Annotated in this window: 58 protein-coding genes (2 of these 58 running past the window's edge); 36 read left to right on the top strand and 22 right to left on the bottom strand. The window is 67.0% G+C overall.

Translation table 11 applies throughout. The features are described from left to right. The 10 genes from ctaD to SOM26_RS15475 all read left to right on the top strand — a co-directional run. Positions 1-1,655, top strand: the 3' portion of a protein-coding gene (gene ctaD / locus SOM26_RS15520) for a cytochrome c oxidase subunit I (RefSeq protein ID WP_320453617.1). The gene continues 19 nt to the left of window position 1, outside the view; the window shows 1,655 of its 1,674 coding nt (coding positions 20-1,674); its start codon lies beyond the left edge, outside the window; it ends in the stop codon at positions 1,653-1,655. A gap of 223 nt (positions 1,656-1,878) precedes the next feature. Continuing rightward, entirely contained in the window at positions 1,879-2,943 is a 1,065-nt protein-coding gene (locus tag SOM26_RS15515) for an NAD(P)-dependent alcohol dehydrogenase (protein WP_320453616.1), read from the top strand. A 264-nt stretch (positions 2,944-3,207) separates the two neighbouring features. After that, positions 3,208-4,107 (top strand): heme o synthase, encoded by a 900-nt coding sequence (locus tag SOM26_RS15510; protein ID WP_320453615.1) that lies wholly within the window; start codon positions 3,208-3,210, stop codon positions 4,105-4,107. Further along, positions 4,104-4,238 (top strand): cytochrome c oxidase system small membrane protein, encoded by a 135-nt coding sequence (locus SOM26_RS15505; protein ID WP_007406524.1) that lies wholly within the window; start codon positions 4,104-4,106, stop codon positions 4,236-4,238. The genes SOM26_RS15510 and SOM26_RS15505 overlap by 4 nt, the downstream gene beginning before the upstream one ends. Beyond that, on the top strand, positions 4,238-4,777 hold the full coding sequence (locus SOM26_RS15500; protein ID WP_320453614.1) for a cytochrome c oxidase assembly protein: 540 nt from the start codon (positions 4,238-4,240) through the stop codon (positions 4,775-4,777). The genes SOM26_RS15505 and SOM26_RS15500 overlap by 1 nt, the downstream gene beginning before the upstream one ends. Before the next feature lie 38 nt (positions 4,778-4,815). Next, on the top strand, positions 4,816-5,727 hold the full coding sequence (locus SOM26_RS15495) for a cytochrome c oxidase subunit 3 (RefSeq protein WP_320453613.1): 912 nt from the start codon (positions 4,816-4,818) through the stop codon (positions 5,725-5,727). Then, positions 5,687-6,127, top strand: coding sequence for a DUF983 domain-containing protein (locus tag SOM26_RS15490; RefSeq protein ID WP_414712074.1), 441 nt, complete (start codon positions 5,687-5,689; stop codon positions 6,125-6,127). Before SOM26_RS15495 ends, SOM26_RS15490 begins: the two co-directional genes overlap by 41 nt. Continuing rightward, positions 6,124-6,744 carry an SURF1 family cytochrome oxidase biogenesis protein gene (locus SOM26_RS15485; protein WP_320453611.1) on the top strand — a complete coding sequence of 207 codons (621 nt, stop codon included), beginning with the start codon at positions 6,124-6,126 and terminating at the stop codon, positions 6,742-6,744. Before SOM26_RS15490 ends, SOM26_RS15485 begins: the two co-directional genes overlap by 4 nt. Before the next feature lie 13 nt (positions 6,745-6,757). Then, positions 6,758-8,146, top strand: a complete 1,389-nt coding sequence (gene thrC / locus SOM26_RS15480; protein WP_320453610.1) for a threonine synthase — start codon at positions 6,758-6,760, stop codon at positions 8,144-8,146. A 9-nt stretch (positions 8,147-8,155) separates the two neighbouring features. Then, on the top strand, positions 8,156-9,025 hold the full coding sequence (locus SOM26_RS15475) for a class I SAM-dependent methyltransferase (protein WP_056438649.1): 870 nt from the start codon (positions 8,156-8,158) through the stop codon (positions 9,023-9,025). 91 nt (positions 9,026-9,116) lie between these two features. Here the strand turns inward: SOM26_RS15475 and SOM26_RS15470 are convergent, their stop codons facing one another. From SOM26_RS15470 to SOM26_RS15455, 4 genes are read right to left on the bottom strand one after another with little or no spacing between them, the layout of a single operon-like run. Continuing rightward, positions 9,117-9,869 carry a methyltransferase gene (locus SOM26_RS15470; RefSeq protein WP_320453609.1) on the bottom strand — a complete coding sequence of 251 codons (753 nt, stop codon included), beginning with the start codon at positions 9,867-9,869 and terminating at the stop codon, positions 9,117-9,119. 4 nt (positions 9,870-9,873) lie between these two features. After that, positions 9,874-10,512, bottom strand: coding sequence for a heme exporter protein CcmB (locus SOM26_RS15465; RefSeq protein ID WP_320453608.1), 639 nt, complete (start codon positions 10,510-10,512; stop codon positions 9,874-9,876). Beyond that, a complete protein-coding gene (gene ccmA / locus SOM26_RS15460) occupies positions 10,509-11,099 on the bottom strand; it encodes a heme ABC exporter ATP-binding protein CcmA (RefSeq protein ID WP_320453607.1) in 591 nt (196 codons plus the stop codon). The genes SOM26_RS15465 and ccmA overlap by 4 nt, the downstream gene beginning before the upstream one ends. After that, entirely contained in the window at positions 11,096-11,515 is a 420-nt protein-coding gene (locus SOM26_RS15455; RefSeq protein WP_320453606.1) for a metallopeptidase family protein, read from the bottom strand. The genes ccmA and SOM26_RS15455 overlap by 4 nt, the downstream gene beginning before the upstream one ends. Positions 11,516-11,571: 56 nt before the next feature. Between SOM26_RS15455 and SOM26_RS15450 the strand changes: the two genes are divergently transcribed. Continuing rightward, positions 11,572-11,862 (top strand): 4a-hydroxytetrahydrobiopterin dehydratase, encoded by a 291-nt coding sequence (locus SOM26_RS15450; RefSeq protein WP_320453605.1) that lies wholly within the window; start codon positions 11,572-11,574, stop codon positions 11,860-11,862. 169 nt (positions 11,863-12,031) lie between these two features. Here SOM26_RS15450 and SOM26_RS15445 read toward each other — a convergent pair whose 3' ends face one another. Continuing rightward, entirely contained in the window at positions 12,032-13,033 is a 1,002-nt protein-coding gene (locus SOM26_RS15445; protein ID WP_320453604.1) for a fumarylacetoacetate hydrolase family protein, read from the bottom strand. A 277-nt stretch (positions 13,034-13,310) separates the two neighbouring features. Here SOM26_RS15445 and SOM26_RS15440 point away from each other — a divergent pair, with 277 nt between their 5' ends. Beyond that, positions 13,311-14,699, top strand: a complete 1,389-nt coding sequence (locus tag SOM26_RS15440; RefSeq protein ID WP_320453674.1) for a DEAD/DEAH box helicase — start codon at positions 13,311-13,313, stop codon at positions 14,697-14,699. Between the two features lie 118 nt (positions 14,700-14,817). Continuing rightward, positions 14,818-15,084: a hypothetical protein gene (locus SOM26_RS15435; RefSeq protein ID WP_320453603.1), complete on the top strand. Its 267-nt coding sequence runs from the start codon at positions 14,818-14,820 to the stop codon at positions 15,082-15,084. A gap of 169 nt (positions 15,085-15,253) precedes the next feature. Here the strand turns inward: SOM26_RS15435 and SOM26_RS15430 are convergent, their stop codons facing one another. Then, entirely contained in the window at positions 15,254-17,215 is a 1,962-nt protein-coding gene (locus SOM26_RS15430) for a potassium transporter Kup (RefSeq protein ID WP_414712077.1), read from the bottom strand. Between the two features lie 149 nt (positions 17,216-17,364). Between SOM26_RS15430 and pdeM the strand changes: the two genes are divergently transcribed. Further along, on the top strand, positions 17,365-18,027 hold the full coding sequence (gene pdeM, locus SOM26_RS15425; RefSeq protein WP_320453601.1) for a ligase-associated DNA damage response endonuclease PdeM: 663 nt from the start codon (positions 17,365-17,367) through the stop codon (positions 18,025-18,027). 131 nt (positions 18,028-18,158) lie between these two features. Here pdeM and msrA read toward each other — a convergent pair whose 3' ends face one another. The 4 genes from msrA to pabB all read right to left on the bottom strand — a co-directional run bounded on the left by msrA (position 18,159) and on the right by pabB (position 22,395). Continuing rightward, positions 18,159-18,824: a peptide-methionine (S)-S-oxide reductase MsrA gene (msrA, locus tag SOM26_RS15420; protein ID WP_320453600.1), complete on the bottom strand. Its 666-nt coding sequence runs from the start codon at positions 18,822-18,824 to the stop codon at positions 18,159-18,161. 165 nt (positions 18,825-18,989) lie between these two features. Further along, positions 18,990-19,238: a hypothetical protein gene (locus SOM26_RS15415; protein WP_320453599.1), complete on the bottom strand. Its 249-nt coding sequence runs from the start codon at positions 19,236-19,238 to the stop codon at positions 18,990-18,992. Between the two features lie 145 nt (positions 19,239-19,383). Then, on the bottom strand, positions 19,384-20,583 hold the full coding sequence (locus SOM26_RS15410) for a pyridoxal phosphate-dependent aminotransferase (protein WP_320453598.1): 1,200 nt from the start codon (positions 20,581-20,583) through the stop codon (positions 19,384-19,386). 54 nt (positions 20,584-20,637) lie between these two features. Then, a complete protein-coding gene (gene pabB / locus SOM26_RS15405; RefSeq protein WP_320453597.1) occupies positions 20,638-22,395 on the bottom strand; it encodes an aminodeoxychorismate synthase component I in 1,758 nt (585 codons plus the stop codon). 98 nt (positions 22,396-22,493) lie between these two features. On the opposite strand from pabB, the gene SOM26_RS15400 reads away from it, so the two are divergent. Then, positions 22,494-23,177, top strand: a complete 684-nt coding sequence (locus SOM26_RS15400; RefSeq protein WP_320453596.1) for an MBL fold metallo-hydrolase — start codon at positions 22,494-22,496, stop codon at positions 23,175-23,177. 112 nt (positions 23,178-23,289) lie between these two features. Here the strand turns inward: SOM26_RS15400 and SOM26_RS15395 are convergent, their stop codons facing one another. After that, positions 23,290-24,918, bottom strand: coding sequence for a M28 family metallopeptidase (locus SOM26_RS15395; RefSeq protein WP_320453595.1), 1,629 nt, complete (start codon positions 24,916-24,918; stop codon positions 23,290-23,292). Next, the gene (locus tag SOM26_RS15390) at positions 24,918-25,352 is read right to left on the bottom strand and encodes an MAPEG family protein (protein WP_320453594.1); all 435 of its coding nucleotides are present in this window, start codon (positions 25,350-25,352) and stop codon (positions 24,918-24,920) included. Before SOM26_RS15390 ends, SOM26_RS15395 begins: the two co-directional genes overlap by 1 nt. A 205-nt stretch (positions 25,353-25,557) precedes the next feature. Here SOM26_RS15390 and rpmF point away from each other — a divergent pair, with 205 nt between their 5' ends. The 5 genes from rpmF to SOM26_RS15365 all read left to right on the top strand — a co-directional run bounded on the left by rpmF (position 25,558) and on the right by SOM26_RS15365 (position 28,529). After that, entirely contained in the window at positions 25,558-25,737 is a 180-nt protein-coding gene (gene rpmF, locus SOM26_RS15385) for a 50S ribosomal protein L32 (protein WP_042488281.1), read from the top strand. Between the two features lie 40 nt (positions 25,738-25,777). Further along, positions 25,778-26,806 (top strand): phosphate acyltransferase PlsX, encoded by a 1,029-nt coding sequence (gene plsX / locus SOM26_RS15380; RefSeq protein WP_320453593.1) that lies wholly within the window; start codon positions 25,778-25,780, stop codon positions 26,804-26,806. Continuing rightward, a complete protein-coding gene (locus SOM26_RS15375) occupies positions 26,803-27,771 on the top strand; it encodes a beta-ketoacyl-ACP synthase III (RefSeq protein WP_320453592.1) in 969 nt (322 codons plus the stop codon). Before plsX ends, SOM26_RS15375 begins: the two co-directional genes overlap by 4 nt. Positions 27,772-27,859: 88 nt before the next feature. Next, positions 27,860-28,159 carry an integration host factor subunit alpha gene (locus tag SOM26_RS15370; RefSeq protein ID WP_320453591.1) on the top strand — a complete coding sequence of 100 codons (300 nt, stop codon included), beginning with the start codon at positions 27,860-27,862 and terminating at the stop codon, positions 28,157-28,159. Continuing rightward, the gene (locus SOM26_RS15365) at positions 28,143-28,529 is read left to right on the top strand and encodes a MerR family transcriptional regulator (RefSeq protein WP_320453590.1); all 387 of its coding nucleotides are present in this window, start codon (positions 28,143-28,145) and stop codon (positions 28,527-28,529) included. Before SOM26_RS15370 ends, SOM26_RS15365 begins: the two co-directional genes overlap by 17 nt. A gap of 435 nt (positions 28,530-28,964) precedes the next feature. Here the strand turns inward: SOM26_RS15365 and SOM26_RS15360 are convergent, their stop codons facing one another. From SOM26_RS15360 to pheS, 5 genes are all read right to left on the bottom strand, one after another. Continuing rightward, positions 28,965-29,513, bottom strand: coding sequence for a hypothetical protein (locus SOM26_RS15360; protein WP_320453589.1), 549 nt, complete (start codon positions 29,511-29,513; stop codon positions 28,965-28,967). A 50-nt stretch (positions 29,514-29,563) separates the two neighbouring features. Continuing rightward, on the bottom strand, positions 29,564-31,090 hold the full coding sequence (locus SOM26_RS15355; protein WP_320453588.1) for a peptide chain release factor 3: 1,527 nt from the start codon (positions 31,088-31,090) through the stop codon (positions 29,564-29,566). Positions 31,091-31,251: 161 nt separating this feature from the next. Continuing rightward, positions 31,252-32,133 carry an aldose 1-epimerase family protein gene (locus SOM26_RS15350; protein WP_320453587.1) on the bottom strand — a complete coding sequence of 294 codons (882 nt, stop codon included), beginning with the start codon at positions 32,131-32,133 and terminating at the stop codon, positions 31,252-31,254. After that, positions 32,126-34,489: a phenylalanine--tRNA ligase subunit beta gene (gene pheT / locus SOM26_RS15345; protein WP_320453586.1), complete on the bottom strand. Its 2,364-nt coding sequence runs from the start codon at positions 34,487-34,489 to the stop codon at positions 32,126-32,128. Before pheT ends, SOM26_RS15350 begins: the two co-directional genes overlap by 8 nt. Further along, on the bottom strand, positions 34,486-35,562 hold the full coding sequence (gene pheS, locus SOM26_RS15340; RefSeq protein WP_320453673.1) for a phenylalanine--tRNA ligase subunit alpha: 1,077 nt from the start codon (positions 35,560-35,562) through the stop codon (positions 34,486-34,488). The genes pheT and pheS overlap by 4 nt, the downstream gene beginning before the upstream one ends. 265 nt (positions 35,563-35,827) lie before the next feature. Between pheS and SOM26_RS15335 the strand changes: the two genes are divergently transcribed. After that, on the top strand, positions 35,828-36,970 hold the full coding sequence (locus SOM26_RS15335; RefSeq protein WP_320453585.1) for a GGDEF domain-containing protein: 1,143 nt from the start codon (positions 35,828-35,830) through the stop codon (positions 36,968-36,970). A gap of 198 nt (positions 36,971-37,168) precedes the next feature. On the opposite strand, the gene SOM26_RS15330 is transcribed toward SOM26_RS15335, so the two are convergent. Further along, positions 37,169-38,380 carry an LL-diaminopimelate aminotransferase gene (locus SOM26_RS15330; protein WP_320453584.1) on the bottom strand — a complete coding sequence of 404 codons (1,212 nt, stop codon included), beginning with the start codon at positions 38,378-38,380 and terminating at the stop codon, positions 37,169-37,171. A 121-nt stretch (positions 38,381-38,501) separates the two neighbouring features. Here SOM26_RS15330 and SOM26_RS15325 point away from each other — a divergent pair, with 121 nt between their 5' ends. The 9 genes from SOM26_RS15325 to SOM26_RS15285 all read left to right on the top strand — a co-directional run bounded on the left by SOM26_RS15325 (position 38,502) and on the right by SOM26_RS15285 (position 45,930). After that, positions 38,502-40,229, top strand: coding sequence for a PHA/PHB synthase family protein (locus SOM26_RS15325; RefSeq protein ID WP_320453583.1), 1,728 nt, complete (start codon positions 38,502-38,504; stop codon positions 40,227-40,229). Between the two features lie 85 nt (positions 40,230-40,314). Continuing rightward, positions 40,315-41,199: a phasin family protein gene (locus tag SOM26_RS15320; RefSeq protein WP_320453582.1), complete on the top strand. Its 885-nt coding sequence runs from the start codon at positions 40,315-40,317 to the stop codon at positions 41,197-41,199. A gap of 299 nt (positions 41,200-41,498) precedes the next feature. Beyond that, positions 41,499-41,846 (top strand): hypothetical protein, encoded by a 348-nt coding sequence (locus SOM26_RS15315; RefSeq protein WP_320453581.1) that lies wholly within the window; start codon positions 41,499-41,501, stop codon positions 41,844-41,846. A gap of 14 nt (positions 41,847-41,860) precedes the next feature. Next, positions 41,861-42,802 carry a bifunctional diaminohydroxyphosphoribosylaminopyrimidine deaminase/5-amino-6-(5-phosphoribosylamino)uracil reductase RibD gene (ribD, locus tag SOM26_RS15310; protein ID WP_320453672.1) on the top strand — a complete coding sequence of 314 codons (942 nt, stop codon included), beginning with the start codon at positions 41,861-41,863 and terminating at the stop codon, positions 42,800-42,802. A 1-nt stretch (position 42,803) separates the two neighbouring features. Beyond that, the gene (locus SOM26_RS15305; RefSeq protein ID WP_320453580.1) at positions 42,804-43,406 is read left to right on the top strand and encodes a riboflavin synthase; all 603 of its coding nucleotides are present in this window, start codon (positions 42,804-42,806) and stop codon (positions 43,404-43,406) included. Next, the gene (ribB, locus tag SOM26_RS15300; protein WP_320453579.1) at positions 43,396-44,547 is read left to right on the top strand and encodes a 3,4-dihydroxy-2-butanone-4-phosphate synthase; all 1,152 of its coding nucleotides are present in this window, start codon (positions 43,396-43,398) and stop codon (positions 44,545-44,547) included. The genes SOM26_RS15305 and ribB overlap by 11 nt, the downstream gene beginning before the upstream one ends. After that, positions 44,547-44,966 (top strand): 6,7-dimethyl-8-ribityllumazine synthase, encoded by a 420-nt coding sequence (gene ribH / locus SOM26_RS15295; protein ID WP_320453578.1) that lies wholly within the window; start codon positions 44,547-44,549, stop codon positions 44,964-44,966. The genes ribB and ribH overlap by 1 nt, the downstream gene beginning before the upstream one ends. Further along, complete coding sequence (locus tag SOM26_RS15290) at positions 44,963-45,511, top strand: GNAT family N-acetyltransferase (protein WP_320453577.1); 549 nt, start codon at positions 44,963-44,965, stop codon at positions 45,509-45,511. Before ribH ends, SOM26_RS15290 begins: the two co-directional genes overlap by 4 nt. Further along, the gene (locus SOM26_RS15285) at positions 45,478-45,930 is read left to right on the top strand and encodes a hypothetical protein (protein ID WP_320453576.1); all 453 of its coding nucleotides are present in this window, start codon (positions 45,478-45,480) and stop codon (positions 45,928-45,930) included. The genes SOM26_RS15290 and SOM26_RS15285 overlap by 34 nt, the downstream gene beginning before the upstream one ends. Before the next feature lie 124 nt (positions 45,931-46,054). Here SOM26_RS15285 and SOM26_RS15280 read toward each other — a convergent pair whose 3' ends face one another. Then, on the bottom strand, positions 46,055-47,149 hold the full coding sequence (locus tag SOM26_RS15280) for an alkene reductase (RefSeq protein ID WP_320453575.1): 1,095 nt from the start codon (positions 47,147-47,149) through the stop codon (positions 46,055-46,057). Between the two features lie 65 nt (positions 47,150-47,214). Between SOM26_RS15280 and SOM26_RS15275 the strand changes: the two genes are divergently transcribed. From SOM26_RS15275 to SOM26_RS15250, 6 genes are all read left to right on the top strand, one after another. Continuing rightward, complete coding sequence (locus SOM26_RS15275; RefSeq protein ID WP_320453574.1) at positions 47,215-48,207, top strand: DMT family transporter; 993 nt, start codon at positions 47,215-47,217, stop codon at positions 48,205-48,207. Further along, positions 48,197-48,886, top strand: coding sequence for a COQ9 family protein (locus SOM26_RS15270; RefSeq protein ID WP_414712073.1), 690 nt, complete (start codon positions 48,197-48,199; stop codon positions 48,884-48,886). Before SOM26_RS15275 ends, SOM26_RS15270 begins: the two co-directional genes overlap by 11 nt. A 184-nt stretch (positions 48,887-49,070) precedes the next feature. After that, positions 49,071-49,322 (top strand): FeoA family protein, encoded by a 252-nt coding sequence (locus tag SOM26_RS15265; RefSeq protein ID WP_414712072.1) that lies wholly within the window; start codon positions 49,071-49,073, stop codon positions 49,320-49,322. A gap of 16 nt (positions 49,323-49,338) precedes the next feature. After that, positions 49,339-51,198: a ferrous iron transporter B gene (feoB, locus tag SOM26_RS15260; RefSeq protein WP_320453573.1), complete on the top strand. Its 1,860-nt coding sequence runs from the start codon at positions 49,339-49,341 to the stop codon at positions 51,196-51,198. 20 nt (positions 51,199-51,218) lie between these two features. Further along, entirely contained in the window at positions 51,219-51,806 is a 588-nt protein-coding gene (gene ssb, locus SOM26_RS15255) for a single-stranded DNA-binding protein (protein ID WP_320453572.1), read from the top strand. Between the two features lie 87 nt (positions 51,807-51,893). Beyond that, positions 51,894-53,441, top strand: coding sequence for a sensor histidine kinase (locus SOM26_RS15250; protein WP_320453571.1), 1,548 nt, complete (start codon positions 51,894-51,896; stop codon positions 53,439-53,441). A gap of 317 nt (positions 53,442-53,758) precedes the next feature. Here the strand turns inward: SOM26_RS15250 and SOM26_RS15245 are convergent, their stop codons facing one another. The 3 genes from SOM26_RS15245 to metX all read right to left on the bottom strand — a co-directional run. Continuing rightward, positions 53,759-54,151 carry a response regulator gene (locus SOM26_RS15245; protein ID WP_320453570.1) on the bottom strand — a complete coding sequence of 131 codons (393 nt, stop codon included), beginning with the start codon at positions 54,149-54,151 and terminating at the stop codon, positions 53,759-53,761. A 67-nt stretch (positions 54,152-54,218) separates the two neighbouring features. Next, a complete protein-coding gene (gene metW, locus SOM26_RS15240) occupies positions 54,219-54,812 on the bottom strand; it encodes a methionine biosynthesis protein MetW (RefSeq protein WP_320453569.1) in 594 nt (197 codons plus the stop codon). Next, positions 54,809-55,034, bottom strand: partial view of a homoserine O-acetyltransferase MetX gene (metX, locus tag SOM26_RS15235; RefSeq protein WP_320453568.1) — the 3' portion only. Its footprint extends 935 nt past the window's final position; only the last 226 of its 1,161 coding nucleotides appear in the window; its start codon lies off the right edge, out of view; the stop codon is at positions 54,809-54,811. The genes metW and metX overlap by 4 nt, the downstream gene beginning before the upstream one ends.

Raw genomic sequence — 55,034 nt, 5'->3', positions numbered from 1 at the left:
ACCCCGGATCGGCTTTTGTCGGTCATGACGATCACCATCACGCGCACCATGACGCCGATCACAAACCCGGCTTCTTCGCGCGCTGGTTCCTGTCGACCAACCACAAGGACATCGGCACCCTCTATCTGATCTTCGCGATCGTGGCGGGCATCATCGGCGGCGGCATCTCCGGCCTGATGCGCGCCGAGCTGCGCGAGCCCGGCATCCAGTATCTGGGCCTGTGGGCCGGGATGCTGCATGGCGGTGCGCAGAGCCTCGACCAGTCGCTGCACCTGTGGAACGTGCTGATCACCGCGCACGGGCTGATCATGGTGTTCTTCATGGTCATGCCCGCGATGATCGGCGGGTTCGGCAACTGGTTCGTGCCGATCATGATCGGCGCGCCGGACATGGCGTTCCCGCGCATGAACAACGTGTCCTTCTGGCTGCTGATCCCGGCCTTCACGCTGCTGCTCGCCTCGCCCTTCTTCGGGTCTGGTGCGGGCGTCGGCTGGACCGCCTATGCCCCGCTATCCACCTTCGGCGAGCCGGGGCCGTCGGTCGACATGGCGATCCTGTCGCTCCACCTGGCGGGCGCTTCGTCGATCCTGGGCGCGATCAACTTCATCACCACCATCTTCAACATGCGCGCGCCGGGCATGACCCTGCACAAGATGCCGCTGTTCGTCTGGTCGGTGCTGGTCACCGCCTTCCTCCTGCTGCTCTCGCTGCCGGTGCTCGCCGCCGCGATCACCATGTTGCTGACCGATCGCAACTTCGGCACGACCTTCTTCGATCCCGCCGGGGGCGGCGACCCGATCCTGTACCAGCACCTGTTCTGGTTCTTCGGCCATCCCGAAGTGTACATCATGATCCTGCCGGGCTTCGGCATCGTCAGCCAGATCATCGCGACGTTCAGCCGCAAGCCGGTCTTCGGTTATCTGGGCATGGCCTATGCCATGGTCGCGATCGGCGTGGTCGGCTTCGTCGTCTGGGCGCACCACATGTTCGCCACCGGCCTGTCGGTGAACACCAAGATGTACTTCACCGCCGCGACGATGATCATCGCGGTGCCCACCGGCATCAAGATTTTCTCGTGGATCGCGACGATGTGGGGCGGCTCGCTATCGTTCAAGACGCCGATGGTCTGGGCGATCGGCTTCATATTCATGTTCACCGTGGGCGGCGTGACCGGCGTCGTGCTCGCGAACGGCGGCATCGACGACTATATGCACGACACCTATTATGTCGTGGCGCACTTCCACTACGTCCTGTCGCTGGGCGCGGTGTTCGCGCTGTTCGCGGGCTTCTATTACTGGTTCCCCAAGATGTCGGGGAAGATGTACAGCGAGCTGCTCGGCCAGCTGCATTTCTGGGTGTTCTTCGTCGGCGTGAACCTGTTGTTCTTCCCGATGCACTTCCTGGGCCTGCAGGGCATGCCGCGCCGTTATCCCGATTATCCCGACGCCTTCGAGATGTGGAACCGCGTCGCGACCCATGGCTATGAGATCATGGCGCTGGGCATGGTGTTCTTCTTCGTGAACCTCGTCTGGTCGCTGGTCGCGGGCAAGCCCGCCGGCGACAATCCGTGGGGCGAAGGCGCGACGACGCTGGAATGGACGCTGTCCAGCCCGCCGCCCTATCACCAGTTCGAGACGCTGCCGCGGATCGACTGATCGTCCTCCACCACGTGACACAGGGCCCCGGGACCAGGTTCCGGGGCCCTTTTTCGTGGTCCCCTCCCACGACGTTACAATATAACATATTGAACTTGAGCAATTTCCCGATCGTCGTCGATCGGAAAAACTGAACGCCGCATCCCTCTGGCACGGACTTCCTGCGGACCCATATGGACGCCGCGACCGTTCGGTTGCGCCACCGTTTTCCACAGGAGCTTCCATGCCCACTCCCGCCAAGGGTTATGCCGCGCAGTCGGCCGAGACCCCGCTCGCGCCCTATTCGTTCGAGCGTCGCGACTGCCAGCCCGACGATGTCGCGATCGACATCCTGTATTGCGGCGTCTGCCACTCCGACCTTCACACCGCGCGCGGCGAGTGGGAAGGTACGCTTTACCCTTGCGTACCGGGCCACGAGATCGTCGGCCGCGTGACCGAGGTCGGCGGCGAGGTCACCAAGTACAAGGTCGGCGATCTGGTCGGCGTCGGCTGCATGGTGGACAGTTGCGGCCACTGCCCGTCCTGCCATGACGGCGAAGAGCAATATTGCGAGACGACCGGTTTCGTCGGCACCTATAACGGCCCCGACCCCGTGCTGGGCGGCCATACGCTGGGCGGCTATTCCGACCATATCGTGGTCAAGGAAGACTTCGTCCTGAAGATCAACCATGACGAAGCCGATCTGGCCGCCGTCGCGCCGCTGCTGTGCGCAGGCATCACCACCTATTCGCCGCTGCACCACTGGATGGTCGGGCCGGGCCAGAAGGTCGGCATCGTGGGCCTGGGCGGCCTGGGCCATATGGGCGTGAAGATCGCCGCCGCGATGGGGGCCGAGGTCTATGTCTTCTCGACCTCGCCGAACAAGGCCGAGGATGCCAAGCGACTCGGCGCCAAGGAACTGATCGTGTCGAAGGACGCCGATCAGATGGCGGAACACGCCAACAGCTTCGACTTCATCCTGAACACGGTCGCCGCGCCGCATGACCTGGATGCGTTCATGATGCTGCTGAAGCGCGACGGCACGATGACGCTGGTCGGCGTGCCCGATTCGCCGCACCCGTCGCCCTCGGTCGCCAATCTGGTCTTCCGCCGCCGTTCGCTGGCGGGCTCGCTGATCGGCGGCATCGCCGAGACGCAGGAGATGCTGGACTTCTGCCACCAGCACGGCCTGACCGCCGATATCGAGATGATCGCGATGGACGAGGTCAACACGGCCTATGACCGGATGCAGAAGAGCGATGTGAAGTATCGCTTCGTCATCGACATGGCGACGTTGAAGCAGGCGTAACATCAGTGAGTCTCACGCCCCTCCCGCTTGCGAGTTTCAGGTCGGTCATGCCCCCGGCATGACCTAAACGATGCGGGGGCATCGTTTACCTGAAACTGGGATGGGGGAGGGAATGCCACGGGCGATAGTCTCGGTGAGACACCCTGCCCTCCCCCCAGCCCCCTCCCGTTTACGGGAGGGGGTGTGCGTGTGGCGGCCGGTGTGCTTCTACTTCACCCACTTCGATTGCCCCACCTTTCCGCACGGCCTATATGCCGGACATCCATGTCCAGCATTCCATCCTCTGTCTTCGTTCCCGCCGACTGGCGCGACTTTCTGGCGCTCACCAAGCCGCGGGTGATGACGCTGGTGGTGTTTACCGGCCTGTGCGGGATGCTAGCCGCCCCGGTGAGGGTCGATCCGGTCATCGGTTTCACCGCGATCCTGTGCATCGCGCTGGGCGCAGGTGCCGCGGGGGCGCTGAACCAGTGGTATGAGGCCGATATCGACGCGCTGATGCGCCGCACCGCCAAGCGGCCGCTCCCGGCAGGCCGTATGAGCCGCGAATCGGCGCTGCATTTCGGCGTGGGCCTCGCCTGTTTTTCGGTCCTGCTGATGGGATTGGCGGTGAACTATGTCGCCGCGGGCATCCTGACGATTTCGATCCTGTTCTACGTCCTTGTCTACACCGTCTGGCTGAAGCGGCGGACACCGCAGAATATCGTCATCGGCGGCGCGGCGGGGGCGTTTCCGCCGCTGATCGGCTGGGCGGCGGCGACGGGTGAGGTCGCCCTGCTGCCCTTGCTCCTGTTCAGCCTCGTCTTCCTGTGGACGCCGCCGCATTTCTGGGCGCTCGCACTGTTCGTGAAGACCGATTACGCCAATGCGGGCGTGCCGATGCTGCCCGTGGTCGCGGGCGAGCGGATGACGCGCACGCAGATCGGGCTCTACACCATCCCCATGGCGATCGCCGCCGTCGCGCCCTGGCCGCTGGGGCTGACCGGCGCGATCTACGGCATCATCGCCACCGCCGGGACTGCACTCTTCGCCGCCTATGCCGCCATCGTCGCGTTCCGCCACACCCAGGCGGACGACGCGATGAAGCCCGAGAAGCGGTTGTTCAAATACTCGATTCTCTATCTTTTCCTTCTCTTTGGCGCGCTGGTGGTGGATCGTTGGGCATGACGCCTGACGATTCGAATCGGATTCGCGCCAAGCAGCGCGCCCGCGCCACCGTGATGGCGCTGCTGCTCGGCTTCCTGGTGGTGCTGATCTTCTTCATCACCCTGTCGAAGATCCGGTCGGGCATGCACTGATGCGGCTGACCCGCCAGGGTAGGACGGTCGCCCTTGCGGTGTTCGGCGTGGTATTCATGACCGGCCTCGCCTTTGCCAGCGTGCCGCTCTACCGCATGTTCTGCCAGGTGACGGGCTATCAGGGCACGACCCAGCGCGGAAGCCAGGCACCGGGCAGCGTCCACCGCCAGATCACAGTCAACTTCGACGCCAACGTCTCCTCGCGCCTCGCCTGGACCTTCAAGCCCGAGAACCCGCACGAAACGGTCGATATCGGCGCGCGCGACATGGTGTTCTTCACCGCGACCAACAATGCGAAAGTCCCGGTCACCGGCACCGCGACCTTCAACGTCACGCCTGACCAGGCGGGCCGCTATTTCACCAAGATCCAGTGTTTCTGCTTCACCCAGCAGACGCTGAAACCCGGTGAGACGGCGCGGATGCCGGTAATCTTCTTCATCGACCCGAAGATCCTGAACGACCCCGATGCCAGGGACATCGAGACCATCACCCTGTCCTATACGTTTTACCCGGTGGATTCGGGGAAGAAAGCGGGTTAGCCTGCCCTCAAAATAGCAAAAAGCTAAGGGACGGGATCATGGCTGGCGCAAAGAACCACGACTATCACATCCTGCCGCCGAGCCCCTGGCCGCTGGCCAGTTCGATGTCGGCGCTGCTCATGGCCTCCGGCGCGATCATGTGGATGCACAGCGTGTCCGGTGGCGGCTGGGCGTTCCTGGCCGGTTTGGCGGCGGTGCTGTTCTGCATGGGCAGCTGGTGGGCCGACGTGATCCGCGAGGCGCATCATGGCGACCATACGCCCGTCGTGCAGCTGCATTTCCGATACGGCATCATCCTGTTCATCGCGTCGGAGGTGATGTTCTTCGTCGGCTGGTTCTGGGCGTTTTTCGACTTCTCGCTGTTCCCGACCGCGATGAGCATCGTCGACGGACAGGTCGAACGCGCGGCCGAGGGTGCCGCCGCCATCGCTGCGACCTGGCCGCCCAAGGGGCTGGAGGTGATCGACGCCTTCAAGCTGCCCTTGCTCAACACGCTGATCCTGCTGACCAGCGGCACCACCGTCACCTGGGCGCACCATGCATTGATCCACGACCAGCGCGGCGGCGAGAAGCGCGGCCTGTGGGGTGCGCTGGGCGTCGGCGACCGTGACGGCGTGCTGAAGGGCCTGTGGCTGACCGTGGTGCTCGGCCTGATCTTCAGTGGGATCCAGGCGTATGAATACATGCACGCGCCCTTCCCCTTCAAGGGCATCAACTATGGCGCGGCCTTCTTCATGGCGACCGGGTTCCACGGTTTCCACGTCATCGTCGGCACCATCTTCCTGATCGTCTGCCTGATCCGCGCCTATCGCGGCGACTTCACCCCGCGCCAGCATTTCGGGTTCGAGGCGGCGGCCTGGTACTGGCATTTCGTCGACGTGGTGTGGCTGTTCCTGTTCGTCACCATCTATGTCTGGGGTGGCTGGGGCGCGCCGGTTCATAGTGGCTGATCCAACGCCTCCCACCATCGCACAGGCGGCATTTCAGGGGCTGTGTCCGCGTTGCGGCCAGCCCCATTTGTTTGCCGGGCCGCTCTTGTCGAAGCATCTGGTGACCTTTGCCGATCGCTGCGCGGCGTGCGGGCTGGACTTCACCCGGTTCAATGTCGGCGATGGCCCTTCGGCCTTCCTGACCCTGATCCTGGGCACGGTCATCACCATCGCCGCGATCACGGTCGAGCTGACGCTGCATCCGCCGCTGTGGCTGCACATGCTGATCTGGCTGCCCCTGACCGCGATCGCGGTGGTCTATTCCCTGCGCGTCGCCAAGGGCGCGCTGATGGCCGCCGAATATCGTAACGAAGCGCGCGAGGGGGCGATCGCCCGTCCCGAGGACGATGCCGAGCTATGACGCGCATCCCCGTCCTGCCCACCCTGATCGTCGGCCTGGCGATCGCGACGATGATCGCGCTCGGCCTGTGGCAGCTGCTCGACCGGTTGCCGCAGAAAGAGGCGTATCTGGCGCAGCTTGCCGCCAACCCGGCGCGCGCCGTGATCGCCTTTCCGCTCCAGCCCGACGAGAGCCTGCTCTTTCGCCGCGCGGTCGCCGAATGCCACCCGCCCGTCACCCTCCGCCGCGCGGGCGCGGGTGCGGCGGGCTTCCGGCTGATCGCGACCTGTTCGGTGCCGCAAGGCGCGATGCAGGTCCAGCTGGGCACCACCCATGATCCGCGCAAGCAGATCAGCTGGTCCGGCGGCCGGGTCAGCGGCTATGTCGCCCATGCGCCCGACAGCCGATCGCTGATCCAGTCGGCCTTCAATCACCGGCCCCAGGCGATGCTGCTGGTCGCGGATGCGCCGGTCGCCGGGCTCGAACCCAATGCGAGCCCGGACCTGGACGCGGTGCCCAACAACCATCTGGCCTATGCCATCCAATGGTTCCTGTTCGCCGCCATCGCCGCAATTATCTATGCTTTGGCGGTCTTTCGACGCAATCGAATGGTTGTCGCGAAGCCCGCACCCCGTTAAGCCGCAGCGCATCATGCGCTATATCAGTACTCGCGGCTCTGCCCCCGTCCTCGATTTCCGGGGCGCGACCCTGGCCGGTCTCGCCAGCGACGGCGGACTTTACGTCCCCGAAACCTGGCCGTCCCTGACCCCCGAAGAGATTGAGGGGCTGGCGGGCCTGTCCTATGCGCAGACCGCCGCGAAGATCATGGCGCCCTTTATCGGCGACAGCCTGGGCGCCGACGAATTGCAGGCGCTGTGCGACACCGCCTATGGCCGCTTCTCGCACGCCGCCGTCACGCCCCTGGTCCAGCTCGACCATGACCAGTGGCTGCTCGAACTCTTCCACGGCCCGACGCTGGCGTTCAAGGACGTCGCGCTGCAGATGCTCGGCCTGCTGTTCGAGCGATTCCTGCGCGGCACCGACACCCGCCTGACCATCGTCGGCGCGACCAGCGGCGACACCGGATCGGCGGCGATCGACGCGGTGGCAGGGCGCGCCAATATCGACATCTTCATGCTGCACCCGGTGGGCCGCGTGACCGAGATCCAGCGTCGCCAGATGACGACGGTCCTCGCCCCCAACGTCCACAACATCGCGGTCGAAGGCAATTTCGACGATGCCCAGGCCCTGGTGAAGGCCATGTTCAACGATCGCGCCTTTGCCGATCGCCATACCCTGTCGGCGGTCAACTCGATCAACTGGGCGCGGTTGATGGCGCAGGTCGTCTATTATTTCTACGCCGCCGTCCGGCTGGGCGCGCCGGGCAAGCGCGTCGCCTTCTCGGTGCCGACGGGCAATTTCGGCGACGTGTTCGCCGGTTACGTCGCGGCGCGCATGGGCCTGCCCATCGAGCGGCTGATCGTCGCGACCAACGTCAACGACATCCTCCACCGCGCGCTGTCCTCTGGCGATTATTCCAAGGGGCAGGTCCAGGCGACGGCCACCCCCTCGATGGACATCCAGGTCAGCTCGAACTTCGAACGCCTGTTGTTCGACGCGAACGGCCGCGACGGCAACGCCCTGGCCGCGCAGATGAAGGGTTTCGAGGGGTCGGGCGCGATGCGGCTGACCAATGCGCAGAGCCAGGCCATCGCCCCGCTATTCACCAGCACCCGCGTTGATGCCGACGACATGAGCCGCGCGATGCGCTGGGCGGCGGACGAGGCGGGGCAGATCCTCGACCCGCACACCGCCATCGCCCTGTCCGCCGCACGGGCGAGCGAGCTGACCGTTCCCGTGGTCACGCTGGCCACCGCGCACCCGGCCAAGTTCACCGACGCGGTCGAGCGCGCGACCGGCAGCCGCCCTTCGCTGCCCCGCCGCGTCGGCGACCTGTTCGAGCGCGAGGAACGCTATACCACCCTGCCCGCCACCTTCGACGCGGTGACGGCCTTTATCGACGGGCATGGTTTGCGCTAACGCATCCCCATGAAACTCGAAACGATGATCGGCGAGCCCTGGGCGGATTACGGGCTGGTCGACTCCGGCCATGGTCGCAAGCTGGAACGCTATGGCCGGTTCCGCTTCATCCGCCCCGAACCGCAGGCGATGTGGGCCCCCGCGACCGAGGACTGGCGCGCGGCGGCCGAGTTCGTGCCCGGCTCGGACGAGGATGGCGGCGGTCGCTGGAACTTCAACGAACCGGTGCCGCGCGATGGCTGGCCGCTGAAGTGGAACGAGGTGCGCTTCACCGCGCAGAACACGCCGTTCCGCCATCTCGGCTTCTTCCCCGACATGGCGCCGGTGTGGAGCTGGATGCGCGAGCAGGTCGACGGGATGGCCGAGCCGGAGTGCATGAACCTGTTCGGCTATACCGGCGTCGGCACGCTGGCGATGGCCAGCGCAGGTGCGAAGATGGTTCATGTCGACGCCTCGAAGAAATCGGTCGAGGCGGCGCGTGGCAATGCGATGCTGTCGGGCCTGGGCGATGCGCCGGTGCGCTGGATCATCGACGACGCCGCCAAGTTCGTCGCGCGCGAGGTTCGGCGCGGGCGGCGCTATGACGGCATCCTGCTCGACCCGCCCAAATATGGACGCGGACCGGAGGGCGAGGTGTGGCGGCTGGAGGAAGACCTGCCCGGCCTGATCGCGAACTGCCGCCAGTTGCTGGATGCCGATTCGCGCTTCCTGTTCCTGACCGTCTATGCGGTACGCATGTCGGCGATGGCGATCGGCGAGATGATGCGCCAGGTGATGGCCGACCTGCCCGGCAAGGTGGAATGCGGCGAACTCGGCGTGCGCGAGGAAGCGCGTGGACTCACCTTGCCGACCGCCATCTGGGCGCGGTGGAGCCGGTAGGGCCCGACAGCCCTACCCAACCTCCGTTCAGCCTGAGCGCAGTCGAAGGCCACGCCCGATCATAGCGGCGGGGCGTGTGCTTCGACTTCGCTCAGCACGAACGGGGGTTGTGGATTTCGATCAACGCCACCTCATAGGTCGCGACCGCCCCGCCCGCCTCGAACGCCCGCGCAATCCGGCGCATCGCGCCGGGCGGGATCGGCCGGTGCCCCTCACGCGGCGTTCCCGCCCCGATCGCCCGGAGCGCGCGCATGAAGTCCGCCGCCGATTCGTGCCGCTGCTCGAAGCGCCGTGTCTCGACCGACCACCCCAGCGCCGCGACCGGCGGATAGGCCGGGCTCCCCGCCACATACCCTTCCGCCCGGTGCGCCTCATGCCACGCCGCGAAGGTCCCCTCGACCAGCGTCGTCACCAGCAATCGCCCGCCCGGCGCCAGCAATGTCGCCAACCGCCGCAGGCCGCTTTCCAGATCGGCGAACCACTGCACCGCCAGGCTGCTGACGATCAGGTCGAACGGCGCTTCGCCCGGCAGGTGGGGATGTTCGCCGTCCATCACCCGCCCACGCACGCCCATATGCTTGGCCAGCCCGCGTTCCAGCATGGCGGGTGCGATATCGGTCATCAGCCAGTCGGGCCGCACCAGCCGGGGCAACACCGCCCCGGTCAGGAAGCCGGTCCCGCATCCCACCTCCAGCACGCGCGGCGCGGGCGGGGCGACCGCCACGACGCGATCGGCCAGCCAGTCGGCGACCTGCCGCTGGACCACGGCATGTGCGTCATAGGCCGCCGCCGCATCGAAGGCGTGCGCGATCCGCGCCGCCGCCATGGCCGTGGTTTCGCGCATCGTCTCAGTCGCGCACCGAACGGATCGCCGCCGCCGCAATCCAGGGCGCGCCCGCGACCAGCATCAGCGACACCGCCGCCAGCAGCTTGAGCGCACCCATGTCGCCACTTCCCGCACCGAAGATCAGCAGCGGCAGCGCCAATGGCAGCAGCAGCAACCCGGCCAGCCCGCCCGTACCGCGCAACCCCGCCGTCAGCGCGCCCGTCGCCACCGCCAGCGCGGCCAGCCCCGGCGTACCGAGCAGCAACCCCGCCTCGACGCGGCCCACCGCCGCCGGATCCAGGCCGAACAATCCGCCCGCGACCAGCGCCGCCAGCATCAGTGGCGGCGCAAAGGCGATCCAGTGCGCGACGATTCGCAGCGCCATGACCAGCGGCAGCGACAGGCCATGGACCCGAATCTGGTCGAACCACCCCGATTCGGCATCGGGCGCGACCAGCCGCTCGACCGGCAACAGCGCCGCGAGCAGCGCCGCGACCCAGATCGCCCCCCCGCCGACATGCATCAACACCGCCCGGTCGGGCCCGATTGCGAAAGGAAACAACACCACCGCCAGCAGGAAGAAGCCGCAGACCAGCCCCGCCCCGCCCCCGGCATAACCCCGCCGCACGTCGCGCGCGATCAGGGTGAGGGCGACGCTCATGCGGGCACGAACCCGTCCAGCGCGAGCGTCCGGGCGTCGGGCACCCCGAGCGGCTGATGCGTGGTCAGCAGCACCGCGCCGCCCGCCGCCCGATGCTGCGCGACCACCCGCTCCAGCATCGCGACGCCCCGGGTATCGAGCCCGTTGCCGGGCTCGTCGAGCAGCCAGAGCGGGGCCTGCGCGGCCAGGACGCGCGCCAGCCCAGCGCGACGCCGCTGGCCGGTCGACAACAGGCGCACCGGCACCTCGGCCAGCGCGCCCAGCTCCACCATCGCCAGCGCGGCGGTCACCCGCGCCTGCGCATCGGCACCGGCATTCAGCCGCGCCCAGAATATCAACGCATCGCCCAGCCGTCGTTCGGCGTCGAGCGCGAGGTCTTCGGTCATCAGCGCCATCGGCTCCGCACGCGCGACCGTCCCCTCGAACGGCGCGATCAGCCCGGCGGCAAGCCGCAACAGGCTGGATTTGCCGATCCCGTTGGGGCCGGTGACGACCGCCGCCTCGCCCCGGTCGAGCGACAGCGACAATCCAGCGAACAACAGTCGCCCGCCGCGTGCGCAGGCGACCTGGGACAGCGAAAGGATCACGTCGCCGGGCCGTCCATCGCCTCTTCCAGGGTATGCATGTCGTCGTCGGACAGGCCGAAATGATGGCCGATCTCGTGGATCGTCACATGCACGACCAGATCGTCCAGCCGCACCCCGGTCTCGATCCATTCGTCCAGTATGGCACGGCGATAGAGGTGGATGCGGTCGGGCAATGCCCCGGAATCCATCGAACTTTTCTCGCCCACCGGGCGGCCATGATAGAGCCCGCTCAGGTCGAGCGGATGCTCGATGCCCAACGCCGCCAGCGTCTCGTCATCGGCATGTTCCTCGACGATCAGGACGACATCGCCCAGATGCGCGGCGAACGCGGCGGGCAGGCGTGCGATCGCATCCCGCGCAATCCGCTCGATCACGTCGGCAGTCGGCGCTTCACCGATCGCATCTTGCCCGCTCATGCGCGTCGTCATACCGCTGTGCCGGCCAAAAGAACAAGAGAAGCAAAGGGACGGCTATGGTGGAGCGGCTGAGCGAACTGGACCGGGACGAGGCACTGGACGGCCTCATCGAATGGGACTGGGACGAATCACGCGATGCGATCAGCCGCCGTTTCGTCTTTGCCGATTTCAACGAGGCATTCGGCTTCATGACCCGCGTGGCGCTGCTGGCGGAGAAGGCGGATCATCACCCCGAATGGTCCAATGTCTGGAACCGGGTGGATATCGTGCTGACCACCCATGACGCGGGCGGCCTGTCCGCGCGCGACATCGACATGGCCGAGGCGATCGACGCGCTGGTGGAGTAAAATCCCAATCCTCCCCATCTTCGATGGGGAGGGGGACCGCCCGGCGCAGGCGGGTGGTGGAGGGGCGATGCCCCGCATTCACCGCGATCGGCAACGGCCCGGCCATGCCCCTCCACCACCGCTTCGCGGCGGTCCCCCTCCCCAAGCATGGCTTGGGGAGGATCGAGGTTCAGCCGACGGTCTGCTCGATCGCGCCGAAGATCGGATGGTGGCGGTCGTCCTCCATCCAGATACGGACGGTGTCGCCCTTCTTCAGGAACGGGGTGACCGGCTCACCGCCACGGATCGTCTCGATCATGCGCAGCTCGGCCAGGCAGCTATAGCCGACGCCGCCCTCGGCGACCGGCTTGCCCGGGCCGCCGTCCGAATCGCGATTGGACACGGTGCCAGAGCCGATGATCGTCCCCGCCCCCAGCGCGCGGGTCTTCGCCGCATGGGCGACCAGCGTGCCGAAGTCGAAGGTCATGTCCTGCCCCGCATCGGCGCGGCCAAAGGGCTGGCCGTTCAGGTCGACCTTCAGCACGCGGTGCAGCTTGCCGTCCTGCCACCAGTCGCCGAGCGATTCGGGGGTGACGAAGACCGGCGAAAAGGCCGAGGCAGGCTTGGACTGGAAAAAACCGAAGCCCTTGGCCAGCTCGCCGGGAATCAGGCCGCGCAACGACACGTCGTTGGTCAGCCCGACCAGCCGGATCGCCGCCAGCGCTTCCTCGCGACTGGCCCCCGCAGCCACGTCGCCGGTGACGACGACCACCTCGCCCTCCAAGTCGCAGCCCCAGCTTTCGTCGGCCAGCGGGATCGCATCGCGCGGCCCCAGGAAACCGTCCGACCCGCCCTGATACATCAGCGGATCGTGCCAGAAGCTGTCGGGCAGTTCCGCCCCGCGCGCCTGCCGCACGAGCGCGACGTGATTCACATAGGCCGAGCCGTCCGCCCATTGATAGGCGCGCGGCAGCGGCGAGGCGGCGTCATGTTCGTGGAAGCGCGCGCGCGGGATCGCTTCATGGTCCAGGTCGGTCGCCAGATTGGCGAGCGCGGGCGCGTGTGTCTCCCAATCGTCGAGCGCGGCCTGGAGCGTCGGGGCGATATGGCCCGCATCCGCGTACCAGGCCAGGTCGCTCGACACGACGACCAGCTTGCCGTCACGACCCTGTTTCAGACTGGCGAGTTTCATGCAGGACTCCTCTTGCCTATTTGGTATCGGATGTAACCATCCGCCCGCGATTGTCACGCTTCGCGACACCGATCCTGCCCGAAACTTGACTTTTGGCAATGGGCAGCGCACATGCCCGCCCGTCGAAGGCGTCCACTTGCAGCGTGAACGGACTTTCCAGTCCCGGCTCCGCCCCGACCCTGTCTCCAGGCTTCCCTTGTCACGCGGGGTGTCATCAACCCCGGCGCCGCTCTTCGCGGCCCTCCGTGACACGTGCGCCATGTCTGAAAGTATTCCCATGTCCTTTTCCGAACTCGGTCTTGCCGAGCCGCTCGTCCGTGCGCTCGAAGCCAAGGGCTATTCCGAGCCCACCCCGATCCAGCGTGATTCGATCCCGACGTTGCTGGAGGGCCGCGACCTGCTCGGTATCGCGCAGACCGGCACCGGCAAGACCGCCGCGTTCGTCCTGCCGTCGATCCAGCGTCTGGTCGAAGCCAATAAGCGCGTCCTGCCGACTCATTGCCGGATGCTCGTCCTGGCCCCGACCCGCGAACTGGCCAGCCAGATCGCCGAAAATGCCAAGGGCTATGCCAAGTTTTCCAAGCTGGCGGTCGCGACCGTCTTTGGCGGCACCAGCCTGAACAAGAACCGCCAGGATCTGTCGCGCGGCGTCGACATTCTGGTCGCCACGCCGGGCCGCCTGATCGACCTGGTCGAGCAGGGCTTCCTGAACCTGTCGATGATCGAGATCCTGGTGCTCGACGAAGCCGACCAGATGCTCGACCTGGGCTTCATCCACGCGCTGCGCCGCATCGTGAAGATGATCCCGCGCAAGCGCCAGACCCTGTTCTTCTCGGCGACCATGCCCGCCGCGATCCGCGACCTGGCCGACAAGTTCCTCGACAATCCGGCGACCGTCACCGTCACCCCGGTGGCGACCACCGCCGAGCGTGTCGACCAGTCGGTGACCTTCGTCACGCAAGCCGAAAAGCAGGCGCTGCTGACCATCCTGCTCGCCGATCCGGCGATCGAACTGGCGCTGGTCTTCACCCGCACCAAGCATGGCGCGGACCGCGTCGTGAAGCTGCTGGCGGGCAACGGCATCGCCGCCAATGCGATCCACGGCAACAAGAGCCAGGGCCAGCGCGAGCGGGCGCTGGGCGAGTTCCGCTCGGGCCAGACCCGCGTGCTGGTGGCGACCGACATCGCCGCGCGCGGCATCGACATTCCGGGCGTCAGCCACGTCTTCAACTTCGAACTGCCCAACGTCGCCGAGCAGTATGTCCACCGGATCGGCCGCACCGCGCGTGCGGGTCGCTCGGGCATGGCCATCGCCTTCTGTGCCGAGGACGAGCGCGCCTATCTGAAGGATATCGAGAAGCTGACGCGGCAGAAGGTCACCGTCGTGCCGCTTCCCGCCGACTTCGTGAAGCGCGCCGAGACGATCAAGTCGCAGCGCGTGAAGGCGATCGGTGCCGACCCCGCGCCGCGTGTCGACCGCCCACGCGATCCGGCGCGTCCGCGTGCCACGCATTCCCCACGTGCGACCGATACCCGCGCGCCCCAAGGTCGCCAGCCGCGCCGTCGTAGCGGCGGTGGTGGTGCCCCCGGCGGCCCGGGCGGCGGCGGTGGTCGTGGTCGCGGCGGCCGCCCCGGCGGCGGTGCCGGTCGCGGCGCACAGGGCTGATTCCTTCTTAAGCCCCTCCCGTAGACGGGAGGGGCGTGCTGGTGGCACCCGCATGAACCCCAAAGCCCCTCTCCCGCGTTGACCGCGTAACGACACGCGAGCTTCTGGAGAGGTTGCCATGGATATTGCCCACACCCCCGCTGCCGAACGCATTGCGCGTGTGCTCTGCGGCCAGCGGCTGAGCGCCAATGCCAAGGGTGATTCCGAATCCGCCGCCAAGCTGGTCGACGACCATTGGCGCGATCATATGTCCGACGCGCTGGCGGTGCTGCGGACGTTGCGCGAGCCCGATCAGGCGATGGCCGATGCGGGCGATCCCGCCATTTGGGAAAAGATGGTGCTGGTCGCGGTCGAGGCCGCCAAGCCGCCCAAGGTTACGCTGTAAATCCTCCCCGGCACGGGGAGGGGGACCGCCGGGCGTCGGCCCGGTGGTGGAGGGGCAGGCCAGCGGTCTGCCTGATGCGCTAACGCCGGAAGATCGCGAAGCGGCCCGTGCCCCTCCACCACCGCTTCGCGGCGGTCCCCCTCCCCAAGCGAGCTTGGGGAGGACCAGCCTACACCGTGACCTGCTCGCCCAGTTCGAGCACCTTGCCCGGCGGGATGCGCAGGAAGTCGGTCGGGTCGCTGGCATTGCGCTGCAGGAACATGAACAGGCGATCCTGCCAGGGCGGCATGCCCTTTTCCGCCTCTGGCTTCAGCGTGTTGCGGCCGATGAAGAAGCTGGTCTTCATTGGGTCGAGCCCGTTGGGCCGTTGCTCCAGCCCGAAATTGCGCGGCAGGTCGCGCGGCACGTCGGGCGTTTCCATGAAGCCATAGGTCAGCACGACGGTCGCGAAATTGTCGTCCACCCGCTCGACATGCGCGCGGCGCTCGGGAAGCACGACGGGGCGATCGGCGGTGCGGATCGTCACGATCAGATTCTGTTCGTGCAGGATCTTGTTGTGCTTGAGATTGTGGAGCAGCGCGCCCGGTGCCGAGGCCGGGTTGGCGGTCAGGAAGACAGCGGTGCCCGGCACGCGCTCGGGTGGGCGCTTGGTCAGTGCGGCGGCCAGGTCCGCCAGCGGGATCGCCTGCCGCTTCTCGAACGCCGACACGATACCGCGCCCGCGCACCCAGGTGTGGATGGTCATGCCCACGCCAGCCCCGACCAGCAGCGGCACCCAGCCGCCTTCGATCACGCGCAGGATGTTCGCGCCGAAGAAGACGAGGTCGAGCGTCAGGAAGGGCAGGATCGCCGCCGCCGCAAGCCACCGCGACCAGCCCCAGCGGTGACGCACCACCAGATAGGCCAGGCAGGTGGTGACGACCATCGTCCCCGTCACCGCGATGCCGTACGCCGCCGCCATCGCCGAGGACGTCTTGAACTGGATCACCAGCACCAGCACGCCGAACAGCAACAGCCAGTTGATCGCGGGAAGGTAGATCTGCCCCTGGAAATCGGCCGAGGTCTGCCGGACGCGCAGGCGCGGCAACAGGCCCAGCTGGATCGCCTGCTGCGTCAGCGAGAAGGCGCCGGTGATGACCGCCTGCGCCGCAATGACGGTGGCCAGGCCCGCCAGCACGATCAGCGCGGGGCGAAGCGGCTCGGGCGCCATCAGGAAGAACCAGTCCTGGTTGGTGAAGGGCTTGCCGCTCGCCGCCGCCGCCTCCAGCGACGAGAGTGCGAACGCGCCCTGCCCCAGATAGTTGAGCGTCAGCGAGGGCAGGACGAGCGAGAACCAGCCGATACGGATCGGCAGCCGCCCGAAATGCCCCATATCGGCGGTCAGCGCCTCCGCGCCGGTCACGGTCAGGAACACCGCGCCCAGCACGAACAGCCCGACGACGCCGTGGCTGATCAGGAAGCTGACCCCGTATCCCGGCCAGATCACCCGCGCGATCGAGGGTTCGTCGGCGATGTGCCAGATGCCCAGGCCGCCGATGACGAAGAACCAGAGGATGCAGATCGGACCGAACAGCTTCGACACCTGCGCCGTACCCCGCGACTGGATACAGAACAGCGCGACCAGGATGACGATGGTGCACAGCCGGATCACGTTTTCGTCGAAGATCGTCGCCGCCGCCGGAATGGTGCGCAGCCCCTCCATCGCCGATAGGACCGACAGCGCGGGTGTGATGATCGCATCGCCGTAGAAGAGCGAGGCACCGATCGCGCCCAGCACCAATGCGACACGCGATCGGACCCCCGCCGCGCGCCGGGCCAGTGCGGCCAGCGCCAGCACGCCACCTTCACCTTGGTTGTCGGCGCGCATCAGGAAAATGACGTATTTGACGGTCACGACCAGGATCAGTGACCAGAGCGCCAGGCTCAGGACGCCAAGGATCTCGGTCGGATCGATGCCGTCCCCGGCCGACTGCGACAGGGCCTCGCGAAAGGCATAGAGCGGACTGGTGCCGATATCACCGAACACCACGCCGATGGCACCGATCGTCAGCGCAACCAGCGCCGGATGCCGCTGAACGCCCGTCTTGTCCCCTGTCTTATCACTGTCGCCGGATGAGGAATCCTGGCCCATATTCTCGGTTGCCGTGCCCGTCATGCCCGCCGGAACCCCCTGTGCCAAAATGACGGCGCGCTTTACGCTTCTGCGCGCCCGACGCAAGGGCTTTCCACCGGCCCATGCAAACGCTTGATATTGCCGAGCGTCAAGCGCATGGACGGCAAATGGTTCCCTTTTCGTTCGGTGGCCACGACTTTACCGCCCTGTCCGATGGCGCGCTGTTCTGGCCCGCCCGCGCCGCCTTGCTGGTGGCCGACCTGCATCTGGAGAAGGCCAGCTGGTATGCGGGCAAGGGACAGATGCTGCCACCCTATGATTCGCTCGCCACGCTGACCGAATTGACCGACGTCGTCGCCCGCACCGGCGCGCGCGAGGTCTGGTGCCTGGGTGACAGTTTCCACGATGCCGAGGGGTGCGACCGGCTGCTGCCCGAAGCACGTGCGATGCTGCTGCGGCTGACAGGCGCGACCGCGTGGACCTGGATCACTGGCAATCATGATCCGGTGATGCGCGACCGGTGCGGCGGCGCGGTGACCGACGAGGCGCTGGTCGACGGCCTCGTCCTGCGCCACGAAGCCGATCCGGCCGAGACGCGGCCCGAATTGTCGGGCCATTTCCATCCCAAGCTGCGGGTCAGGGTGCGCGGCAAGCTGGTCGCGCGACGCTGTTTCGTCGGCACCGCGCACAAGCTGATCCTGCCCGCCTTCGGGGCGCTGACCGGCGGACTGGACGTCGATCACCCCGCGCTGCGCCAGGCAGTCGGCCGTCCGGCCGAGGCGCTGGTGCCGGTGCGCGACCGGATGTTGCGATTTCCGGTGGCGGCGTGATCGCCGCCTGATCCTACCCCTCCAAGCTAGGGAAACCGCCGCGAACCGGTGGTGGAGGGGGTGTCGCTTCACCCCTGCGTCGGGGCTACGCCCTGCCACCTCCCCTTGCAGGGGAGGATCAGAAAGGACCGTTATCCCGCCCGTGCCAGATCGGGAAACCCCGCGCGGAAGCCCGCCACCTTGGGCTTGTCCCAATGCACGATGTACGGGTGCGTCGGATTGCGGTCGTAGAAATTCTGGTGCTCGGCCTCGGCCGGGAAGAAACTGCCCTGTTCGATCCGGGTGGTGATCGGCCGGGCAAAGGCATGGCCGCGGCTCAACTGCGCGATATAGGCGCGGGCGACGCGGGCCTGATCGGGCGTCTGCGCGAAGATGGCCGAGCGGTAGCTGGGCCCGCGATCGGGGCCCTGTCCACCGACCTGGGTCGGGTCATGCGCGATCGCGAAATAGACGCGCAGCAGCGTCGCATAGGACACTTGCGCGGGGTCATAGGTGATGCGGATCGCCTCGGCATGGCCGGTACGCTCGGTCGAGACCGCGCCGTAATTCGCATCCTCTCGCAGCCCACCGGCATAGCCCGCGGTGACGCTGCGCACGCCCTTCACCCGCTCGAACACCGCCTCCATGCCCCAGAAGCAGCCGCCTGCCAGCACCGCGACCTGAGGACGCTGAGCGGTCGACACGTCAAGCGTGGCCTTGGGCAGGGGCACCGCGCGTTCGGCGGCGGCGGGGAGGGAGGACAGGGCGATCGCGCCGAATGCGGTCGCTGCCAAGGCGAGGCAGAGGGAGTTGCGCATCGCCCGAATATGGGGTGGGTCTGGGGGTTCGGCTAGGGGTGAGCGTCGGGCGTGCGCTTCGACTTCGCTCAGCCTGAACGGCTGTTGTGTCGTAGGGCTAATCCCAACCTCCGTTCCGCCTGAGCGAAGTCGAAGGTCACGGGAATGACCCTGCCAGAAAACCCCTTAACGAACCGCCTCGATCGGCGCCGAGCCATAGCGGCTGGGTGCTTCGGCCGGGTGAAGGACCACGAGACCCAGGGCTCCCAGCGCAAATCCGCCGGCGAACTGCCACACGAAACTGGACTTGAAGAGGGCACGCATCGTTACTTCACCTGTTTTAGCGGGTCGCTCCCCGGTGGGGCGAGCGATCATCCGGGCGCCATCTGGTCGATCGGCGCCGTTCCGACAATGACGTTTATAGAAACGCTGCATTAACGGCACGTGGACGTGTCGTTCATGCCACAGTTAAGCCATATTGCTGCGGCGCACAGGACGATATGAAAAAGCCAGCCGATCCGGTGGCTTGACCGGATCGGCTGGCTTTCGCGCCGCACCATGCGGCGGCTGGTTTCCTGATTTATTTCAGCGCGGCGCAAGCCGTCTGGATGCGGGTGCATGCCTCCTTGAGCAGCGAATCAGAGGTCGCATAGCTGATTCGCATCGCAGGCGAGAGGCCGAACGCCGCACCCTGCACCGCCGCCACCTTCGCATCGTCGAGCAGATAGCCAACGAACGCCTCGTCGCTGTCGATCAACCGGCCCGAGGGCGTGGTCTTGCCGATCAGGGGCGCGAAGGACGGATAGACATAGAAGGCGCCCTCCGGTGTCGGGCAGGTCATGCCGGGAATCGCGTTCAGCATCGCCACCACCATGTCGCGCCGCGCCTGGAAGGCTAGGTTGCGCTCGGCCAGGAAACTCTGGTCGCCGGTCAGTGCGGCGGTCGCCGCCGCCTGCGCCACCGAACAGGGGTTGGAAGTCGACTGCGACTGCAGCTTGGCGATCGCCTTGATCAGCCAGGGCGCGCCGCCCGCATAGCCGATGCGCCAGCCGGTCATGGCATAGGCCTTGGAACAGCCGTTCACGGTCAGCGTGCGATCGTACAGTTCGGGGCAGACCTGCGCGATGGTGGCGAAGCGGAAGCCGTCATAGACGATATGCTCGTACATATCGTCGGCGAAGACCCAGACATGCGGGTGGCGAAGGATCACCTGACCCAGCGCCTTCAGCTCGTCGGCGGTATAGCCAGCACCCGTCGGGTTGGACGGCGAGTTGAGGATGACCCACTTGGTCTTCGACGTGATCGCCGAGTCCAACGCCTCCGGCGTCAGCTTATATCCCTGTTCGGGCCCCGCCTTGACGATCACCGGCACGCCACCCGCAAACTGGACGACATCCGGATAGCTGACCCAGTAGGGTGCGGGGATCACGACCTCGTCGCCCGCGTCGATGGTCGCGACCATCGCGTTGAACAGGGTGTGCTTGCCGCCGACATTCACGCTGATCTGGTCGGCCTTATAGGTCAGGCCGTTGTCGCGCGCGAACTTGGCCGCAATCGCGGCCTTCAACTCGGGCGTACCGTCGACATTGGTGTATTTGGTCTTGCCGTCGCGGATCGCCTGGATCGCGGCCTCTTTGACGAAGTCCGGCGTGTCGAAGTCGGGCTCGCCCGCGCCCAGCCCGATCACGTCGACGCCGGCGCGCTTCAGCTCCATCACGCGGCTGGTGATGGCGAGCGTGGGGGACGGGCTGATACGGCCGAGCGCGGCGGAGGGCTGCATGAAACGGAACCTTTGCGTCAGGAGAATGCGCGTCGCCCTTAGCCGGTCAGCGCCTCAATCCGCAACCATTCGTGCACGAAACAATCCGCGAAGCGCGTTGCCAAGCAAGAATCCATCGCGAAGGTCGCCGCGAGTCAGCCGTCCCTCGACCGCTTGGCCGCCGTCGATCAGATGGCGGCGCAGCACACCGGGAAGCAGGCCCGTCGCCAGCGGCGGCGTGACCAACCGGCCATCCCGCTCGACGAACAACGAGGTATAGCTGCCCTCGGTCAGTGCGCCGTCCGGTGCCTCGAACACCACCTCGGCGGTGCCCGCCCCGATCCGGGCTGCGTCGTAGAAGCCACGCGCGCTGGTCTTGTGGCGCAGGCGCAGGTCGTCGGGCGACACCGGCAGCGGCACGATCCGCACCGGCACGACATCGGCGAAAGGCGCAGGCGCAGGCCCCACCTCGACCACCACCGCGCCGCTGCGCGCGAGCAGCAGGCGGATGCGCCGGGCATCGCGCAGGCGAAAGGTTGCCGCCTGCAACTCGTTGCGCGCATCATGCCGGTCGAACCGGAAGCCGAGCGCCGCCGCACTCGCCTTCATCCGCGCCAGATGCGCCTCCAGATGCTGGATACCCTCGACGGGATCGAAGGCCATGGTTTCGATCAGGTCGAAATCCGGCCGCCCGCCGTTCAGGAACGCCCCCTTGGCCAGGCACTCGTCCCATTCGGCCTCGGCAGCCGAGTCGGCCACCACGCCCGATCCCAGGCCCAGCACCGCATGGTCGGCCCCGACCGGCCAGGTCAGCGTACGGATTGCGACGTTGAACATCGCATCGCCATGGGCATCCAGCCGCCCGATCGCGCCGGTATACAGGCCGCGCGGCGAATCCTCGATATCGCGGATCGCCTGCATCGCACGGATCTTGGGCGCGCCGGTGATCGAGCCGCAGGGGAACAGCGCGGTCAGCACATCGACCGCGTCGCGCCCCTCGGCCAGTTCGGCGGTGACGGTCGACACCATCTGATGCACCGTCGGATAGGGTTCGACCGCGAACAGCGCGGGCACCGCCACGCTGCCCGCACGCGCGACCCGCGACAGGTCGTTGCGCATCAGGTCGACGATCATCAGGTTTTCGGCGCGCTGCTTGGGGTCCTCGCACAATGCCTTGGCGGCGCGCGCGTCGGCGGCGGGATCAGCCTCGCGCCGGGCGGTGCCCTTCATCGGCCGCGCGGTCAGGCGGCTCCCCTCAAGCGCGAAGAACATCTCGGGCGACAGCGACAGGATCGTCGCCTGCCCCGTGGCGACCACCGCGCCCCAGCCCGCCTTCGACCAGGCCCGCAAGCCCGCATAGAGCGCCAGCGGATCGCCCGAAACCGGCACGCTCGCCCGGAAAGTCTGGTTGACCTGATAGAGGTCGCCCGCCGCGATCAGCGTCTGGACCGCAGCGAACTGCTCGCCGTGACGCTCCGGGCCGACCTCGGGCACCAGGTCGCCGATCATGGCCCCGGCGGGATCGGGAAGGAACGCATCGACGTCGATCGTCGCATAATCCTCGAACAACCCGAACCAGAGCAAAGGCGTCGCAGGTGCCGCATCGGGCCGCGGGGCCACCCCAGGCTCGAACGCGGTGCCCGCTTCATAGCTCAGATAGCCGACCGCATGCAGCCCTTGCCCCTGTGCCCGACGCAGCGTCGCCAGGGCGGCAAGCACCTCCTCCGGACGGTGCGCGACCACGATATCGACCGGCCGCGTGTACAGGCGTGCCGCCGCTCCCCCGTCACGGGCGTCGTCGAGCAGGACGAAAGGAGGGACGGGCCGTTGCATGAAACACGATCCATGCACGGCGCGCAGGGAGGCTGGCAAGTAAGGATTGGGGCAAGTAAGGATTGGCCCCGGCTGCGCCAGCCCCTATCTCCTGCGCCATGACCGATGCGAGCCAGACCCAAGCCAACCCGCCGCTGCGCGCCGCGATCGTGCCGGTAACCCCACTCCAGCAGAACTGTTCGGTCGTGTGGTGCACCGCGACGATGAAGGCGGCGGTGGTCGACCCCGGCGGCGACCTGCCGCGCATTCACGACGCGATCGCCAAGACGGGCGTCAGGGTCGAGAAAATCCTTCTGACTCATGGCCATATCGACCATGCGGGCGGGGCCAAGGCGCTGTCCGACGCGCTGTCCGTGCCGGTCGAGGGGCCGCAGGAGGAGGATCGTTTCTGGCTCGCGCGGCTGGACGAGGACGGCCAGGCCTATGGCATCCCGGCGCAGGTGCTGGAGCCCACCCGCTGGCTGTCCGAGGGCGACACGGTGACGATCGGCGACCTCACCCTCAATGTGTACGAGACGCCGGGCCATACGCGCGGCCATGTGATCTTCCACCACGCCCCGTCGCATTTCGCGCTGGTCGGCGACGTGCTGTTCCAGGGATCGGTCGGGCGATCGGACCTGCCCGGCGGGGATCACGACACGCTGATTCGCTCGATCGTCGAGAAGCTGTGGCCACTGGGCAACGAAACCGCGTTCATTCCGGGCCATGGCCAGCCCAGCACCTTCGGCCATGAGCGGCAGAGCAATGCGTTCGTCGCGGACCGGGTGCTGGGCCTGGGGTGAGGCGTGGGGCGGTGAGGTTGGGGGCGTGGGCTTCGACTTCGCTCAGCCTGAACGGAAGTGGGTATGCGTTACCAAACCCCGTTCAGCCTGAGCGGCGTCGAAGGCCAAGGGATTACTTCCGCTCCGCAGCGCTCTCCGCCCGAATCGCCTTGAACTCGGACCCGGCCCGCCACTCGGGCCAGTCGCGCCCATCGGCCAGCTCGCGCCCGATCCGATAGAACAGCCCGACATCCGCCGCCGCCCCGCGCAAGTCCCATTTTGCGTCCCAGGCATCACAGGTCTGGTGATAACAGCGCATATAGCCGTCGAGCCACGCCTGCCCCGCAGGACGTCCGCCCGCGACCAGATCGGGCGCGCCGCTGATCGCCATCAGCAGCAGCGTCGGCACGCCGCGCCGCGCGACCGAGAAGTGATCGGCCCGGTAGAACAGCCCACGCTCGGGAAGAGCCTCGGGCGTCACCATGCGCCCTTGCGCGGCGGCGGCGGCCTTTAGCCGGTCCTCAAGGTCGTTCTGCCCGTCGCCGACCAGCATCACGTCCTTCGACGGTCCCGCCGTCTGAAGGATGTCGAGCGTCAGGTTCGCGACCGTCTTGGCGAGCGGATAGACCGGCTTCACCGCATAGGTCTCCGACCCCAACAGTCCGCGCTCCTCGCCGGTCCACAGCGCGAAGACCAGGCTGCGATCGGTCGGGGGTGCGGCCTTGTAGGCGCGCGCCAGTTCCAGCACGCCCGCCACGCCCAGCGCGTCGTCATTGGCGCCGGGGCGAATCGTCCGCCCCTGCGCATCCGCCTTGCCCTTGCCGTACGCATCCCAATGCGCGCCGAACATCACGACTTCGTCGGGACGCGTCCTGCCGGGCAGCCTGGCGAGCACGTTGCGGCTCTCGGCACGAACGGTGGTGACGGGCAGGTCGGCGGAGAACGCCTGGCCCTTCAATTCGACGGGCCGGAAATCGGCACGGCGCGCAAGCGCGCGCTGCTGCGTCAGGTCCAGCCCCGCGGCGGCGAACAGCTTGCCCGCCGACTCGCCCGACAGCCAGCCTTGCAGCAGGATGCGCGAGGTCGGGTCGCTGCGCACGATATCGTAATTCTCGCCCGCCGGAGCCGTGACCGTCGCCCAGCCATAACCCGCCCCTGCGGTATCATGGACGATCAGCGCCCCGATCGCGCCCTGCCGCGCCGCTTCCTCATATTTATAGGTCCAGCGGCCATAATAGGTCATGCGCCGGTCGCCGAACTTACCCTTGGCGTCGGCGCCCGCGACCGCCTCGAAATCGGGGTCGTTGACCAGGAAGACGGCGATCTTGCCCTTCAAGTCGACGCCCTTGAAATCGTCCCAGCCGCGCTCGGGCGCGTGGACGCCGTAGCCGACAAAGACCATCGGTGCGTTCCGGATGGCGACCCGGTCGAGGGGCCGCACGGTCGAGACATAGATGCCCTGCCCCTGCACCAGCGGCATCGCCCCCGCCCGCATCGTCCCCTGCCCGATCTGTGTGCGGATCAGCGGCACGGCCTGCGTCCACTGGCCGTTCGGGCCGCCGGGTTGCAGGCCCATCGCCTTGAACTGCGCGACCAGCCAGTCGACCGTCTTCGCCTCACCCGGCGTGCCGGGCGCGCGCCCTTCGAACGCGTCGGAGGCAAGGGTCTTCACATCCGCCGACAGCCGCTGCGGCGAAATGGGGTCGGGCGCGGCGGCGGTCAGTGCGACGGCGGCCAGCGCGATCAGGGGCAGGCGAATCATCAGCGGTCGATCCTCACGATGGTGGTGGTCGCGACAGGGATCGCCTGCGCGGTATAGACGATGCCGATCGCCCAGCCTGCCAACAAGGCCAGGATGGCCCAGGTTCCGATCGCGCCGCCCGCACGCCCGATATTGGGCGCCGGGCGCATCATGCCCCAGCCATGGCCGATTCGCGCCAGGATGAACGCACCGCCCAGCACCCACAGCCAGAAGGCCGAGCCCCCGGCCAGTTCGACCAGGCCCATCAGGATCAGGACGAAGGGCGCATATTCCACGAAATTGGCCTGGGCGCGCATCCCCGCCCCGAGTCGCGAATCGCCGCCGTCGCCGATCATCACCTTGCCGCGCACCCGCCCGACGACGATTCGCAGGGCAAGCCACAGGTTGACCAGCGCGGCGGCCGCCGCGATGCTGAGCGTGACGGGCAGTATCATAAGCGCCGTATTCTTTCGTGAATTGAACCTGGGCACGGCGTGCCATCCTGCGCCCGCGCTTGCAACATCGGCAAAACTCGCTATAGGCGCGGGGCTTCGCGATGCGTCCGGCTGGGTGCTCACGCGGCCGGGTCTTCGATCCGGGCGCGCAATGGGTGCTGATCGTGACGTATTCCACCCATTGTTCGATTGATAAGGTGCCGCAATGGCCGTCCCCAAGAGAAAGACTTCGCCCTCCAAGCGCGGCATGCGCCGTGGCCACGACTCGCTGACGGTCGCGGCGTTCCAGGAATGCCCGAACTGCGGCGAACTGAAGCGCCCGCACAATCTGTGCACCGCCTGCGGCCATTATAACGGCCGTGAGGTCGTGTCGGTCGAGGGCTGATCCCCTCTTCCTGACTAGATAACGACCGTTAGAGGAACGCATGGCCGATAACGCCTGGATCGCCGTCGATGCGATGGGCGGCGACGACGGGTTGGCCGTGATGCTGGCCGGCGTCGCCAGAGCGCGACGCCGTTTCGAGGGCATGCGCTTCTTCCTGGTCGGTGACGAGGCGCAGATCGCGGAGGGGTTGAAGACCCATCCCAATCTGTCCGCCGCGTCCGAGATCGTGCACGCACCCGAGGTCGTCGGTTCGAGCGAAAAGCCGAGCCAGGCGATCCGGCGTGCGCGCGTCACGTCGATGGGCATCGCCATCGACCTGGTGAAGCAGCGCCGCGCCGCCGCCATGGTGTCGTCGGGTAATACCGGCGCGCTGATGGCGATGGCCAAGCTTTCGCTTCGCACCCTGCCCGGCATCGACCGGCCTGCGCTGGCGGCGCCGCTGCCGACGCTGGGCGACAATGACGTCGTCATGCTCGACCTGGGCGCCAACACCGAATGCGATGCGCGCAACCTCGTGCAGTTCGCGGTGATGGGCGCGGCCTATGCCCGCACGCTTCTCGAACTCGACAATCCGCGGGTTGCCCTCCTCAATATCGGGTCCGAGGATCAGAAGGGCACCGACGAGATTCGCGACGCGGCCGCCGTGCTGCGCGGACAGAATCACCTGCCGCTGAACTTCACCGGCTTCATCGAGGGCAACCAGCTGGCCCGCGGCGAGGTCGACGTGATCGTGTGCGACGGCTTTGCGGGCAATATCGCGCTCAAGACCGCCGAGGGCACGGCCCGTTTCGTCGGCGACCTTCTGAAGCGCGCCTTCCGTTCGTCGACCCGGTCGAAGATCGGCTTCCTGATCTCGCGCCCCGCCACGCAGTTGCTGCGCGATCACCTCGACCCCAATAATCACAACGGCGCCGTATTCCTCGGGCTGAACGGCCTGGTGGTCAAAAGCCATGGCAGCGCCAATGAACTGGGCGTCGCCACCGCGATCGGCAATGCGGCCAAGATGGTGCGCGCCGACCTGACCCGGCGTATCGCCGAGGATCTTCTGAATTTCGAGGACGCCGCATGATTCGCTCGATCGTCACGGGTACGGGTTCGGCCCTTCCAACCCGGCGGGTGTCGAACGAGGAACTGGCGCAAGAGGTGGACACGTCCGACGAGTGGATCGTCGAGCGCACGGGCATTCGCTTCCGCCACATCGCGGGGCCGGAGGAAACGACCGCGACGCTGGCCGCCGACGCCGCCAAGGCCGCGATCGCCGCCGCCGGGCTGTCGGCGCAGGATATCGACCTGATCGTGCTGGCGACCGCCACCCCGGACCAGACCTTTCCCGCCACCGCCACCAAGGTCCAGGCGATGCTGGGCATCAACGACTGCGTCGCGTTCGACGTGGCCGCCGTCTGCTCGGGCTTTCTCTATGCGGTGCAGGTCGCCGACGCGATGCTGCGCTCGGGTGTGCAGCGCCGCGCGCTGGTGATCGGCGCCGAAACGTTCAGCCGCATCCTCGACTGGGAGGATCGCACCACCTGCGTCCTGTTCGGCGACGGCGCGGGTGCGATGGTGCTGGAGGCGCGCGAGAGCGACGACGCCACCGGGCGCGGCATCCTGGCCACCAAGCTGCATGCCGATGGCCGCCACAACAGCCTGCTCTATGTCGATGGCGGTGTCTCGACCACCGGCACCGTCGGCAAGCTGCGCATGAAGGGACGCGAGGTCTTCCGCCACGCCGTCGTCAATCTGGCACAGGTGATGGAAGAATCGCTGGGCCTGGCGGGCCTGACCTCGGCCGATGTCGACTGGGTCGTGCCGCACCAGGCCAATGCCCGCATCCTCGACGCGACCGCGCGCAAGCTGAACCTGGCGCCCGAGAAGGTCGTCGTCACCGTCGACCGCCATGCCAACACCTCGGCCGCCTCGGTTCCGCTGGCGTTGGACACCGCGGTGCGCGACGGACGGATCAAGGAAAACCAGCTTGTCGTGCTGGAAGCGATGGGCGGCGGCTTCACCTGGGGCGCTGCGGTGATCCGGTTTTGAACAATCGATTGACATTAACCGAGATAAATCCCTTTCGGTCCCAATCCCTGCTATGGTAGGCGACCCCTTCACACCATTGGGGGATGGAATGACCAAGGCTGGAACGTTGACGCGCGCTGATCTCGCCGAATCGCTGCATCAGGAGGTGGGACTTTCGCGGTCCGATTCCGCCGAAGTGGTCGAACAGATTCTCGTCGAAATGTGCGAAGCTCTGGGGCGGGGCGAGAACGTCAAGATTTCCGGGTTCGGAACCTTCGTGCTGCGTGACAAGGGCGAGCGGATCGGCCGCAATCCCAAGACCGGGATCGAGGTGCCGATCGCACCGCGCCGTGTCCTGACCTTCCGCGCCAGCCAGATGATGCGCGATCGCATTGTCGCGGCAGGATAGACCGGAACGCCCCCTCGACGGCGGCAAGGCCGATGGTGCGCTGCGCACCATCGGGGAAGTGTCGCGTGAGACGGGGGTGGCGCAACATGTCCTGCGCTATTGGGAAAGCCGCTTTCCCCAGCTCAAGCCGGTCCAGCGTGCGGGCAACCGCCGCTATTACCGGCCGGAGGACATGACGCTCATCCGGCGCATCGACCAGCTGCTCAACCAGCAGGGCTATACCGTGCGCGGCGTCCAGCAGTTGTTCGACGGCGAAGCCCGCGCCAAGGACGATCCTGCCACGATGCTGCGCGGCATTCGCGATTCGCTGGTCGAGGCGCTGGCCTGGGACGACCGGGCCGAGCGACGGGAAGCACGACCAGCGGTTTGAGGTTGCCGGGCGGGGGCGTCGCGCAGGCTATCCTACAGCATTCGCGATCGTCCACCTTCCCTCTCCCGTCGACACGGGGAGAGTGTTGCAGGCGCGGAGCGCGCACGAGCCGAAGGTGCGCTCGATCCCTATGAGACTTTGGGTCCACCCGACCTTAACTACCGCCCCGGCGGAGGCCGGGGTCCAGTTGGGTGTGCGGCTGTTATAGTTTGGTACGCTCCATCAACGAAGCCTTCGCGACTGGGCGCTGGCCTCCGCCGGGGTGGTGCTTCAGCTTGGTGGGATCAAACTGTGGGCTTCGCTCCTCAAAGAGGAAAAGCCACCAGCTGGGTCGCCCCTTGGCCTTCGACTTCGCTCAGGCTGAACGGGGTTGGTGGTTTCGCGGTATTCCAAAACCCCGCTCAGCCTGAGCGAGGTCGAAGGCGACGCCCCACCTCAGAGCGAGGCAGGCTGGACCACCCCGCCCTTCTCGGCGAGCAGCAGATCGCGGCATGCGCGATTATAGGCGTGCGCCTTCCACCAGAACCAGCCACCATTGCCCACACCCCAGGCCGCCACGCCCAGCGCCGCCCAGGGCAGACCGCGTGCGGCACGGCCGCCACGCGCCGCGACCCGGCCCGCCGCCAAGCCACCCTGGCCGATCTTGCGGGCCGTCTTGGCCAGTCGTCCGGCCGCGCGCGCCTGCGACAACAGGCCCGATCCACCACGCAGGTCTTGCAGCAGCGCGGCGGGCCCGACAAAGCCCTTCAGCTTGCCTGCCAGTTCCTGCGCCTCGATGGCCATGCCGGGTTCCAGCTGGCGACGCTGGGCACCGGTCAGGCCATAGGCATCGGCGATGGCGTCGATCGTATCGACCAGTTTTTCGGTGCCGATGGTCAGCGCCTTGGCCCCGGCCTTCAACGCGCGTCGGCGGATCAGCTTTTCATTGGCTTCGAAGGTGGCGTCGATCGCGGCGCGGTCCATGGCAAGTCCCTGTTCGGTCATGCGCCATGAAGCCGCGACACGGGCCTCCGGTTCCGTGACGGGTCCGCGAACTACCGTTCGCGCGTCGCGACGAAGCGGACCTTCGGATATCGATCGGCGACATAGCCGACTTCCCAGGCGCTTTTGGCGAGGAAGACGGGGTTGTCGTCGCGGTCCTTGGCCATGGCGGCGCGGTTCAGGTCCATGAAGGCCTTGAGGTCGGCAGGGTCCTCGGCGGTGATCCAGCGCGCGGTGTCGAACGGAGCGGGCTCCAGCCCGGCCGCAACCTTATATTCCGCATCGAGTCGCGAGAGCAGCACGTCGAGCTGGAGCTGCCCGACGACGCCGATGATCCAGTTCGAGCCGATCTCCGGGTAGAAGACCTGGGTCACCCCCTCCTCGGCCATGTCGTCCAGCGCCTTGCGAAGCTGCTTGGTCTTGGTCGGGTCTTTGAGGGCCACGCGGCGCAGGATTTCGGGCGCGAAATTGGGTAGGCCGGTGAAGCGGATATCCGCCCGCTCCGACAGGGTGTCGCCGACGCGCAGCGTGCCGTGATTGGGGATACCGATGATGTCGCCCGGAAACGCCTCGTCCGCGACTTCGCGGTTCTGCGCGAAGAACAGGATCGGCGAATGGACCGCGATCGGCTTGCCATGGCCCGTGGGGGTCAGCTTCATGCCGCGCTTGAACGTGCCCGAGCACAGCCGCATGAACGCGATGCGGTCGCGATGCTGCGGGTCCATGTTCGCCTGCACCTTGAACACGAAGCCGGTGACTTCCTTGTTCTCGGGCGACACCGGCGCGGGTTCGGCAGGCTGCGGGCGCGGGGGCGGCGCGTGGCGGCTGAGCGCGTCGATCAGTTCGGCGACACCAAAATCCTTCAGCGCGGAGCCGAAATAGACCGGCGTCAGGTCCCCGTTGCGATAGGCCTCGCCATCGAATGCCGCATACCCCGCCTGCGCCAGTTCGACCTCTTCGGCGATATCGGCGGGCAGGGTCGCATCGGCGTCGACCTTGCCCAGGAACGCGCGGCTGTCGCCTTCGGGACGGCTGACCTTGCCGGTGGTCAGGTCGAGGATACCCTCGAACAGCCCGCCCATGCCGACCGGCCAGCTCATCGGCGCGACGTCGAGCGCCAGGATGTCGGCGATCTCGTCGAGCAGTTCGAAGGGCGGGCGCCCCTCACGATCGACCTTGTTGACGAAGGTGATGATCGGCACCGAGCGCAGGCGGCACACCTCGAACAATTTCCGCGTCTGCGCCTCGATGCCGCGCGCCGCGTCGATGACCATCACCGCCGAGTCGACGGCGGTCAGCGTGCGATAGGTGTCCTCCGAGAAATCCTCGTGGCCCGGCGTGTCGAGCAGGTTGAAGGTCACGCCGTCCTTTTCGAACGTCATGACCGAGGACGTGACCGAGATGCCGCGCTGCTGCTCGATCTTCATCCAGTCCGACCGCGCGCGCCGGTTCTGGCCGCGTGCCTTGACCTCGCCCGCCAGATGGATCGCGCCGCCGAAATAGAGCAGCTTTTCGGTCAGCGTGGTCTTGCCGGCGTCAGGGTGCGAGATGATCGCGAAGGTACGGCGGGGGGAAGTCATGGGCGGCTCTGTCGAATAGGGAAATGGCGCATCCGAGCGCCCGAGATGCTGCGCCTGTTACAGCAAATTGCGGCACAAGACAGGCCCCGGATTGCGACCCGCCTATGCATCGAGGCGCCTTCTCATTCCCCTCCCGTTCAGGGGAGGGGAATGAGAAAGGATCATCCCGCCAGCGTCACCGTCATCTGCATGACCTTCTCACCGCCGACCGGCACGGTGAACACACCGGGCTTGTCGAAGAAATCGCCGTCATACCCTTCGGGATCGGCGATACCGTGCCAGGGCTCGACGCAGACATAGGCCGCACCCGGCTTGGTCCAGATGCCGAGCTTGTCGGTATCGGGGAAGGCGATGCGAAGCTGCGGCGCACCGTCCGCGCCATAGGTGACGCTACGGCTCTCGACCGGGTCCCAGACCAGCGCGTCCTCGGTGAACAGATCGTCCGCCAAGTGCAGCACCCGGCCGTCGAGCGGGCTGTCGCGGCGGTCCTCGGCGATCAGGCCGTCGGGCGCGATCTTGCGCAGGCGGGCGGGTTCGTTCTTCTCGAAGACGATCCGGTGATCGGCACGCGCTTCGCCATAAGGCAGCGGCCATGCAAAGGCGGGGTGGAAGCCGAAGCTGGCGGGCATCGGCTCTTCGCCCCGGTTGAGGACGCGGATTTCCATCACCAGCGTCGCCTCTTCCAACCGGAACTCCGCCTCCAGCCGGAAGGCGAAGGGATAGGATGTGCGCGTCTCCTCGCTGTCGCCCAGCGAGAAGACGGCGCGAGTGGCCTCGTGCGTCACCAGCTCGAACATCGAGTGGCGGGCAAAACCGTGCTTGGCCATCGGATAATGCCGCCCGTTCAGGCGGATGCCGTCACGGGTCACGCCGATCACCGGGAACAGCAGGGGGGCACGGCCGGTCCAGAAGGCCGGGTCCGCATCGGTCATCAGCTCGCGGCCCTCGGCATCCTTCAGCGAGGACAGTTCGGCCCCGAACGGATTGATCGCCGCCGACAGATGGTCGTTGCCGATACGGACCCAGTTTTCCTCATTAGCCACGGAGTTGCGCTCCCTGCTTGGCGGCGGCGGCGACGATCTTGTCGGCGATGGCCTTCAGTTCCTCGTCGGTGAAGCTCTTCTGCGACGGTTGCAGCAGGACCTCGACCGCGACCGACTTGTGGCCCTCGGGCACGCCCTGACCGGCGAACACGTCGAAGACGCGCGCGGCGGTGATCATGGCCTTGTCCGCCCCCCGCACGGCACGGATCAGCATGTCGGCGGCCAGGCTGTCGGGCACCAGGAAAGCGAAGTCGCGGCGGACGGACTGCAACGCCGGGGGCGTGTAGGCCGGGCGCATGAAGCCCGTCGCCCGCTTGGGCGGGATGGCGTCGAGATAAATCTCCACCGCCGCCACCGCGCCGTCCAGGTCGAACGCCTTGAGGACCGAGGGGTGGACCATGCCGAACGCCGCCAGCACCGTCTTCGGGCCAAGGCGCAGCGTGCCCGACTGGCCGGGATGCCAGGCGTCGCCCGCCTCGCCCATCACCTGGAGGTTGTCCACCGGCGCACCGGCCTGGGCGAGCAGCGCGATCGCCTCCGCCTTGGCGTCATACGCATCATAGCCCTGCGCCTTGCCCGAGCGCCAGTTGCGGGGGCTCTTGTCGCCCGCCATCACCACACTGAGCGTCGGCCGCTCGGCCTCTGCCAGATAACGACGACCGATCTCGAACAGGCGCACGGCGGTCGCGCCGCGCTTGATGTTGCGCTCGGTCGCGGCGAGCAGGCCGGGGAGGAGCGACGGCCGCATGACCTTCAGATCCTCGCTGATCGGGTTGGCCAGCGTGAACGCGCCGCCGCCGAAGGGCGCGGCCTGCGCCTCGCTGATGAAGCTCCACGTCACCGCTTCGTCCAGCCCGCGTGCGGCGGCGGCGCGGCGGGCGCGGCGCTCCAGCTTCTGCTGCGGCGTGGCGGTGGGACGCGCGACGCCGGGGGCGCGGGGAAGCGCCACCGGCGGAACATGGTCGATCCCCTCGATGCGGATGACTTCCTCGACCAGATCGGCGGGGCCGTCCACGTCGCGACGCCAGCTCGGCGCGGTCACCTGCCAGTCGGCGGTGACGGTGAAGCCCAGCGACTCGAGGATCGCCTTCTGCCGCGCGGGTTCGATGGCGAGGCCACCCAGCGTTTCCGCCAGGCTCGGATCATAGACGATGGTCTTGCCGACGACCGGCGGCTCGCCCGCCCGCGTCACGCCGCTCGCCGTACCGCCGCAATATTCCAGAACGAGGAAGGTCGCGATAGCGAGGCCGTCGTCCAGGAAGGCCGGGTCCACCCCACGCTCGAACCGGGTGCGCGCGTCGGAGGTGAGGGCGAGCTTCTGGCCGGTGCGGGCGATCGCCTCGGGCGCGAAGTACGCGCATTCGATGATGACGTCGGTGGTCGTCTCCGACACGCCCGAATGCTCGCCGCCCATGATGCCGCCGATATCGTGCACGCCCGCATCGTCGGCGATGACGGTCATGCCGTCGGACAGGGTATAGGTCCGGCCGTTGAGCGCCTCGACCGTCTCGCCGTCCTTCGCCTTGCGCGCGACCAGACCGCCCGACAGCTTGGCCTTGTCATAGACGTGCAGCGGGCGACCCAGATCGACCGTCATATAGTTGGTGATGTCGACCAGTGCCGAAATCGGCTTCTGCCCGATCGCGGTCAGGCGCTGGCGCATCCATTCGGGCGCCTCGCCATTGGTCAGGCCCGACACGCCTTGCGCGTAGAAGGCCGGGCATCCTTCGACATCCTCGATCCGCACATCGGGACCGGGACCTTCGCCCGCGACCGACGGCACGGTCGGCGCGATCAGCGTGCCCAAGCCAGCAGCGGCAAGGTCGCGCGCGATGCCGTGGACGCCCATGCAGTCCTGGCGGTTGGGCGTGATCGACACGTCGATGACCGGATCGTTGAGCCCCGCATAATCGGGGAAGGACGTACCGATGGCCGCGTCCTCGGGCAGCTCGATGATGCCGTCATGGCCCTCGCCGATCTGCAACTCGCGCGCCGAACACATCATGCCGTTCGACTCGACACCGCGAATGGCGGCGACCTTCAACGTCACGTCGAGGCCGGGGACATAGGCCCCGGGAGCGCCGAACACGCCGACCAGGCCCGCACGGGCATTGGGCGCACCGCACACGACCTGCATGGGGCCATCCCCCGCATCGACCGACAGCACCTGCAGCTTGTCGGCCTGCGGATGCCGCTCGGCCGACAGGATGCGCGCGACGCGGAAGGATGCCAGCGCTTCGCCCGGATTGTGCACGCCCTCGACCTCCAGGCCGATGCGGGTCAGCCCCTCGACGATGGTGTCGAGATCGGCGTCGGTGTCCAGATGGCTCTTCAGCCAGCCCAGGGTGAACTTCATGCGCCGACTCCTCCCGACAGCGTGGGTACGTCGAGGCTCGCGAACCCGTAATGCTTCAACCAGCGGATATCGCCGTCGAAAAAGGCGCGCAGGTCGTCCATCCCGTATTTCAGCATGGCGAGGCGATCGATGCCGCAGCCAAAGGCGAAGCCCTGCCACTCATTGGGGTCGAGCCCGCAGGCTTCGATGACCTTGGGGTGGACCATGCCGGAGCCGAGCACTTCCATCCAGCCGCCGCCCGAGCCACCGATGACGCGCTTGCCCTTCTCGATGGTGTAGCCGACATCGACCTCGGCGCTCGGTTCGGTGAAGGGGAAATAGCTGGGGCGCAGGCGCAGGACGATATCGTCGCGCTCGAAGAACGCCTTGAGGAAGGTCTCCAGCGTCCATTTCAGATGGCCCAGCGTAATGCCCTTGTCGATCACCAGCCCCTCGACCTGGTGGAACATCGGCGTGTGGGTCGCATCCGAGTCGGAGCGATAGGTGCGGCCCGGCGCGATGATGCGGATCGGGGGTTTCTGGTCCAGCATGGTGCGGATCTGCACCGGCGAGGTGTGGGTGCGCAGCACGCGGCGCACCGTACGCTCGTCGCCGCCCGCCTCGACACCCGCCAGGTAGAAGGTGTCGTGCATCGCGCGCGCCGGATGCGTCTCCGGAATGTTGAGCGCGGTGAAATTGTGCCAGTCGGTCTCGACCTCCGGGCCCGTCGCGACCGCGAAGCCCAGGTCGGCGAAGATTTCGGCCAGTTCGTCCATCACCTGGGACACCGGATGGACGGTGCCGAAGGCGGTGGTGTCGACCGGCAGGGTCATGTCCAGCCGTTCCGACGACAGCCGTGCGTCGAGTGCCGCCTGCTCCAGCCCGGCCTTGCGCGCGGTCAGCGCCTCGGTCACGGCCTCGCGCAGGCCATGGATGCGCGGCCCCTCGACCTGGCGTTCCTCGGGACTCATCTTGCCCAGCGTCTTGAGCAGCTGGGTGATACGGCCCTGCTTGCCCAGCGCATCGACGCGCACCGTCTCCAGCGCGTCCAGCGCGGGCGCGGCGGCGATGGCAGCGAGCAGATGCTCGCGCATATGGTCTACTTCGTTGCTCACTCTTCACTCCGTCGGCCGCCGCACGCCCCCGAAAGGAGGAAACCCGGCCGGTTTGCGGGTCTGACCCCGCCGTAGCGTTTAGGGACGCCCCGGATCAATCCTTGAGACGCATCGGCCATCACGTGGCGCAGACCGGCACAAGGTGCCGGATCATGGCCAATGCGAAACCAAGTCGTAACATATATTATATTACAGCACTGTGCGCCGGTCCCGGAGACCTGCTGCTCGTGCGAGATCCGCGATCATGATACTAAATATTGCCAGTCTACAGGTCGTCGCCGCAATCGGCAGCGTCCTGTCCGGACTGCTCCACTTCTTTCCCGGACTGACAAGCCGCGATTCCGGTCGCTGGCCCTATTGGTGGGGGACCGGCAAGATCATCATCGGCGTGACCAACGCCGCGGGACTGTGTTTCGACGGCACCCGGCTATCCATGCTGGAGCGGGCGACCGATGTCCTGCTGTTGGTCGGGCTGTGCCTTTGCGTCCACGCCATGGCGATCTTCGCCCGTCGCCGGCCGCCCACACCATTGCTGGTCCTGCTTGCCGTCATCGTCGTATTGACCGTGCCGTTCATCCTGCTGGGTGACCCCGACATGCGGCTGACGATCATCTTGCTGGGCGGCACGCGCACGCTGTTCAATTTCACCGCTGCCTGGATGCTGATCCATATCGCGCGGACCGAGCATGTCCGCACCGCCTGGGTCATGGCCATCATGTTCGCGGCCTCGGTGCCGCTGTTCATGACGCGCACCGCCTTGCTGATGGTGACCTGGAGCGATCCCGTGTGGGAAAACGCCGCGCAGGTCACCGCCGACTGGAGTGTGTGCATCGCGATCATCCTGGTATCGCTCTGCCATCTGGCACTGCTGCTGATCGATGCCGAACGCGTCCAGCGCGCCCTGTCCGAACAGGCCAGCCGCGACCATCTGACCGGCGCGCTCAACCGTTTCGGGTTGCAGGGGATCGAGGCAGGCTTGCGCGGCCCGGTCACGCTGCTGCTGATCGATATCGACCGGTTCAAGGCATTGAACGACGGGCAGGGGCATGGGGTGGGCGATACGGTGCTGCGCCTGCTCGCCGACCTGGCGCAGCGCGAAATGGCTGATCGAGGGACGCTGGTCCGGATCGGCGGGGACGAGTTCCTGTGCGTGCTGCCCGATTGTCCCGAGGGCACGGCGCGGGGAATCGCAGCGGCGCTGTCGGACCGGTTCGACCGTGCGGTCCCGGCGCTGGTCGACGGACCCTGCTATCCCGGGCTCAGCATCGGATTGTCGTGCGGCGCGGTTACGGGATCGCTGAACGCGCTGGTCGCAGAGGCGGACAACGCGATGTACGCGATCAAGCGCCAGCACCATCTTCGCGAGCGGCACGCCAAGGCGGCGTGAAGCCGCCGCCTGTTGATCGCCGCCACGGGGCGGGGGGACCGGGTCGTCCACGGCACGCTGGCCGACCGATTTCGGCCTGGGCAAAGCTGCGAATCTAGGCGGCGCGTGTTTTCCCCAACTCCTTCCCTCGAAGGGGAGGAATTGGTGTAATGCTGCTTGGGGGGCGATCGCTCGCGAACGCCACCGCCCCCTATCGGATCACAGCGCCTTGGCCGATCCCGGCGTGTTGACGCCCATCGACTGGAGGTAGCGCTTGATGTTGCGCGCCGCCTGGCGAAGCCGTTGCTCGTTCTCGACCAGCGCGATGCGGACGAAGCCCTCGCCATTCTCGCCATAACCGACGCCCGGCGCGACCGCGACCTTGGCCTCGGTCAGCAACTGCTTGGAAAACTCCAGGCTGCCCAGATGCGCGAGCGCCGGAGGCAGCGGGGCCCAGGCGAACATCGAGGCCTTGGGACTGGGAATGTCCCACCCCGCCCGCCCGAAGCTCTCGACCAGCACGTCGCGGCGCTTGTGATAAAGCTGGCGGTTCTTCTCGACGATATCCTGCGGCCCGTTGAGCGCGGCGCACGCCGCCGCCTGGATCGGGGTGAAGGCACCGTAATCGAGATACGACTTCACCCGCGTCATCGCCGCGATCAGCTTCCGGTTGCCGACCGCGAAGCCGATCCGCCAGCCCGCCATCGAATAGGTCTTGGACAGCGAGGTGAACTCGACCGCGACGTCCTTGCCGCCCTTGACCTGCAGGATCGAAGGGGTCGGATTGCCGTCATAATAAAGCTCGGAATAGGCGAGGTCGCTCAGCACCCACAGCTCGTGCTTCTTCGCGAAGGCCACGAGGCGTTCGTAGAATGCCAGGTCCACCGTCTCGGCGGTCGGATTGGACGGATAGTTGACCACCAGCACCGAGGGGCGCGGCACGGTGAAGTGCATCGCCCGCTCCAGGCTTTCGAAATAGGCCTCGTCGGGGGTCGTCGGCACCGCGCGGATCGTCGCCCCCGCGATGATGAAGCCGAAGGTGTGGATCGGATAGGAGGGATTGGGGGCCAGGATCACGTCGCCCGGCGCGGTGATCGCGGTGGCGAGGCTGGCCAGCCCCTCCTTCGACCCCATGGTGACGACCACCTCGGTCTCCGGGTCCAGATCGACGCCGAAGCGACGGCCATAATAATTGGCCTGGGCACGGCGCAGACCGGGAATCCCCTTCGACTGGGAATAGCCGTGCGCGTCGGGCTTCTGGATCACCTCGATCAGCTTTTCCAGGACGTGGGGCGGCGGCGGCAGGTCGGGATTGCCCATGCCTAAGTCGATGATGTCCTCACCGCCCGCGCGCGCCGCCGCCCGCATCGCGTTGACTTCGGCGATGACATAGGGCGGCAGGCGCTTGATGCGGTAGAACTCTTCGGACATGGGTCCCTCAATGTAACGATTTGGGACCCGGACCTTAGCGTCTTTCGTTTGGCAACGCGACCCGACATGATGGCGCAATATCCTGACGCCAATATGGCGCACGACGAACGAGAGGATGTGGATGACCCCCGGCGAGACGAAAGCCCCCAATGCGGCCGGCACCCTCCCCACGCTGGAGGAGTTGCAGCACTGGACCTGGGTGATGGGCCGCGCGCAACAGATGATGATGGAGGCCGCGCTGACCTCCCCGCCCGAGGGGGTGCCGGTGGTGCCGGGCTTCAACGATCCCGCGACGATCGGTCGCGTCCGCGACTTCTGGTCCGATTCGATGAAGCTGTGGCAGCGTTTTGTCGACCCCGCCGCCGAACCCAGCGTGCCCCCCAAGCCCGACCGCCGTTTCAAGGCCGAGCAGTGGCAATCGCCGCTCTTCGACTGGATCCGGCAAAGCTATCAGATGGTCTCGGACCATATGCTGCGCGGTGTCGATGCGCTGGAGGGCGTCGACCCCAGGCAGAAGGAGCAGATCCGCTTCGCCGCGCAAGGCTTTATCGACGCGATGAGCCCGACCAACTTCCCCGCGACCAACCCGGAAGTGCTCGACAAGATCGCCGAGACGCGCGGCGAGAACCTGCTGAAGGGTTTGCAGAACATGCTCGCCGACATGGGGCGCGGGCAGCTGACCCATAGCGATTCGAGCGCGTTCGAGGTCGGCCGCAACCTGGCCGCCACGCCGGGCAAGGTGGTGAAGCGCAACTATCTGTACGAACTGATCCACTATACCCCGACCACCGAGCAGGTGGCGGCGGTGCCGATCGTGATCTTTCCGCCCTGGATCAACCGCTTCTACATCCTCGACCTCGCACCCGAGAAAAGCCTGATCAAATGGCTGGTCGACCAGGGGTTCAGCGTCTTCATGGTGTCGTGGAAATCCGCCGACGCGACGATGAAGGACGTGATGTGGGACGATTATGTCGCGGCCCAGGTCGATGCGATCGACACGGTGCGCGAACTGCTGGAGGTGCCATCGGTCCACACCGTCGGTTATTGCGTGGCGGGCACGACGCTGGCCGCAACGCTGGCCTATCTGTCGGCCCAGAACCAGGCGGAGAAGGTCGCCAGCGCCACCTTCTTCACCGCGCAGGTCGACTTTTCCAAGGCGGGCGAACTGCTCCACTTCATCGATGACGAACAGTTGAAGATGATCGCGACGCTGTCGCCCGACGGTTTCCTCGACGGGCGCTATCTGGCGATGACCTTCAACCTGCTGCGCGGGCGCGACCTGATCTGGAACTATGTCACCAACAACTATCTGCTGGGGCGCGATTATGTGCCGTTCGACCTACTCCACTGGAACGGCGACGTCACCAACCTGCCCGCCAAGTGGCACCTCGCCTATCTGACCGACCTGTACCGCGACAATCTGTTGATGCAGCCCGGCGCGATGACGATCGGCGACGTGCCGCTCGACCTGACCAGGGTGGCCACCCCCGCCTATGTCCAGGCGGGTCGCGAGGATCATATCGCGCCGCCCGAAAGCGTGTGGAAGATCACCGAGGCGTTCACCGGGCCCTTGCGCTTCGTGCTGGCCGGATCGGGGCATATCGCGGGCGTGGTGAACCCGCCCGCCTCGGGCAAATATCAATATTGGACCAATGAACAGCCTGCCGCGACGCTGACCGAGTTCGTGGCGGGCGCGACCGAAACCAAGGGCAGCTGGTGGCCGGACTGGGCCGCCTGGCTGCGCCAGCGCGACTCGGCCACCGTGGCGGTGACGGGCGCGCGCATACCGGGCAAGGGCAGCCTCGCTGCACTCGACGAAGCGCCCGGACGCTACGTCCGACAGCGTTAGTTTCGGTTTTGTTGCACTGCACAATAGACTTGATTTTGCACCCGCGAATCACTATTGTGCAGCGCAACAAATCGGGAGAGCGCTCTTGGACAAGAACAAGCCGACCGTGCCTGCTGCCAAGGCGCCTGCCAAAGCCGCGCCCAAGGCCAGCCGCGCGACGAAACGGGTGGCAGCCAAGACATTGCCGGGCCTGCCCTCCGATCCCGTGCCTTCGCCCAAGCCCGCCGCTCCGACCGCGCCGCTAACCCCGCCCGCCGCCAAGGCGGAGCCGGTCGCGGCCAAGGCGGCGGCAGAAGCACCGAAGGTTGCCGTTGCGGCAAAGCCCGCACCGGTCGCCAAGGCCCCCGCCCCCAAGGCGGAACCCGCCAAGCCGCAAGTCGAGGCGGCGGTGGAGCCCGAGGTGAAGGCCCCGGCTCCGCAGCCCGCGCCCGAACCCGCTGCCAAGGTGACGGCCCCCGAAGTTTCTTCCCCGACCGCCGCGGTTTCGGCGGACTCAAAGCCCAAGGACAAGATCATGGACGCCACGAGCACCATCGAAAACGCCGCCAAGGATACCGCCGCCAAGACCCAGGCGATGTTCGGCGAGGCCCAGGCCCGCACCCAGGCCGGCATGGAGAAGAGCGCCAAGCTGTTCGAAGACATGATTGCCTTCAACAAGGACAATCTGGAAGCCGTGGTCGAATCGTCGAAGATCGCCGCCAAGGGCGCCGAGACGCTGGGCCACAGCGCCGCCGACTATGCCAAGCGCTCGTTCGAAACCGCCAGCCAGACGCTGCAGACCCTGTCGTCGGTCAAGTCGCCGACCGAGTTCATGAAGCTGCAGTCGGACTTCGCCCGCTCGGCCTTCGACTCGATGGTCGCCGAGACCTCGCGCTCGACCGAGCACATGATGAAGCTGGCCGGCGAGATCGCCCAGCCGATCAGCAACCGCTTCGCGGTCGCTGCCGAGAAGATGAAGACCGTCGCGTAAATCGCTGACGTTTTCCTTCGCGGAAACAGAGAGGGGGCGGTCACTGCGGTGGCCGCCCTTTTTCTATGGGGTGGGTGAGGCACACTGAGCGACTCGCCCGTGGCCTGCCCTCCCCCATCCCCTCCCGCCAGCGGGAGGGGAGCGGCAAGATCGGACGGTTTGAATAATTCTCAACCGCGCTCCTTGGCACGCCCCTCCCGCAGGCGGGAGGGGATGGGGGAGGGCCCGGTGTCTCATCGAGACCAACACGCGCCAACACCCCACTGGCATCCCGCCCCCTTCGCGCCTACATTCCCACCATGTCGTTCTTCGGCCGCTTCTCCCCCGTCCGCGCGATCCGCGACCTGCGATTCTTCCTGTCGCAGCGCCATCCCTATGAGCTCGTCTTCCTGATGATCGCGGTCGGGATCACCGGCTTCTTCATCTATGCCTTTGCGCGGGACGATTATGTGCCGGTGCCGTACCGGCCCGACATCATCTATGTCGAACAATGGCCCGCCGATCGCACCGATGCCCAGATTCGTGCGCAGCAGAAGATCGACTATGTGAAGAAGAAGCAGGAGCTGGCCGAGGTGAAGGCCGCCGAGGAGCAGCGCCGCGCCGAGTTCAAGAAGGTCGACGACGCGCTGACCAAGTGGGGCTTCTGACCGACCAGCGATGGATGGGCGTGGCGCTGGCGCTGGCGAATCGCGGCGTCGGGCGAACCGCGCCCAATCCCAATGTCGGCTGTGTCATCATTCGTGACGGCCGGGTCGTCGGTCGCGGCTGGACGCAGCCCGGTGGTCGTCCCCATGCCGAGGCGATGGCGCTGGCCCAGGCGGGCGAGGCGGCACGCGGCGCCACCGCCTATGTCACGCTGGAGCCTTGCGCGCATGTGTCGACTCGCGGGCCCGCCTGCTCCGACTTGCTGATCGCGCATGGAGTCGCGCGCATCGTCGCGGGCGCGGGCGACCCCGATCCCCGCACCAACGGCCGGGGGTTCGCCCGCGCCCGCGCCGCCGGGATCGCGGTCACGACCGGGGTGCGCGAGGCGGAGGCGCGCGCGATGATCGCGGGCTTCCTGACCCGCCGGGCCAAGGGTAGACCCTTCGTCACGCTGAAACTCGCCACCTCGCTCGACGGCAAGATCGCCCGGCCCGATGGGACAAGCCGCTGGATCACCGGACCGGAGGCGCGCGCGCATACCCATTTGGAGCGCAGCCGCCACGAAGCGATCCTGGTCGGGCGCGGCACGCTGGAGGCCGATTCGCCCAGGCTCGACGTTCGCCTGCCCGGCCTCGAATCGCGCTCCCCGCGCCGCATCCTGCTGTCCCGCACCGCCGAACCCGGTTGGGAGGCGATCACCGATCCCGCCGCCATCGCCGATCTGGCGGGCGTCGACCGGCTGATGGTCGAAGGCGGTGCGAAAACCGCCTCCGCTTTCCTTGCCGCCGATCTGGTCGATCGGCTGTTGCTCTACCGCGCGCCGATCCTGATCGGCGAGGGGCGCGCGGCGCTGGGCGATATCGGATTGCACCGGCTGGCCGACGCGCATGGCCGCTGGCGGCTCACCGACTCGCGGATGCTTGGCAGCGACCGGTTGGAGGTCTACGAGCGCGACTGATATGTTTACCGGGATCGTCACCGACATCGGCTCCGTCACCGCCGTGGAAACGCGCGGCGACACGCGAGTCGTCATCGCCACCGCCTATGACACGGGCTCCATCGACCTGGGCGCGTCGATCGCCTGTTCGGGCGTCTGCCTGACCGTGGTCGAGAAAGGCCCGAACTGGTTTGCGGTCGACGTCTCGGCCGAGACGATTGGGCGCACCGCCGACCAGTGGACCATGGGGCGCCCCCTCAACCTCGAACGCGCGATGAAGCTGGGCGACGAGCTGGGCGGGCATATCGTGACCGGCCATGTCGACGGCGTCGGCCATGTCGTTTCGGTTGCCGAGGAAGGCGGATCGCACCGGGTCTTCGTGACCGTGCCCACCGACCTTGCCCCGTTCATGGCGACCAAGGGTTCGGTGACGGTCGACGGCGTCTCGCTGACCGTCAACAGCGTCGAAGACCGTGCCGACGGGACGGTCTTCGGCCTGAACATCATCCCCCACACCGCCGCCGTCACCACGCTGGGCGGCATCACCCAAGGCCAGCGCGTCAATATCGAGATCGACGTGCTCGCCCGTTACCTGCAGCGCATGGAGCATTATCGTGGCCGCTAATCCCGACGCCCTGGCCGGTCTGCGGCGCGGTTTCCTGTCCAGCCCCGAAGAGATCATCGACGAGGCGCGCAACGGCCGCATGTTCATCCTGGTCGATGACGAGGACCGCGAGAATGAAGGCGACCTGGTCATCCCCGCCCAGATGGCGACGCCCGAAAAGGTCAACTTCATGGCGCGGCACGGGCGCGGGCTGATCTGCCTGGCGATGACGCGCGAGCGGGTCGACACGCTCGGCCTGCCGCTGATGAGCCCGAAGAACGGGACGCGGCATGAAACCGCCTTCACCATTTCGATCGAGGCGCGCGAGGGCGTGACGACCGGCATTTCGGCGGCCGACCGGGCGCGGACCATCGCGGTGGCGATCGATTCGAACCACGGTGCCGATGCGCTGGTGACGCCGGGCCATGTCTTCCCGCTGGTCGCGCGCGACGGCGGCGTGCTGGTGCGCGCAGGCCATACCGAGGCGGCGGTCGACGTCGCGCGGCTGGCCGGCCTGAACCCCTCTGGCGTGATCTGCGAGATCATGAACGAGGACGGGACGATGGCGCGGATGGACGACCTGGTGTCGTTCGCGCAGCTCCACAATCTGAAGATCGGCACGATCCGCGACCTGATCGCCTATCGCCGCCGCTACGACCATCTGGTCGAATTGCAGTCGGAGGCCACCTTCGAAAGCGAATGGGGCGGCACCTGGACCGCGCGTGCCTATCGCAACAAGGCGACGGGCACCGAGCAGGTGGCGCTGGTCAAGGGCAAGCTCGACACCACGCAACCCGTGCTGGTGCGGATGCACGCGCTGTCGCCTTTCGCCGACGTGTTCGGCGAGGCGGGCGCGCGCGGCGCGCTGCTCGCCAAGTCGATGCGCATGATCGCCGAGGAAGGCGCGGGCGTGATCGTCGTCATCAACCGCCCGCGCACCGACGCCTTCACCACCGCCGTCCGCCTGAAGGCGGGTGAGGAGGTGCAGATCGACATGGAGGAACTGCGCGACTACGGCGTCGGCGCGATGATCTTGGCTGAAATGGGCGTGCAGGACATGGTGCTGCTGACCAACACCCACCACACGCTGATCGGGCTCGACGGCTATGGCCTGTCGATCGTCGGTGAACGTCGCATCGAGAATTTTGAGGGAGACGCCTGATGGCGCATGTGTTGATCGTCGAGGCGCGTTTCTACGAGCATCTGAACGACCTGCTGCTGGCGGGCGCGCGTGCCGCGATCGAGGAAGCGGGCCACAGCCATGAGACGATCACCGTCCCCGGCGCGCTGGAGATTCCCGGCGCGGTGGCGATGGCGGCCGATACCGGACGTTATGACGCGTTCGTCGCGATCGGCGTGGTGATCCGCGGCGAGACCTATCATTTCGAGATCGTGTCGAACGAGAGCGCACGCGGCCTGATGGCGCTGACCATGGACGGTCTGCCGATCGGCAACGGCATCATCACCACCGAGAACGAGGCGCAGGCGCTGACCCGCGCCCGTCCGGACGAAAAGAACAAGGGTGGCGAGGCGGCCAAGGCGGCGCTTGCCATGCTGGCGCTGAAGGGCCGGTTCGGATGACAAGCCCCGTTCTCCAGACCGAGCGGTTGACCTTGCGGCCTCCCTCGGCGGAGGATTTCGAGGCCTGGGCGGCCTTTCATACCGAGGAGGACACGATGCGCTTCCTTGGCGGCGTGCAGAAACGCGGGGCGGCGTGGCGCAATATGTGCACCATGGTCGGCGCGTGGCATGTGCGCGGCTTTGCGATGTTCTCGGTGATCGAACGCGACACCGGCCGCTGGGTCGGCCGGATCGGCCCGTGGCAGCCAGAGGGCTGGCCGGGGCGCGAGGTCGGCTGGGGCATCGCCCGTGCCTTCGCCGGGCGCGGCTATGCCTATGAAGCGGCGTGCGCGGCGATGGACTATGCCGTCGACACACTCGGCTGGGATCATGTGATCCACACCATCGACCCGGACAATAGCGGCTCGATCAAGCTGGCGCAGCGGCTGGGGTCGGTGAATCAGGGGCCGGTCAGCCTGCCCGCGCCGCTCGAGGATTTCCGCGTCGACGCCTGGGGCCAGAGCGCCGACCAGTGGCGCGCAAGACGGGCGCGCACCACCGCATGACCGACATGCCGCCCACCCGCTTTCGCGTCGTCGAGCGGGGGCGGCGGCTGGAGGTGATCGACACCCAGGCGGGCCAGACGCCGCCTGCGCGTCGGACGGAAGCACCGCGCCCGATGGAGGGCGGCAAGCCCCGGTTCAGGCTGCCCGAGAAGATACGCTTCGACGGCGGCGGTTCCTGGGCGACCGACAGTTTCTACGACACGAAGGGGCCGCGTACGCTGACGCTGGACGCGGGCGCGATGCGCAAGCTGCGCTATGCGGGGGCCGGGCTGGTAGTCTTGGTGATCGTGTGGGCGCTGCTGGCCGCGATCCTGCCCGCTCTGTGGGGCGCGCCGCTGCTGCTGATCAATTCCAAGGTGCGCGACACGCTGCGGGAGCAGGCGACGACATTCATCGACGGGCTGGATAGCAACGAATAGCACACACTCCGTTCTCGCTGAACGCGATGATGTCTGCTCGTGCAAAGGGTCCGCCCCGGCGGAGGCCGGGGTGGTCGCCGTAAGGATGCGGGGCGGGAAGCGATATGCCCCCGCCCCCCTCACCTCACGCCGCGCGATTCTGCTCGGCGAGCGTCGGGTAATCGATATACCCCTCCGGCCCCTGGCTGTACCAGGTCTTCATATCGCTCTCGTTGAGCGACGCGTCGGTGCGCAGCCGCTCGGGCAGGTCGGGGTTCGCCAGGAAGGTACGGCCGAACGCGATGCCGTCCGCGACACCCGAATCGAGCGCCTCTTGCGCCTTTTCGCGGCTGTCATAGTCGCTGTTCAGGATCAGCGGCCCCTTGAAGACTTCGCGGATCTGCGGCGAGAGCTTGGGCACGTCGGTCTTGCCGAAGGTGCCGTCCGGGCCGGGCTCGCGCAGTTCGAGGAAGGCGATGCCCAGGTCCGACAGCATCTTGGCCGCGGGCACAAAGACCGAGGCGGGATCGCTGTCGTCCACGCCCTGGCTGTCGCCATTGGGGGACAGGCGAACGCCGACCCGCTCCTTGCCCGCGACGGCGATCACCCGCTCGGTGATTTCGCGGAGCAGGCGGATGCGGTTCTCGGGGCTGCCGCCATATTCGTCCTCGCGGGTATTGGCCCCGTCGCGCAGGAATTCGTCGACCAGATAGCCGTTGGCGGCATGGATCTGCACCCCGTCGAACCCGGCGGCCAGCGCATTGCGCGTCGCCCGCTCGTAATCCTCAAGCAGACGCGGGATTTCCGAGAGTTCGAGCGGCCGAGCCGTCTCGAAGTCCTTCTTGCCCTCATAGGTATGCGCCTGCCCCTCGGTGCGGGTGGCGGAGGACGAGACCGGCTGCGTGCCCGTCACCGAGCTATGTACCTGACGGCCCATATGCCAGAGCTGGGCGACGATCCGGCCGCCCGCCTTGTGCACGGCGTCGGTCACGGGCTTCCATGCCTCGACCTGCTCGTCACTCCACAAGCCCGGCGCATAGGGCCAGCCCAAGCCCTCGCGGCTGATACCGGTAGCCTCCGAGATGATCAGGCCCGCACTGGCGCGCTGGGCGTAATATTGCGCCATGATCGGCGTCGGCACCGCTTCCCGTGTGGCGCGGGCGCGGGTGAGCGGCGCCATCAGGATACGGTCGGGGGCGTGGATCGCCCCGAGATCGATGGGGTCGAAGAGCGTTGGCATCAGAATGCAATCCTTTCGCGGCCTTTCCGGCCTGACGCAACGCAGATAGGGCGTTAAGGGACCCCATGCCCGTGTCCGCCCCCCCAAGAAAAAATGAGCGCGTTGAAAGCGCTGGTCTATCGGGCCGGAGCGGAACCAACCCATTGCCTTCGACACCGCCGCTCGCTTTCGCGGCGGTCATCCTCGCCAATGTCGCGCTCGCCTTCGGACCGCTGCTGGTCCGCATGGCCGATACCGGGCCGGTCGCATCGGCCTTCTGGCGGATCACGCTGGCCGCCCCGGTACTGGTGCTGATCGCGCTGGTCGGGCGTGCGAGACCGCGAATGCCGGGCAAGGGACAGGCGGGGTTGTGGGCGCTGCTGCTGATCGGCGGGATCGCCTTTGCGGGCGATCTGGGCACCTGGCATATCGGAATCCGCCAGACGACGATGGCCAACGCCACGCTGTTCGGCAATTCGGCGACCTTCATCTTTCCGCTCTATGGCTTCCTCATGGCGCGGGCCTGGCCGTCGCGCACCCAGGGTCTTGCCCTGATCCTGGCCGCGATCGGTGCCGGGTTGCTGATGGGGCGCAGCTATCAGGTCGATCCGCGCCATCTGGTCGGTGACCTGCTGTGCGTGCTGGCGGGCATCCTCTATGCGCTGTATTTCATCCTGATGTCGCGGGTGCGGGTGTCCATGCCGCCGGTCGCGGCGCTCGCCTGGTCGACCATGGCCAGCATCGTGCCGCTGTTCGTCTTCGCCACGCTGCTGGGCGAGCGGGTGTGGCCCGGTCACTGGAGCGCGCTGATCCTGCTGGCACTGGGGAGCCAGATCATCGGCCAGGGGTTGATGATCTATGCGCTGGGCCTGCTCAGCCCATTGGTCGTCGGCCTCGCGCTGCTGGTGCAGCCGATCGTGGCGACGGCGATCGGCTGGGTGGTATATGGCGAGACGCTGGCGCTGCCCGATCTGGTCGGCGTGGCGATGGTCGCCGTCGCGCTGGTGATGGTACGGCGCGGATCGAGCGGGACGGTTGCCAAGCCGGGCGCCAAAGCCGAACGACAGGATGACGGGTAAGATGATGACCGAGGCTGCCATGACCGATGTTCAGGACCTGACTCTCGACGAAGTGCGCGCGGCGCTGGCCGAGGGGATCGCCGCCAACGCCGCGTTCGACGGCTGGGGCGACGATGCGCGCGACATGGCGGCGGATGCGGCCGGGATCGACCGCGACATTGCGCGACTCGCCTTCAAGGACGGCGCCGTCGCGATGATCGACGCCTGGTTTGCGCAGATCGACGCGGTGATGGTCGAGTCGGTGCCCGTCGAACGGGCCGCGCAGATGAAGATCCGCCAGCGCATCACCGCGCTGGTCGAGGCACGGCTGGCCGCCGTCGCCCCGAATCGCGAGGCGCTGCGCCGCGCGCTGACGATCCTGGCGATGCCGCAGAACGCCGCGAGCGGCGCGCGACTTGGCTGGCGGACGGTCGATACGATCTGGGCACAGGCCGGCGACACCGCCACCGACTATAACCACTATACCAAGCGCGCGACGCTGTTCGCGGTCTATGCCTCGACCATCGCGGTGTTCCTGAACGACGAGAGCGAGGATCATGCCGATACGCGCGCCTTCCTGGCGCGTCGGATCGACGGGATCATGCGGTTCGAGAAGTGGAAGGCGGGCATGGCCAAGCGGGGCGAGAACATGCCGAGTCTGTCGCGGTTTATCGGGCGGTTGCGGTATCCGGCGGTGTAAGGGTCAGGCGCTCCCCTGGCCTTCGACTTCGCTCAAACTGAACGGAGCGAGGCAATGGGGCCTGGCATAGACATCCGTTCGCACCGAGCGAAGTCGAAGTGCACGCCCCGAACCCGCCCAAACCCGTCATCCATTTCACCAGCGGGTAATTGATAATCAATCGCACTGTGGTTATGTACACCCCATGGCGATGCTCAGCAGTCTCGAAACCCTTCCCCGGCGGCAACCGGCGACCGTGGCCGCGATCGACTGGACGCAGCTGGCGCTGCCCGAGGCGCGGCGCCTGCGCGAACTGGGTTTCGACGAGGGCGTCGGGATCGAGGTGTTGCACCGCGCGACCCTGGGCGGCGGGCCGATCGCCTGTCGGATCGGCCGGATGACCGTGGCGTTGCGTCGCCGAGTCGCGGCTTCGATCCGCGTCGCGACGGGCGCTTGAGGTCCAACCGACCATAATGAACGCCGCACCGCTGGTCGCGCTCGTCGGCAACCCCAATGCCGGCAAAAGCGCCCTGTTCAACGCGCTCACCGGCGCGCGACAAAAGGTGGGCAACTATCCCGGCGTCACGGTCGAGCGGCATTCGGGCCGACTCGTGCTGGACGATGGCCGCCCGATCGAACTGGTCGACCTGCCCGGCGCCTATAGCCTCGACCCCGGCAGCCTGGACGAGGAGGTCACGCGCAACGTCGTCATGGGATCGCAGGCGGGCGAGCGTCGCCCCGACGCGATGGTCGTCGTGGTCGATGCCGCCAATCTCGACAACCACCTGCGCTTCACGCTTCAACTGATCGCCCTCGGCCTGCCGGTCGTGGTCGCGCTCAACATGGTCGATCTGGCGGAACGCGACGGCCTGACGCTCGACGCCGACATCCTCGCGCGTGAGCTGGGCGTGGCGGTCATCCCAACCGTGGCGGTGCGCCGTCGTGGCCTGGACGCACTGAAGGCCGAGATCGACCGGCTAGTCAGCCAGCAGCGCGGGCACGCCGTCGCGGCCGCCGACAAGATCGACGACATCGTCACGCTGCAACGCCGCGCGCGCCAGATCGCCGCGACCGCGACGGTAGCCGAGACGCCGACCCGCCGCTGGACGCACATGCTCGACTCGGTCGCGCTGCACCCCATTGTCGGGCCGATCCTGCTGGTCGGCTTGCTCTTCATCATGTTCCAGGCGGTCTTCGCCTGGTCCGAGGCGCCGATCAGCTGGATCGAGCAGGGCTTCGTCTGGCTGGAGGCGCAGGTGGGTGCCGCCTTGCCGGAAGGCTGGGTGCGCAGCCTGATTACCGACGGCCTGATCGCCGGTGTCGGCGCGGTCATCGTCTTCCTGCCGCAGATCCTGATCCTGTTCCTGTTCATCCTGGTGCTGGAGGCGACCGGCTATATGGTCCGCGCCGCCTTCCTGATGGACCGGCTGATGGCGCAGGTGGGCCTTTCGGGCCGTGCCTTCATCCCGCTGCTGTCCTCCTTCGCCTGCGCGGTGCCGGGGATCATGGCGACGCGGACGATCGATGACGAGAAGGACCGGCTGACCACCATCCTGATCGCGCCGCTGATGACCTGCTCGGCGCGACTGCCGGTCTATACGATCATCATCGGGGCGTTCATTCCCGACCGGCAGGTGCTGCCCTTTGTGGGATTGCAGGGGCTGGTGCTGCTCGGCCTCTATCTGATGGGCATCGTCGGCGCGTTCTTCGCGGCGCTGCTGCTGCGCCGGACGGTCACCAAGGGTGCGTCGTCGGGCTTCATGATGGAAATGCCCAAATATCAGTGGCCGCATATCCGAGACGTGGCCCTGGGCCTGTGGAGCCGTGCGCTGATCTTCCTGAAGCGCGCCGGGACCACCATCGCGTTGACCACCGTCATCCTGTGGGCGCTGTTGTCCTTCCCCAAGCCGCCGGAAGGCTCGGGGATCTCACCGGTCAATTATTCGATCGCAGGCCGCATCGCGAGCGGGATCGAGGTCGTGGTCCGCCCGATCGGCTTCAATCGCGATATCGCGCTGGCCCTCGTCCCCGCCATGGCGGCGCGCGAGGTCGCGGTCGCGGCGATCGGCACCGTCTATGCCATCGACGATACCGAGCATGAGGGCGGGCAGAAGGCGATGACCGACAAGCTCAAGCGCAACTGGTCGATCCCCACCGCGCTCGCCTTCCTGATGTGGTTCGTCTTCGCGCCGCAGTGCATCTCGACCATCGCAGTGACGCGCCGCGAAACCAATGGCTGGAAGTGGCCCGCGTTCATGGTGGGCTACCTTTTCGTGACCGCCTATGTCATGGCGGGCATCACATATTGGCTGGCCGTATTCGCCGGCCTTTAGACCAAGCACAGGACTGATACATGGCGGGCAGCGTCAACAAGGTGATTCTCGTCGGCAATCTGGGACGCGATCCCGAGAGCCGCTCCTTCCAGAATGGCGGCAAGGTGGTCGAACTGCGCATCGCCACGTCCGAGTCGTGGAAGGACCGCAACAGCGGCGAGCGCAAGGAAAAGACCGAGTGGCACACGGTCAAGATCTTCAACGAAGGTCTGGCCAATGTCGCCGAGCGTTTCCTGCGCAAGGGCTCCAAGGTATACATCGAAGGCGCGCTGACCACCCGCAAGTGGCAGGACCAGCAGGGTAACGACCGTTACTCGACCGAGGTGACGCTGCAGGGCTTCAACTCGGTGCTGACCATGCTCGACGGCCCCGGCGGCGGCCAGGGCGGCGGCGGTCGTGGCGGCAGCGACTTTGGCGGCGGTGACGATTTCGGCGGCGGCGACTTCGGTGGCGGGTCGAGCGGCTATGGCGGCGGGAGCGGCGGCAACCGCGGCGGCGGCGCGGGCAGTTCCGGCGGCACGGCGCCGAGCGGGAACGGCGGCAATCGTGGCGGGTTCGGACAGGGCGGCGGGTTCGCCGACGATCTGGACGACGACGTTCCGTTCTGATCGGGCGCGTCCCATCAGGTAAAGAACATGCAGGATACGGGGTTACACGAGGATCGGGGCGCGGATCATGGGAATGGGGGGATGGACATGCTCGACCCCCTGACCATCCCCGAGGAGACGCGGGCCGCGATAATCCAGGCCTATGACCTGTCGGGCTATCGCGACAGCGGCTGCCTGGACGATCTGGCGGCGTTCGCGGCCGAATTGTGCGGCACCCCCGTCGCGCTGATCAGTCTGGTCGAGGAAGAAACCCAGCAATTCCTGGCGGCGATCGGCTTTGACGAGGCTCGGACGCCGCGCGATACCTCGTTCTGCGCCCATGCCATGGTCGCGGGTGACCCGGTGATGGTCATCCCCGACGCCAGCACGGACCCGCGTTTCCTCGACTTCCCACTGGTATCGGGACCGCCCCATATCCGTTTCTATGCGGGCGCGCGTCTCGTGTCGCGCGAAGGCGTGCCGCTGGGCGCGATCTGCGTCATATCGCCCGAGCCCCGGCCGGAGGGGCTGACCCATTTCCAATATTGCGGACTGGAAATCCTGGCGACCGCCGTCATGGGCCGGTTGCAGGATCGTCGCGCCCAGCTGGAATATGAGCGCACCGTCGAGGCGTCCGAGGCACGTGTCGCCGACAGCGAGCAGCGCTTCCGCACACTCGCCGACACCATGCCGCAAATGGTCTGGTCGACGCTGCCCGACGGTTTCCACGACTATTACAACGCCCGCTGGTATGATTTCACCGGCATGCCCAATGGTTCGACCGACGGCGAAGGCTGGAGCGGCATGTTCCATCACGACGACCAGGACCGGGCCTGGGCGCGCTGGCGGCAAAGCCTGACGACCGGCGAGCCCTATCAGATCGAATATCGCCTGCGGCACCGCGACGGTACCTATCGGTGGGTCTTGGGGCGCGCATTGCCCATCCGCGATGCCGAGGGGCGGATCATCCGCTGGTTCGGCACCTGCACCGACATTCACGAGCAGAAGCTGGCGCTGGAAGAACGCGAGATCGTCAGCCAGGAACTCAGCCACCGGATCAAGAACATCTTTGCGGTGATCTCGGGCCTGATCGCCTTTGCCGCGCGCAGCCATCCGGACTTTTCGGCAATCGCGCGCGATCTGCGCGACCGGATCACCGCGCTGGGCCGCGCGCACGACTTCGTCCGCCCGCATAGCGCCCAGTCACGGCCCAAGGCGCGGCAGGACTCGCTGCATGGGCTGCTTGGCGACCTGTTCGAACCTTACCGCGATGGCGAGGCCGGCTTGCGTATCCATGTCGCGGGTGACGATGTGCCGGTCGACGACCGCTCGGCAACGCCGTTGGCGCTGCTATTCCATGAACTGGCGACCAATGCCGCCAAATATGGCGCGCTGTCGGCGATCAACGGCCATGTCAGGCTGTCGAGCCATTGCCGGGGCGAGATGGTCACGCTCTGCTGGCAAGAACGTGACGGCCCGCCACTGGAGGCCACGCCCGCCCATGCCGGTTTCGGCTCGCAACTGGTCGAATTGTCGGCGGTCCGCCAATTGGGCGGCACGGTACGGCGTGACTGGCAGCGCGAGGGGCTGGTGGTGACGATCGACGTGCCGCTGGCCGCCTTCAGCCGACCGCCTGGAACAGGCCCCTGTCGCTAGAATTTGATCCATCCAATTCGAAGCGCCACCCCGGCGGAGGCCGGGGCCCAGTCGGGGGTGCCGTTGTGATGGTCCCGCCCGCTTTATCAATGAAGCCTTCGCAACTGGACCCCGGCCTTCGCCGGGGTGGTAGGACAATAGTTCGGGGCAGGTGGATCAAACTCTGGGGTCAGCCGCCCCTTTCCATGCCTCGCATCGCACGCCTTCCCCTGTCGGGAAGGCGTAGAGGCCAAATAGTCTGAAGCGGGTTATTTCGGGAAAAGGGCCGGAACCATGCGTTCCGGTCATCATCAGAATTCAACGGCCCGCCGGGGCGGTCACATCACCATGCCGAGCGGGATGACGTCCTCGTTCGGGGCCGCCGACTGGCCCGCCGCCATTGCGGCTGCGGCCAGGATCGCGCGTTCGCTGAACGGCTTGCGGATATAGCCCAGCGCCTTGATGTCCGATCCGATCTGCGACGGGTTGGCGGTCACGAACACGATCGTCACGCCGAAATCATCAGCCAGCCGACGCGCAATCTCGGGACCCGTCGCACCGTCGCGCAGGTTCACGTCGACAAAGGCAAAGGAGCAGCCGGGCGCGGTTTCAAGAGCGGTGCGGCTATCCGCCGCGATCCCGGCCACATTATAGCCGGCATCGGTCAGAATGCGCTCCAGATCGAGGGCCACGAATATCTCGTCTTCCACGATCAGGGCGGTTTGGCTCATGTCAAATTCCCGTCACTTTCGTCCTCAACAGTCTTGATCCAGATAAAGTTCCGCAACTGTCGCCGTTTCAGCGACGTAACAGGAAAACGGCATGTTCGGCGCGGAAATTGGCCGCCGCCGCGCTGGTCGGGCGGCCACGCGACAGGAACCAGCTGCCCTCGACGGTGATCCGGCGCTCGCCGACGAAGGCCCGGAAATCGTCGATCGTCACATGGTGAATGTTGGGCGTGTCATACCATTGTTCGGGCAGCAGCGGCGTCACCGGCATCCGCCCGCCCCACAGCAGCGACAGCCGCACCCGCCAATGCGCGAAATTGGGGAAGGAGACGAAGGCGCGGTTGCCGATGCGCAGCAGGTGATCGAGCACATGGTCGGGTGCGCGCGCGGTCTGCAACGTCTGGCTGAGGATGGCATAGTCGAACCCCTTGTCGGGATAGCCCGCCAGGTCGATGTCCGCGTCCCCCTGCACCACCGCCAGCCCGCGCCCGACCGCCGAGGCGACATTGGCCGGATCGATCTCCAGCCCGCGAGCATCCACGCCCGCACCGTCGCGCAGCGCCGCCATCAACTGGCCGTCGCCACAACCGATATCCAGGACGCGCGCGCCGCGTGCGACATGCCGCGCGATGATCGCCAGGTCGGGGCGAAGCGGCTCGCTCATGGCTCGGCCCGCAGGAAGCCGTCGATCACCCGGTTCATCTCGGGCGCTTCGAGCAGGAAGGCGTCATGGCCGTATGGGCTGGACAGCTCGACGAAGCTCGCCGCCGCGCCCGCCGCGTTCAGCGCCTGCACCACGGCGCGCGACTCGGCGGTGGGATAGAGCCAGTCGGTGTCGAAGCTGACCAGGCAGAAGCGCGTGGCCGTCCCCCGGAAGGCGTTGGCG

It is taken from the genome of Sphingomonas sp. CFBP8993 (genome assembly GCF_034044895.1).
Lineage (GTDB): Bacteria > Pseudomonadota > Alphaproteobacteria > Sphingomonadales > Sphingomonadaceae > Sphingomonas.
The sequence above is the reverse complement of the archived record's forward strand: the minus strand, read 5'-3'. Positions and strand labels throughout refer to the sequence as shown.

What these genes read in the sequence shown, in the direction of transcription:
- SOM26_RS15515 (WP_320453616.1), top strand. Translation starts at nt 1,879, where the DNA reads ATGCCCACTCCCGCCAAGGGTTATGCCGCGCAGTCGGCCGAGACCCCG.
- SOM26_RS15510 (WP_320453615.1), top strand. Translation starts at nt 3,208, where the DNA reads ATGTCCAGCATTCCATCCTCTGTCTTCGTTCCCGCCGACTGGCGCGAC.
- SOM26_RS15505 (WP_007406524.1), top strand. Translation starts at nt 4,104, where the DNA reads ATGACGCCTGACGATTCGAATCGGATTCGCGCCAAGCAGCGCGCCCGC.
- SOM26_RS15500 (WP_320453614.1), top strand. Translation starts at nt 4,238, where the DNA reads ATGCGGCTGACCCGCCAGGGTAGGACGGTCGCCCTTGCGGTGTTCGGC.
- SOM26_RS15495 (WP_320453613.1), top strand. Translation starts at nt 4,816, where the DNA reads ATGGCTGGCGCAAAGAACCACGACTATCACATCCTGCCGCCGAGCCCC.
- SOM26_RS15490 (WP_414712074.1), top strand. Translation starts at nt 5,687, where the DNA reads ATGTCTGGGGTGGCTGGGGCGCGCCGGTTCATAGTGGCTGATCCAACG.
- SOM26_RS15485 (WP_320453611.1), top strand. Translation starts at nt 6,124, where the DNA reads ATGACGCGCATCCCCGTCCTGCCCACCCTGATCGTCGGCCTGGCGATC.
- thrC (WP_320453610.1), top strand. Translation starts at nt 6,758, where the DNA reads ATGCGCTATATCAGTACTCGCGGCTCTGCCCCCGTCCTCGATTTCCGG.
- SOM26_RS15475 (WP_056438649.1), top strand. Translation starts at nt 8,156, where the DNA reads ATGAAACTCGAAACGATGATCGGCGAGCCCTGGGCGGATTACGGGCTG.
- SOM26_RS15470 (WP_320453609.1), bottom strand. Translation starts at nt 9,869, where the DNA reads ATGCGCGAAACCACGGCCATGGCGGCGGCGCGGATCGCGCACGCCTTC.
- SOM26_RS15465 (WP_320453608.1), bottom strand. Translation starts at nt 10,512, where the DNA reads ATGAGCGTCGCCCTCACCCTGATCGCGCGCGACGTGCGGCGGGGTTAT.
- SOM26_RS15455 (WP_320453606.1), bottom strand. Translation starts at nt 11,515, where the DNA reads ATGAGCGGGCAAGATGCGATCGGTGAAGCGCCGACTGCCGACGTGATC.
- SOM26_RS15450 (WP_320453605.1), top strand. Translation starts at nt 11,572, where the DNA reads ATGGTGGAGCGGCTGAGCGAACTGGACCGGGACGAGGCACTGGACGGC.
- SOM26_RS15445 (WP_320453604.1), bottom strand. Translation starts at nt 13,033, where the DNA reads ATGAAACTCGCCAGTCTGAAACAGGGTCGTGACGGCAAGCTGGTCGTC.
- SOM26_RS15440 (WP_320453674.1), top strand. Translation starts at nt 13,311, where the DNA reads ATGTCCTTTTCCGAACTCGGTCTTGCCGAGCCGCTCGTCCGTGCGCTC.
- SOM26_RS15435 (WP_320453603.1), top strand. Translation starts at nt 14,818, where the DNA reads ATGGATATTGCCCACACCCCCGCTGCCGAACGCATTGCGCGTGTGCTC.
- SOM26_RS15430 (WP_414712077.1), bottom strand. Translation starts at nt 17,215, where the DNA reads ATGGGCCAGGATTCCTCATCCGGCGACAGTGATAAGACAGGGGACAAG.
- pdeM (WP_320453601.1), top strand. Translation starts at nt 17,365, where the DNA reads ATGGTTCCCTTTTCGTTCGGTGGCCACGACTTTACCGCCCTGTCCGAT.
- msrA (WP_320453600.1), bottom strand. Translation starts at nt 18,824, where the DNA reads ATGCGCAACTCCCTCTGCCTCGCCTTGGCAGCGACCGCATTCGGCGCG.
- SOM26_RS15415 (WP_320453599.1), bottom strand. Translation starts at nt 19,238, where the DNA reads ATGCAGCGTTTCTATAAACGTCATTGTCGGAACGGCGCCGATCGACCA.
- SOM26_RS15410 (WP_320453598.1), bottom strand. Translation starts at nt 20,583, where the DNA reads ATGCAGCCCTCCGCCGCGCTCGGCCGTATCAGCCCGTCCCCCACGCTC.
- pabB (WP_320453597.1), bottom strand. Translation starts at nt 22,395, where the DNA reads ATGCAACGGCCCGTCCCTCCTTTCGTCCTGCTCGACGACGCCCGTGAC.
- SOM26_RS15400 (WP_320453596.1), top strand. Translation starts at nt 22,494, where the DNA reads ATGACCGATGCGAGCCAGACCCAAGCCAACCCGCCGCTGCGCGCCGCG.
- SOM26_RS15395 (WP_320453595.1), bottom strand. Translation starts at nt 24,918, where the DNA reads ATGATTCGCCTGCCCCTGATCGCGCTGGCCGCCGTCGCACTGACCGCC.
- SOM26_RS15390 (WP_320453594.1), bottom strand. Translation starts at nt 25,352, where the DNA reads ATGATACTGCCCGTCACGCTCAGCATCGCGGCGGCCGCCGCGCTGGTC.
- rpmF (WP_042488281.1), top strand. Translation starts at nt 25,558, where the DNA reads ATGGCCGTCCCCAAGAGAAAGACTTCGCCCTCCAAGCGCGGCATGCGC.
- plsX (WP_320453593.1), top strand. Translation starts at nt 25,778, where the DNA reads ATGGCCGATAACGCCTGGATCGCCGTCGATGCGATGGGCGGCGACGAC.
- SOM26_RS15375 (WP_320453592.1), top strand. Translation starts at nt 26,803, where the DNA reads ATGATTCGCTCGATCGTCACGGGTACGGGTTCGGCCCTTCCAACCCGG.
- SOM26_RS15370 (WP_320453591.1), top strand. Translation starts at nt 27,860, where the DNA reads ATGACCAAGGCTGGAACGTTGACGCGCGCTGATCTCGCCGAATCGCTG.
- SOM26_RS15360 (WP_320453589.1), bottom strand. Translation starts at nt 29,513, where the DNA reads ATGACCGAACAGGGACTTGCCATGGACCGCGCCGCGATCGACGCCACC.
- SOM26_RS15355 (WP_320453588.1), bottom strand. Translation starts at nt 31,090, where the DNA reads ATGACTTCCCCCCGCCGTACCTTCGCGATCATCTCGCACCCTGACGCC.
- pheT (WP_320453586.1), bottom strand. Translation starts at nt 34,489, where the DNA reads ATGAAGTTCACCCTGGGCTGGCTGAAGAGCCATCTGGACACCGACGCC.
- pheS (WP_320453673.1), bottom strand. Translation starts at nt 35,562, where the DNA reads ATGCGCGAGCATCTGCTCGCTGCCATCGCCGCCGCGCCCGCGCTGGAC.
- SOM26_RS15335 (WP_320453585.1), top strand. Translation starts at nt 35,828, where the DNA reads ATGATACTAAATATTGCCAGTCTACAGGTCGTCGCCGCAATCGGCAGC.
- SOM26_RS15330 (WP_320453584.1), bottom strand. Translation starts at nt 38,380, where the DNA reads ATGTCCGAAGAGTTCTACCGCATCAAGCGCCTGCCGCCCTATGTCATC.
- SOM26_RS15325 (WP_320453583.1), top strand. Translation starts at nt 38,502, where the DNA reads ATGACCCCCGGCGAGACGAAAGCCCCCAATGCGGCCGGCACCCTCCCC.
- SOM26_RS15315 (WP_320453581.1), top strand. Translation starts at nt 41,499, where the DNA reads ATGTCGTTCTTCGGCCGCTTCTCCCCCGTCCGCGCGATCCGCGACCTG.
- ribD (WP_320453672.1), top strand. Translation starts at nt 41,861, where the DNA reads ATGGGCGTGGCGCTGGCGCTGGCGAATCGCGGCGTCGGGCGAACCGCG.
- SOM26_RS15305 (WP_320453580.1), top strand. Translation starts at nt 42,804, where the DNA reads ATGTTTACCGGGATCGTCACCGACATCGGCTCCGTCACCGCCGTGGAA.
- ribH (WP_320453578.1), top strand. Translation starts at nt 44,547, where the DNA reads ATGGCGCATGTGTTGATCGTCGAGGCGCGTTTCTACGAGCATCTGAAC.
- SOM26_RS15290 (WP_320453577.1), top strand. Translation starts at nt 44,963, where the DNA reads ATGACAAGCCCCGTTCTCCAGACCGAGCGGTTGACCTTGCGGCCTCCC.
- SOM26_RS15280 (WP_320453575.1), bottom strand. Translation starts at nt 47,149, where the DNA reads ATGCCAACGCTCTTCGACCCCATCGATCTCGGGGCGATCCACGCCCCC.
- SOM26_RS15275 (WP_320453574.1), top strand. Translation starts at nt 47,215, where the DNA reads ATGCCCGTGTCCGCCCCCCCAAGAAAAAATGAGCGCGTTGAAAGCGCT.
- SOM26_RS15270 (WP_414712073.1), top strand. Translation starts at nt 48,197, where the DNA reads ATGACGGGTAAGATGATGACCGAGGCTGCCATGACCGATGTTCAGGAC.
- SOM26_RS15265 (WP_414712072.1), top strand. Translation starts at nt 49,071, where the DNA reads ATGGCGATGCTCAGCAGTCTCGAAACCCTTCCCCGGCGGCAACCGGCG.
- feoB (WP_320453573.1), top strand. Translation starts at nt 49,339, where the DNA reads ATGAACGCCGCACCGCTGGTCGCGCTCGTCGGCAACCCCAATGCCGGC.
- ssb (WP_320453572.1), top strand. Translation starts at nt 51,219, where the DNA reads ATGGCGGGCAGCGTCAACAAGGTGATTCTCGTCGGCAATCTGGGACGC.
- SOM26_RS15250 (WP_320453571.1), top strand. Translation starts at nt 51,894, where the DNA reads ATGCTCGACCCCCTGACCATCCCCGAGGAGACGCGGGCCGCGATAATC.
- SOM26_RS15245 (WP_320453570.1), bottom strand. Translation starts at nt 54,151, where the DNA reads ATGAGCCAAACCGCCCTGATCGTGGAAGACGAGATATTCGTGGCCCTC.
- metW (WP_320453569.1), bottom strand. Translation starts at nt 54,812, where the DNA reads ATGAGCGAGCCGCTTCGCCCCGACCTGGCGATCATCGCGCGGCATGTC.